56 protein-coding genes and 9 pseudogenes (1 of these 65 only partly in view) are annotated in these 57,671 nt (G+C 32.2%); 34 read left to right on the top strand and 31 right to left on the bottom strand.

The annotated features are described in order from the left end of the window. From QUF93_RS01915 to QUF93_RS01930, 4 genes are all read left to right on the top strand, one after another. Positions 1–501, top strand: partial view of an N-acetylmuramoyl-L-alanine amidase family protein gene (locus QUF93_RS01915; RefSeq protein ID WP_289361275.1) — the 3' portion only. 1,713 nt of this gene lie to the left of the window's left edge; the window shows 501 of its 2,214 coding nt (coding positions 1,714–2,214); its start codon lies beyond the left edge, outside the window; its stop codon occupies positions 499–501. A gap of 213 nt (positions 502–714) precedes the next feature. Then, a complete protein-coding gene (locus QUF93_RS01920) occupies positions 715–1,026 on the top strand; it encodes a heavy metal-binding domain-containing protein (RefSeq protein ID WP_289361276.1) in 312 nt (103 codons plus the stop codon). Positions 1,027–1,499: 473 nt separating this feature from the next. Next, positions 1,500–3,038, top strand: coding sequence for a thiol-activated cytolysin family protein (locus tag QUF93_RS01925; RefSeq protein WP_071744323.1), 1,539 nt, complete (start codon positions 1,500–1,502; stop codon positions 3,036–3,038). A gap of 226 nt (positions 3,039–3,264) precedes the next feature. Beyond that, on the top strand, positions 3,265–3,432 hold the full coding sequence (locus QUF93_RS01930; RefSeq protein ID WP_000625960.1) for a hypothetical protein: 168 nt from the start codon (positions 3,265–3,267) through the stop codon (positions 3,430–3,432). Positions 3,433–3,517: 85 nt separating this feature from the next. Here the strand turns inward: QUF93_RS01930 and QUF93_RS01935 are convergent, their stop codons facing one another. Continuing rightward, the gene (locus QUF93_RS01935; protein ID WP_289361277.1) at positions 3,518–4,678 is read right to left on the bottom strand and encodes a tyrosine-type recombinase/integrase; all 1,161 of its coding nucleotides are present in this window, start codon (positions 4,676–4,678) and stop codon (positions 3,518–3,520) included. Between the two features lie 360 nt (positions 4,679–5,038). On the opposite strand from QUF93_RS01935, the gene QUF93_RS01940 reads away from it, so the two are divergent. From QUF93_RS01940 to QUF93_RS28975, 3 genes and pseudogenes are all read left to right on the top strand, one after another. Next, complete coding sequence (locus tag QUF93_RS01940; RefSeq protein ID WP_289361278.1) at positions 5,039–6,022, top strand: DNA-binding protein; 984 nt, start codon at positions 5,039–5,041, stop codon at positions 6,020–6,022. Positions 6,023–6,113: 91 nt separating this feature from the next. Further along, positions 6,114–6,239 (top strand): annotated as a pseudogene (locus QUF93_RS01945) (recombinase family protein); the annotation flags it as partial. Between the two features lie 586 nt (positions 6,240–6,825). Then, positions 6,826–6,939: pseudogene (locus QUF93_RS28975) on the top strand (cysteine peptidase family C39 domain-containing protein); the annotation flags it as partial. Here the strand turns inward: QUF93_RS28975 and QUF93_RS01950 are convergent. Further along, a pseudogene (locus tag QUF93_RS01950) lies at positions 6,939–7,184 on the bottom strand (transposase); the annotation flags it as partial. The pseudogenes QUF93_RS28975 and QUF93_RS01950 sit on opposite strands and share 1 nt — an antisense overlap. Positions 7,185–7,342: 158 nt before the next feature. Between QUF93_RS01950 and QUF93_RS01955 the strand changes: the two are divergent. The 3 genes from QUF93_RS01955 (at position 7,343) to QUF93_RS01965 (ending at position 11,030) form a co-directional block, all read left to right on the top strand. Then, the gene (locus tag QUF93_RS01955) at positions 7,343–7,858 is read left to right on the top strand and encodes a hypothetical protein (protein WP_289361279.1); all 516 of its coding nucleotides are present in this window, start codon (positions 7,343–7,345) and stop codon (positions 7,856–7,858) included. Between the two features lie 617 nt (positions 7,859–8,475). Next, on the top strand, positions 8,476–10,149 hold the full coding sequence (locus QUF93_RS01960; RefSeq protein ID WP_289361280.1) for a M4 family metallopeptidase: 1,674 nt from the start codon (positions 8,476–8,478) through the stop codon (positions 10,147–10,149). 173 nt (positions 10,150–10,322) lie between these two features. After that, entirely contained in the window at positions 10,323–11,030 is a 708-nt protein-coding gene (locus QUF93_RS01965) for an IS6 family transposase (protein WP_241139207.1), read from the top strand. 247 nt (positions 11,031–11,277) lie between these two features. Here QUF93_RS01965 and bcaP read toward each other — a convergent pair whose 3' ends face one another. Then, a complete protein-coding gene (gene bcaP, locus QUF93_RS01970; protein WP_070140212.1) occupies positions 11,278–12,687 on the bottom strand; it encodes a branched-chain amino acid transporter BcaP in 1,410 nt (469 codons plus the stop codon). A gap of 305 nt (positions 12,688–12,992) precedes the next feature. Between bcaP and QUF93_RS01975 the strand changes: the two genes are divergently transcribed. The 3 genes from QUF93_RS01975 (at position 12,993) to QUF93_RS01985 (ending at position 17,635) form a co-directional block, all read left to right on the top strand. Next, the gene (locus QUF93_RS01975) at positions 12,993–13,889 is read left to right on the top strand and encodes an Rpn family recombination-promoting nuclease/putative transposase (protein ID WP_289361281.1); all 897 of its coding nucleotides are present in this window, start codon (positions 12,993–12,995) and stop codon (positions 13,887–13,889) included. Positions 13,890–14,541: 652 nt separating this feature from the next. Further along, on the top strand, positions 14,542–15,972 hold the full coding sequence (locus QUF93_RS01980; protein ID WP_289375169.1) for an IS4 family transposase: 1,431 nt from the start codon (positions 14,542–14,544) through the stop codon (positions 15,970–15,972). A gap of 232 nt (positions 15,973–16,204) precedes the next feature. After that, complete coding sequence (locus QUF93_RS01985; protein WP_080019313.1) at positions 16,205–17,635, top strand: IS4-like element ISBce2 family transposase; 1,431 nt, start codon at positions 16,205–16,207, stop codon at positions 17,633–17,635. Between the two features lie 262 nt (positions 17,636–17,897). Here the strand turns inward: QUF93_RS01985 and QUF93_RS01990 are convergent. Next, positions 17,898–19,337: pseudogene (locus tag QUF93_RS01990) on the bottom strand (IS4 family transposase). A gap of 215 nt (positions 19,338–19,552) precedes the next feature. Here QUF93_RS01990 and QUF93_RS01995 point away from each other — a divergent pair. Then, positions 19,553–20,020, top strand: a complete 468-nt coding sequence (locus QUF93_RS01995; RefSeq protein WP_289361283.1) for a VOC family protein — start codon at positions 19,553–19,555, stop codon at positions 20,018–20,020. A 365-nt stretch (positions 20,021–20,385) separates the two neighbouring features. Continuing rightward, complete coding sequence (locus tag QUF93_RS02000) at positions 20,386–20,661, top strand: hypothetical protein (protein ID WP_098310525.1); 276 nt, start codon at positions 20,386–20,388, stop codon at positions 20,659–20,661. A gap of 67 nt (positions 20,662–20,728) precedes the next feature. Here QUF93_RS02000 and QUF93_RS02005 read toward each other — a convergent pair whose 3' ends face one another. From QUF93_RS02005 to QUF93_RS02025, 5 genes are all read right to left on the bottom strand, one after another. After that, positions 20,729–20,962, bottom strand: a complete 234-nt coding sequence (locus tag QUF93_RS02005; RefSeq protein ID WP_289361284.1) for a YuzF family protein — start codon at positions 20,960–20,962, stop codon at positions 20,729–20,731. A gap of 238 nt (positions 20,963–21,200) precedes the next feature. Next, positions 21,201–21,434 (bottom strand): hypothetical protein, encoded by a 234-nt coding sequence (locus QUF93_RS02010; RefSeq protein WP_289361285.1) that lies wholly within the window; start codon positions 21,432–21,434, stop codon positions 21,201–21,203. Positions 21,435–21,731: 297 nt separating this feature from the next. Next, positions 21,732–21,878: a BC1881 family protein gene (locus tag QUF93_RS02015; RefSeq protein WP_000738547.1), complete on the bottom strand. Its 147-nt coding sequence runs from the start codon at positions 21,876–21,878 to the stop codon at positions 21,732–21,734. A 546-nt stretch (positions 21,879–22,424) separates the two neighbouring features. Beyond that, complete coding sequence (locus tag QUF93_RS02020) at positions 22,425–22,886, bottom strand: CarD family transcriptional regulator (RefSeq protein ID WP_193666173.1); 462 nt, start codon at positions 22,884–22,886, stop codon at positions 22,425–22,427. Positions 22,887–23,098: 212 nt separating this feature from the next. After that, positions 23,099–24,007, bottom strand: coding sequence for an acyl-ACP desaturase (locus QUF93_RS02025; protein ID WP_289361286.1), 909 nt, complete (start codon positions 24,005–24,007; stop codon positions 23,099–23,101). A 653-nt stretch (positions 24,008–24,660) separates the two neighbouring features. Here QUF93_RS02025 and QUF93_RS02030 point away from each other — a divergent pair. After that, on the top strand, positions 24,661–24,939 hold the full coding sequence (locus QUF93_RS02030) for a hypothetical protein (RefSeq protein ID WP_289361287.1): 279 nt from the start codon (positions 24,661–24,663) through the stop codon (positions 24,937–24,939). Positions 24,940–25,487: 548 nt separating this feature from the next. Next, positions 25,488–26,253 (top strand): annotated as a pseudogene (locus QUF93_RS02035) (polysaccharide deacetylase family protein). Positions 26,254–26,497: 244 nt separating this feature from the next. On the opposite strand, the pseudogene QUF93_RS02040 reads toward QUF93_RS02035, so the two are convergent. Further along, positions 26,498–26,710: pseudogene (locus QUF93_RS02040) on the bottom strand (alpha/beta-type small acid-soluble spore protein). 283 nt (positions 26,711–26,993) lie between these two features. Here QUF93_RS02040 and QUF93_RS02045 point away from each other — a divergent pair. Beyond that, a complete protein-coding gene (locus QUF93_RS02045) occupies positions 26,994–27,488 on the top strand; it encodes a YndM family protein (protein WP_289361288.1) in 495 nt (164 codons plus the stop codon). 36 nt (positions 27,489–27,524) lie between these two features. Here QUF93_RS02045 and QUF93_RS02050 read toward each other — a convergent pair whose 3' ends face one another. From QUF93_RS02050 to QUF93_RS02060, 3 genes are all read right to left on the bottom strand, one after another. Next, a complete protein-coding gene (locus QUF93_RS02050; protein ID WP_215596745.1) occupies positions 27,525–28,040 on the bottom strand; it encodes a DUF3231 family protein in 516 nt (171 codons plus the stop codon). Positions 28,041–28,355: 315 nt separating this feature from the next. After that, positions 28,356–28,568: an alpha/beta-type small acid-soluble spore protein gene (locus tag QUF93_RS02055; protein WP_283751124.1), complete on the bottom strand. Its 213-nt coding sequence runs from the start codon at positions 28,566–28,568 to the stop codon at positions 28,356–28,358. A 318-nt stretch (positions 28,569–28,886) separates the two neighbouring features. After that, on the bottom strand, positions 28,887–29,243 hold the full coding sequence (locus tag QUF93_RS02060; protein ID WP_289361289.1) for a carboxymuconolactone decarboxylase family protein: 357 nt from the start codon (positions 29,241–29,243) through the stop codon (positions 28,887–28,889). Between the two features lie 218 nt (positions 29,244–29,461). Here QUF93_RS02060 and QUF93_RS02065 point away from each other — a divergent pair, with 218 nt between their 5' ends. From QUF93_RS02065 to QUF93_RS02080, 4 genes are all read left to right on the top strand, one after another. Next, on the top strand, positions 29,462–29,890 hold the full coding sequence (locus QUF93_RS02065; RefSeq protein WP_078177129.1) for a ferritin-like domain-containing protein: 429 nt from the start codon (positions 29,462–29,464) through the stop codon (positions 29,888–29,890). A gap of 154 nt (positions 29,891–30,044) precedes the next feature. Then, positions 30,045–30,218: a hypothetical protein gene (locus QUF93_RS02070; RefSeq protein ID WP_001025956.1), complete on the top strand. Its 174-nt coding sequence runs from the start codon at positions 30,045–30,047 to the stop codon at positions 30,216–30,218. 243 nt (positions 30,219–30,461) lie between these two features. Continuing rightward, complete coding sequence (locus QUF93_RS02075; RefSeq protein WP_289361290.1) at positions 30,462–30,653, top strand: hypothetical protein; 192 nt, start codon at positions 30,462–30,464, stop codon at positions 30,651–30,653. Positions 30,654–31,101: 448 nt separating this feature from the next. Next, positions 31,102–31,440, top strand: a complete 339-nt coding sequence (locus QUF93_RS02080; RefSeq protein ID WP_289361291.1) for a DUF378 domain-containing protein — start codon at positions 31,102–31,104, stop codon at positions 31,438–31,440. Positions 31,441–31,532: 92 nt separating this feature from the next. On the opposite strand, the gene QUF93_RS02085 is transcribed toward QUF93_RS02080, so the two are convergent. Then, positions 31,533–31,697, bottom strand: coding sequence for a DUF4021 family protein (locus tag QUF93_RS02085; protein ID WP_001010590.1), 165 nt, complete (start codon positions 31,695–31,697; stop codon positions 31,533–31,535). 271 nt (positions 31,698–31,968) lie between these two features. Between QUF93_RS02085 and QUF93_RS02090 the strand changes: the two genes are divergently transcribed. Then, positions 31,969–32,232, top strand: a complete 264-nt coding sequence (locus QUF93_RS02090) for a transcriptional regulator SplA domain-containing protein (RefSeq protein ID WP_289361292.1) — start codon at positions 31,969–31,971, stop codon at positions 32,230–32,232. Continuing rightward, positions 32,229–33,257, top strand: coding sequence for a spore photoproduct lyase (gene splB / locus QUF93_RS02095; RefSeq protein WP_289361293.1), 1,029 nt, complete (start codon positions 32,229–32,231; stop codon positions 33,255–33,257). Before QUF93_RS02090 ends, splB begins: the two co-directional genes overlap by 4 nt. A 447-nt stretch (positions 33,258–33,704) precedes the next feature. Here splB and QUF93_RS02100 read toward each other — a convergent pair. The 3 genes and pseudogenes from QUF93_RS02100 to QUF93_RS02110 form a co-directional block, all read right to left on the bottom strand. Next, positions 33,705–33,887: pseudogene (locus QUF93_RS02100) on the bottom strand (NAD(P)/FAD-dependent oxidoreductase); the annotation flags it as partial. Between the two features lie 107 nt (positions 33,888–33,994). Continuing rightward, a pseudogene (locus QUF93_RS02105) lies at positions 33,995–34,318 on the bottom strand (IS4 family transposase); the annotation flags it as partial. 3 nt (positions 34,319–34,321) lie between these two features. Continuing rightward, entirely contained in the window at positions 34,322–34,852 is a 531-nt protein-coding gene (locus QUF93_RS02110; protein WP_289361294.1) for a CGNR zinc finger domain-containing protein, read from the bottom strand. Between the two features lie 114 nt (positions 34,853–34,966). Here QUF93_RS02110 and QUF93_RS02115 point away from each other — a divergent pair, with 114 nt between their 5' ends. Both QUF93_RS02115 and QUF93_RS02120 read left to right on the top strand, forming a co-directional pair. After that, complete coding sequence (locus QUF93_RS02115) at positions 34,967–36,163, top strand: MFS transporter (RefSeq protein WP_289361295.1); 1,197 nt, start codon at positions 34,967–34,969, stop codon at positions 36,161–36,163. Positions 36,164–36,259: 96 nt separating this feature from the next. After that, positions 36,260–36,967: an IS6 family transposase gene (locus QUF93_RS02120; protein WP_289361296.1), complete on the top strand. Its 708-nt coding sequence runs from the start codon at positions 36,260–36,262 to the stop codon at positions 36,965–36,967. A 1,354-nt stretch (positions 36,968–38,321) separates the two neighbouring features. Here QUF93_RS02120 and QUF93_RS02125 read toward each other — a convergent pair. From QUF93_RS02125 to QUF93_RS02140, 4 genes are all read right to left on the bottom strand, one after another. Then, positions 38,322–38,930: a GNAT family N-acetyltransferase gene (locus QUF93_RS02125; protein ID WP_289375190.1), complete on the bottom strand. Its 609-nt coding sequence runs from the start codon at positions 38,928–38,930 to the stop codon at positions 38,322–38,324. A 69-nt stretch (positions 38,931–38,999) separates the two neighbouring features. After that, the gene (locus QUF93_RS02130; RefSeq protein ID WP_289361298.1) at positions 39,000–39,176 is read right to left on the bottom strand and encodes a hypothetical protein; all 177 of its coding nucleotides are present in this window, start codon (positions 39,174–39,176) and stop codon (positions 39,000–39,002) included. Between the two features lie 75 nt (positions 39,177–39,251). Beyond that, positions 39,252–40,217, bottom strand: a complete 966-nt coding sequence (locus tag QUF93_RS02135) for a tyrosine-type recombinase/integrase (protein ID WP_289361299.1) — start codon at positions 40,215–40,217, stop codon at positions 39,252–39,254. An 81-nt stretch (positions 40,218–40,298) separates the two neighbouring features. Then, positions 40,299–40,916, bottom strand: a complete 618-nt coding sequence (locus QUF93_RS02140; protein WP_098163471.1) for a recombinase family protein — start codon at positions 40,914–40,916, stop codon at positions 40,299–40,301. Between the two features lie 384 nt (positions 40,917–41,300). On the opposite strand from QUF93_RS02140, the gene QUF93_RS02145 reads away from it, so the two are divergent. The 3 genes from QUF93_RS02145 (at position 41,301) to QUF93_RS02155 (ending at position 44,541) form a co-directional block, all read left to right on the top strand. Further along, on the top strand, positions 41,301–43,649 hold the full coding sequence (locus tag QUF93_RS02145) for a P-loop ATPase, Sll1717 family (protein WP_289361301.1): 2,349 nt from the start codon (positions 41,301–41,303) through the stop codon (positions 43,647–43,649). 460 nt (positions 43,650–44,109) lie between these two features. Further along, positions 44,110–44,313 carry a hypothetical protein gene (locus QUF93_RS02150; RefSeq protein WP_081340367.1) on the top strand — a complete coding sequence of 68 codons (204 nt, stop codon included), beginning with the start codon at positions 44,110–44,112 and terminating at the stop codon, positions 44,311–44,313. A gap of 12 nt (positions 44,314–44,325) precedes the next feature. Then, positions 44,326–44,541 carry a hypothetical protein gene (locus QUF93_RS02155; protein WP_070179069.1) on the top strand — a complete coding sequence of 72 codons (216 nt, stop codon included), beginning with the start codon at positions 44,326–44,328 and terminating at the stop codon, positions 44,539–44,541. A gap of 523 nt (positions 44,542–45,064) precedes the next feature. Here QUF93_RS02155 and QUF93_RS02160 read toward each other — a convergent pair. After that, positions 45,065–46,168 (bottom strand): serine hydrolase, encoded by a 1,104-nt coding sequence (locus tag QUF93_RS02160; protein WP_070189849.1) that lies wholly within the window; start codon positions 46,166–46,168, stop codon positions 45,065–45,067. A gap of 222 nt (positions 46,169–46,390) precedes the next feature. After that, positions 46,391–46,783 carry a thiol-disulfide oxidoreductase DCC family protein gene (locus QUF93_RS02165; RefSeq protein WP_070189850.1) on the bottom strand — a complete coding sequence of 131 codons (393 nt, stop codon included), beginning with the start codon at positions 46,781–46,783 and terminating at the stop codon, positions 46,391–46,393. A 1,534-nt stretch (positions 46,784–48,317) separates the two neighbouring features. Between QUF93_RS02165 and QUF93_RS02170 the strand changes: the two genes are divergently transcribed. From QUF93_RS02170 to QUF93_RS02190, 5 genes are all read left to right on the top strand, one after another. Next, the gene (locus QUF93_RS02170) at positions 48,318–48,623 is read left to right on the top strand and encodes a hypothetical protein (RefSeq protein ID WP_070179072.1); all 306 of its coding nucleotides are present in this window, start codon (positions 48,318–48,320) and stop codon (positions 48,621–48,623) included. A gap of 33 nt (positions 48,624–48,656) precedes the next feature. Next, on the top strand, positions 48,657–48,962 hold the full coding sequence (locus tag QUF93_RS02175; protein ID WP_070179073.1) for a hypothetical protein: 306 nt from the start codon (positions 48,657–48,659) through the stop codon (positions 48,960–48,962). Between the two features lie 182 nt (positions 48,963–49,144). Further along, entirely contained in the window at positions 49,145–49,297 is a 153-nt protein-coding gene (locus QUF93_RS02180) for a hypothetical protein (protein ID WP_157797784.1), read from the top strand. 514 nt (positions 49,298–49,811) lie between these two features. After that, on the top strand, positions 49,812–50,474 hold the full coding sequence (locus QUF93_RS02185) for a DUF5819 family protein (protein WP_070179075.1): 663 nt from the start codon (positions 49,812–49,814) through the stop codon (positions 50,472–50,474). 19 nt (positions 50,475–50,493) lie between these two features. Beyond that, positions 50,494–51,477 carry an HTTM domain-containing protein gene (locus QUF93_RS02190; protein ID WP_081340368.1) on the top strand — a complete coding sequence of 328 codons (984 nt, stop codon included), beginning with the start codon at positions 50,494–50,496 and terminating at the stop codon, positions 51,475–51,477. A 61-nt stretch (positions 51,478–51,538) separates the two neighbouring features. On the opposite strand, the gene QUF93_RS02195 is transcribed toward QUF93_RS02190, so the two are convergent. The 8 genes and pseudogenes from QUF93_RS02195 to QUF93_RS02230 all read right to left on the bottom strand — a co-directional run bounded on the left by QUF93_RS02195 (position 51,539) and on the right by QUF93_RS02230 (position 57,526). After that, positions 51,539–51,838, bottom strand: coding sequence for a hypothetical protein (locus QUF93_RS02195; RefSeq protein ID WP_025689547.1), 300 nt, complete (start codon positions 51,836–51,838; stop codon positions 51,539–51,541). Next, the gene (locus QUF93_RS02200) at positions 51,838–52,041 is read right to left on the bottom strand and encodes a helix-turn-helix transcriptional regulator (RefSeq protein WP_070179076.1); all 204 of its coding nucleotides are present in this window, start codon (positions 52,039–52,041) and stop codon (positions 51,838–51,840) included. The genes QUF93_RS02195 and QUF93_RS02200 overlap by 1 nt, the downstream gene beginning before the upstream one ends. A 217-nt stretch (positions 52,042–52,258) precedes the next feature. After that, on the bottom strand, positions 52,259–52,576 hold the full coding sequence (locus QUF93_RS02205) for a hypothetical protein (RefSeq protein ID WP_070179052.1): 318 nt from the start codon (positions 52,574–52,576) through the stop codon (positions 52,259–52,261). A 158-nt stretch (positions 52,577–52,734) separates the two neighbouring features. Beyond that, positions 52,735–53,247, bottom strand: a pseudogene (locus QUF93_RS02210) (DUF3967 domain-containing protein); the annotation flags it as partial. A gap of 679 nt (positions 53,248–53,926) precedes the next feature. Next, positions 53,927–54,091 carry a hypothetical protein gene (locus tag QUF93_RS02215; protein ID WP_289361305.1) on the bottom strand — a complete coding sequence of 55 codons (165 nt, stop codon included), beginning with the start codon at positions 54,089–54,091 and terminating at the stop codon, positions 53,927–53,929. A gap of 126 nt (positions 54,092–54,217) precedes the next feature. Beyond that, on the bottom strand, positions 54,218–55,648 hold the full coding sequence (locus tag QUF93_RS02220; protein WP_080019313.1) for an IS4-like element ISBce2 family transposase: 1,431 nt from the start codon (positions 55,646–55,648) through the stop codon (positions 54,218–54,220). A 238-nt stretch (positions 55,649–55,886) separates the two neighbouring features. Beyond that, the gene (locus tag QUF93_RS02225) at positions 55,887–56,432 is read right to left on the bottom strand and encodes a DUF7018 domain-containing (lipo)protein (protein ID WP_033732631.1); all 546 of its coding nucleotides are present in this window, start codon (positions 56,430–56,432) and stop codon (positions 55,887–55,889) included. Positions 56,433–56,605: 173 nt separating this feature from the next. Next, the gene (locus QUF93_RS02230) at positions 56,606–57,526 is read right to left on the bottom strand and encodes a DUF7018 domain-containing (lipo)protein (protein ID WP_002205046.1); all 921 of its coding nucleotides are present in this window, start codon (positions 57,524–57,526) and stop codon (positions 56,606–56,608) included. Positions 57,527–57,671 lie beyond the last annotated feature (145 nt).

The raw sequence follows: 57,671 nt of genomic DNA on the forward strand, positions 1-57,671 counted from the left end.
TTATCATTTAAGCATGACGGTTCGCTTTATAAAACAGGGCTCAACAAAAGTGAGAACCTACTAGAATATTATAGTTTAGAAGATGGAGTTTTCTATACCGGTTGGAAAATGATAGACGGTAAAAGATATTATTTCACAAATGGTCGCAATTATACTTTCAATGCTTATGAAAACATTGACGGAAAAAAATATTATTTTCATGAAGACGGATCAGTTAACCGAGCAGGATTTGAAAAAATTGACGGTAAGCTATACCATTTTGACAATAACGGCGTAGCACAAACGGGCTGGCAAACTATCGATAATAAATATTATTACTTCGATGAGAATGGAGCAGCTAAAACAGGATGGTTCCAAGTTGGTGGTGGATATAGACCTTGGCCTCTTGCATACGGATACCTTTGGTATTGTGCTAGAGAAGATGGTTCACTTTATTCAGACGGTTGGTTTAAAATCGATGGTAAAGATTATCACTTTGACCAGTGGGGACATAAAATGTAAAGTAATAACATAAAAATAACAAGGGAATGCTTGTATGCTGATATGTACTGCATTCCCTTGTTGTATGTATGCTATATTTAGCTCGAAACGACAAAAAAACATTGTACGTTAAGGGAAAATTTCACATACAAAAAAGACGATTCAAGTATAAATGAATAATAAGATTATAAAAAACGAAAATAAATTTTTAGAGATTATAGGAGTGTGTCAGCAATGATCGTAACAACAACTAATACTATTCAGGGTAAAGAAATTATTGAGTATGTGGACATCGTAAACGGTGAAGCAATTATGGGTGCAAATATCTTACGCGACATCTTCGCTTCTGTTCGTGACGTTGTAGGTGGCCGTTCTGGTGCTTATGAAAGTAAATTAAAAGAAGCTCGTGACATTGCGATGGAAGAAATGAAACAACTTGCAACGCAAAAAGGAGCAAATGCAATTGTTGGTATCGATGTAGACTACGAAGTGGTTCGTGACGGAATGTTAATGGTTGCGGTAAGCGGTACAGCAGTACGTGTGTAAATAGATAGAATGTGGATTTTTCTATAGCTTTTATGTATTTTCTATAAATATAGATGCATTATGTTTATGAACACATCACAAAACATAAAAAAGGAAGAGAATTTTTATAATTCTCTTCCTTTTTTATTTACGAGAAATTTCATGTTCATTAGCTGTTTAGTTCATCGAAAAATGCTGTAGAATGTACCTATTCTATTATAACAGTATAAAACATGGTTTTAAGATGTAATATTGCATATCAGAATGTGTTGATATATATATAAGTACTTACTATAATGAGAGCATAAAGATAAATCACATCTTAGCAACAACAAAAGAGGAGGAAATAATATGACAATCGCAATGACAATTTTAAAATTTGTAGGTGGAGTACTCCCATTAGTTCAAGAACTTTTAAAAGCATTTATGTAAGGTCACTATTTAGCAATCATTTATAAAGCATTATCATACCTTAATACGAAAAAAGGAAGGGGTTGAATTTTTTGAAAATTATAAAAAGTGTTAAAGGAATCAAATTATTAGCATGTTTATCAATTGGCTTATGCACTATTAATTATTCTTCTATTTCCTTCGCTGAAATAAAAACAAGTAATTCAGCTGATGCAACAAAAAAAGCTATTAACATTGATACTGGCATAGGAAATCTTAAGTATAATAATCAAGAGGTTTTAGCAGTAAATGGTGATAAAGTAGAGAGTTTTGTTCCGAAAGAAAGTACAAATTCAAATGGTAAATTTGTAGTAGTGGAACGCGAGAAAAAATCACTTACAACTTCACCGGTGGATATTTCAATTATTGATTCTGTGGCTAATCGTACTTATCCAGGAGCAGTACAACTTGCAAATAAAGCTTTTGCAGATAATCAACCTAGTTTGTTAGTAGCTAAGAGAAAACCTTTGAATATTAGTATAGACTTACCTGGCATGAGAAAAGACAATACAATTACTGTTCAAAATCCTACATATGGTAATGTGTCTGGAGCAGTAGATGAATTAGTATCTACTTGGAATGAAAAATATTCAAAAACACATACGTTACCTGCAAGAATGCAATATACAGAATCTATGGTGTATAGTAAATCTCAAATAGCAAGTGCTCTTAATGTTAACGCTAAATATCTTGACAATTCACTGAACATTGATTTTAAAGCGATTGCAGATGGAGAGAAAAAAGTGATGGTTGCGGCATATAAGCAAATCTTTTATACCGTAAGTGCAGAACTACCTAACAATCCATCAGATCTTTTTGATAATAGCGTTACTTTTGATGAGCTAACTCGTAAAGGGGTAAGTAATGCGGCTCCGCCTGTTATGGTGTCAAATGTAGCTTATGGTAGAACAGTTTATGTGAAATTAGAAACATCATCTAAGAGCAAAGATGTACAAGCTGCCTTTAAAGCCTTAATTAAGGGGCAAGGCGTTGAAGCGAGTGGACAGTACAAAGATATTTTTGAAGACAGTACCTTTACCGCTGTAGTATTAGGCGGAGATGCAAAAGAGCATAACAAGGTTGTTTCAAAAGATTTTAATGAAATCCGAAATGTCATTAAAGATAATGCAGAATTAAGTTCTAAAAATCCAGCATACCCAATTTCATATACAAGCACTTTCTTAAAAGATAACGCAACTGCTGCTGTTCATAACAATACAGATTATATTGAGACTACAACTACAGAATATTCAAGTGCGAAAATGACCCTTGATCATTACGGTGCATATGTTGCTCAATTTGATGTCTCTTGGGATGAATTCTCATATGATCAAAATGGGAAAGAAGTATTAACACATAAAACTTGGGAAGGAAACAACCAAGATAAAACGGCTCATTACTCTACAGTAATACCACTTCCACCGAATTCAAAAAATGTAAAAGTCGTAGCGAGAGAATGTACAGGTCTTGCATGGGAATGGTGGAGAACAATTATTAATGAACAAAATGTTCCATTAACAAATGAAATAAAAGTTTCAATTGGAGGAACGACATTATACCCAAGTGCTAATATTAGTCATTAGGTAGAAGTGAAGCACCCTGTAAACAGGGTGCTTTTTTACTTGGTCACAAGTTATCGGGATCTTTTTCAAATATAGCATACTCATCAGATGGCGATGGAGTGTAACCACATTTAGAAAACTTTGCAACAGAACATCCACTTGCTTACTTATTTTACATCTTTTGAGAATATATCCACACCTATCGGCATATATCTTAAACACAATAGATATGTGAAAGGGTGAGAGTATGATTTCATCATATTCAGTAAGATACATTTTAATAACAGGTAATACTTTTATAAAAAAAGTAATCACTGTATATGCATCTTCTGCATTCTTTGCCATTGAAAAAATCAAAAAAGAATTAGAACGCCGTTTTTCTAATCCTACAAAAATTGAAGTCTATGCAGTATAAATATTTAAAACCATTTAAACACAAGGTGAAACCAATATCGGTTTCACCTTGTCCTATTTTAAATTTATTGTATATTAATTACACATTAAAATTCATCATCACCAATTAAATTTCCTGCATCATTATCTTTAGTAAGTCTTTGCTTTAAGTAATTTTCTTTTGTAGTTCTATCATTTTTATGACCTACTGCAGCCGCTATTACATGAGGTGCTAGTCCTTTGTAGTCGTATAAGTACTGCACATAAAAATGTCTAAAAAAGTGGGGAGTGATTCGTATATTCTCCGTAAAGGGTAACTTTGTATCCTTAATGATTTTAGAAATATATTGTGATAAATAATTTTCTTTATACGCAGTATGATTCTTTGTTTGAAATATAGTCTCACCATTTTTATTTCCAATGTCCACAGGTAATCGTCTCCGGATTCGAAACGCAACAATACGATTAAAAATCTCCTTATTAATAGAAACAATCCGTTCATTATCTCCCTTTGTATCAACTATTAAATAGTAACGTCCACGTATAGCGTCATATTCAAGGTCTTTCCACATTGCGTGCGCTACTTCTGCAACACGTAATCCTGTAGTAGCCAGAACCGATAGTAAAGCATAATTGATTTCATTATCCTTATAGTAATGAAGCAATTGCTTCACTTCATCATATGATAACTCGCGTTTTGGTTTATGTTGTTTATTAACGGTAGTACTTAGAATTTCCACATGAAGAGGTTCCTGGATATATTGAATTTCATATAGCCATTTCAAATACGAACGGACCACACCAAGTTTCCGACTAATCGTAGATGCTTTGTATTTTTCTTTTGATTGATAGGAGATTGCCTCCTGGGATAGCCATTTTTGATAGTTACGTATATGTCGCTTTCTTAAGTTCCTCCAAACTTGGCCGACTACATAATCTTTAACATCTTGCTGCAGAAACTCTGTGCTTTGCTTAATAAAAAAATAAAATTGACTTAGATCACGAGCATATAGAGTCCTGGATGCATCCTTTATACGTTTTTCTTGGTCAAAATGTGTTTGCCGATTTAAATAGTAATACAATATTTCTTCATCTGAAAATCCCTCATATGTATATGAATCTTCTCTTTCGTTATTTTCCTTTTTAAATTCAGCTTCATTTATATAATCTTGATTCCATATCGCAATTATGTTTGAGAAATTTTGTTTTTGTTTCTCTATATTTTCTAAATAAGTTTCACTATGAATTGTATTTAATTTAAATTCCATTGTTACCCAACTCCATATTAATTTCTTTTATATCTAATATTATAACTGAATTACATTCAAAGTTATTTACATAGTAAAATTAAATTTAATAAAAATGAAAGTAATGGATAAGTATAGAAAATGTTCTATTTTCTATGGTTATTATCAAATTCTTTTTATAAATTATCTTTTATATAATTTATAATTATACAAAAGATAATTTAATTAGAAAGTGAATTTTAATTTCATATAAGTTTAAAAATAAATTAAGTTATGATTGTGTTATAATTAAATTTACATTATATATTTTTATCAATTTAACTTTACATAATAAAATTATTGATTTCACATAACAGAAGTTTACACATAGGAGGAAAAGGTATGTTTGAAAGACAGGAAATAAATATGAATACGAATGAAGTAAAAGCTTATTTAGGAATTAGTAGCTTCATTTTTAATACTTTTATGAAACAAGGACAATTAAATCCAATTAATCGAGAGACCTGGCGCTTAGATGGTAGCTTTTTATTTAAGCGAGAAGACATAGAAAAACTCAAAAAAGATCGTGAAACAGAAGGAATTACCTTATATCAGGCAGCAAAAGATTATAATGTGAGCATGTATCAACTTGAAAAGTGGATAGAAGAAGGAGTATTGACTTGTACTATACAGAAACATCGTAATCGTGAGACTAAATTTGTAAATGAGGAAGAAATAAACGGATTGGTACAGCAATTGGATCAGGCCAATACGCTGTATACATTCTCACAAAAATATAATGTAGTATTGTTCCAAAAATTTATGGAAGGTAATAAATTAGCACGCATTATATCCATTCCGAAGCGCGGGGATATTGTGCTTATTGATGAGTTTGGAAACAATATGACACTAGAAGATTCAATTAAAATGGGGTATAAGCCTGCATATATTTTATCTGATAAACCAAGAAGTCATCACCAAAAGTTTGTAAAGTTTCGTTTTCCTAAATCAAATCAATTGCGAAGTAACATTTTTCACATAATTGACTTAGTACTACAGTATGTATCACCAAGAAATATTAAGATTTCTGAGGAAGATGGTTTTTGGTATTTTGATGTTCGTCAATCCATTATTCAATTACCAATGCAAATGCAGGTAGAATGGATTGATTGTTTAACCCCATATATAATAGAAGGAAAATTAACAAGACGTGTTAATAATAGCGTGTATTTAGACAGCAGTAGTGTTACTAAGGCAGTAACGATAACAAGCAGTGAATACCATGCAATCACAAACATTGTAAAAGAAACGAACAGTTCTATTGAAGAATTTATTGCATCCGCTATTCGTGAAAAGATTTATGATTATCAAGCGTCAGACAACTAAATTATAAAAATAAAGAAAAGACGCTTTAAAGCGTCTTTTCTTTAGGTAGATTTAATCTGAGTTAATAAAAAATTCTTATGCAATAATATAAATAGAAGAAACTTTTCCAAAGTAGAAAAATAGAGACATAACTGGATTTCAATTTATGAAACTATTAGAACTGAAGAAAAATACTTTTTATAAAATAGTGAAAGAATATAAAGAAAACACATTATAACCTAAATACAGCAAAAGAGCCAAATATTCCTTAAAGTAGGAAATCTAGCTCTTTTTATGTCGAATTTTAATTCAGCTATATTTTCACTAATGTGTAAACGATACCTCTAATTCAATCACTTTTTGTGTTTATCATACTTGTCTATTAAATTTGATATTGTATCAACAATAAAGATTATAACAAAGCTTATTAATGATAGTACAAGTAAATTTTTTAAAGCAGTGATTAAATCTCTATCCTCAAAGAATTTAAATAAAACTGTTGGGAAGATAAATATAAAGAGGAACAGGAATTTTTTTCTTAATGGTGATTTACTATTAATGATAAATATCCCTCCTTTTTCAATCATATAGCTAGATAAACAGATTAGTCATTTAATTCATTATTCATTTTTAAGATTTATTAGCATTTGTCTTATTTAATAATTTTAGATCCCTTTATATGATTTAATCACTTTATATGATATCTTAAATATAATGATTGTTATATCTAAGATATCATAAGTTTCCCCAAAAAAGGATTTAATATGTAAAATTGCATATTACACCCTTTCTTTCATGCATTTATATATAGTCAAATTATATATATAAATGTAAAGAAAAAAGGCACTTGTATTAAACAAAAGGACTAAAAAGATTGTGGGCCAGCATGTCTTGCAATGATTTCTCGTTATTATGGTTTTACTATGTCTATATCAAAAACATCGATTTGTATGTATTCTGATTGTTTCTTAATTGCACCATTTTTAAAGTATTCTGGGTCTGGATTTTTCACATATACATTCGTATTTAATTTTAAACGAGAAATATAGTATGTACCTCGTTGTTCCATTCGATCTAAGTCTTCCAATGAAAAATAACCCAAATCACGAATACATAAATCTCCTGGTCGTAAGGTATCTAAGCACTCCGTACCAAATGTTTTGTCATTATTTTTTCCTGGCCCTGTTAAGAGATAATAAATTTGTTTAATTTACAATAAAGTCCTTTGAAAAATAATAAAGTTGTTTAATTCTTCTTGAACTAACGGTGCAGGATAGTTGAAGAAGGATGATGATATAATTAAGGGGAATTTACTTTATTTTATAATTTATGAGGTGGAAAATGGACTCTTTAGAATTAAACAAATCTAAATATATTGTCTCTAATATCAAAAACATTTTGCATAAAAAGCTTATACTTGATAAACCGTTAACTAAAGATGAGGTGAAAAAATTAAACCTAGTTAATCCCACTGTATACGAAAATGAGAAGTATCTCATTCAAGAACGGTGGTTTTATAGTATTAATATTGGAGAATGGGAAGATGTGGAGATTTTTATTCAAGGGAATAATGAAAATCCCAATGTGGAGATTATCGAAATGGCAGAAAAAATATTCGATGAACTCCATCTACATATAAGCAGTGCATTAAAATATTTACAGAAATTCTTCCCTAATCAAGAAATGAAGAACTACTATCTATCCACAATATATTTTGGAAAGATGGTTAATTTTGACGATTATATATTTTCAGGGTTTAGTTTAGCTTTTATTTTTGATGGTCACTTTGAGTTTCAGTATAAAGTAAAGTTTAAAGAGGATGGATGGCCTATTGGTTTTGAAGGTGGGCCACTTTAATAATCATAGATAATTTTTTCTTATTGAACTAACGGGTGCTTTAGTTGAACAAGATTTAAACAACTTTATTATTGATTTTTGCCTACAAACACATTTAAATGATTAGAAATTAAACAACTTTAAAGAGCCTTACTACAATATGATTTGTAGCGAGGCTCTTATATTTTTAGATCAGAATTAAATAACTTTATTATCACTTTACAGGTCCAACTTGAAAGTTAAGAAATTCTCCTTTTCCATACTGATCACACACCTTTTATAGAGTAGTACTATCAGTATTTCCAAGTTTGATAGACCATTTTCATATACTTCAAAGTTTTGGCACCAGAACTATAAATACAGTCTTTGCACCAAAACCTTATATAGCATGTTGCTCTCTTTTTTTATTGTATGAGAATATAAGTACTCAAGTCATGCCACCTTTCCCCCTAAATTCCTCTATCCATAAATCATTATAAAAAAGGATGTTTCTATAATAAGAAATAGAAAGAAAATTAAAAGTATCAGAATTTTTAAAAATGCAATTTTGCATTAATAATAACAAGATAACGTTTTTTTGTATAATTCTTTAATAAGATGCATCTTTATTATACATAGTATTGAGAGGAGAAATAAAAATGAAGAAATCCGTCGTTACATTACTAGCAACCGGAATGGTTTTAGGGGCTCCATTTTCAAATGCCTTTGCAGAAGAACAAGTATCGCAGCAAGAAGCTTTGGACAAAATGGAAGTCGTTCAAAAAAAGTGGAATGATGAACAAGGAAATCCATCTTTCCTTTCAGGGAAATTATCCGATAAAAAAGTAGATTCAGAAAAAGAGGTAAAATCGTTCCTTGAAGAAAATAAGGAATTATTTAAAATCAACCCACAAACTGACTTAACACTGAAAGAAGTAAAGTCAGATGATTTAGGAATGAAACATTATGTGTACATTCAATCTATTAATAAAGTTCCAGTTGATGGTGCACGTTTCATTGTTCATACAAATCGTGAGGGCAAAGTAACAACGGTAAACGGAGACGTACATCCCGCTGCCGCTGACCGTTTGAAAGGAAATACAAAGGCAAAGATTTCAAATGAAACTGCCCTTTTAAATGCATGGAAACATATTAATCTAGCAAAAAAAGATACATTTGTAGAAACAAGTGGCACTCCGTTAGAACAAATGAAAGAAACCGCAAAATCTACAAATGAAAAAGCTGATTTAGTTGTTTATGAAAAAGACGGAAATTATTACTTGGCTTATAAAGTACAATTACAATTCATTAAACCTTATGGAGCAAACTGGAAAATCTATGTAAACGCAGAAGATGGAACAATTGTAAATTCATATAATGCAGTTACAGATGCAGATACTCCGCAAAAAGGCTACGGCAACGGCGTATTGGGGGAGCGAAAAAGCCTGAATACAACTTATAGCAGTCAATCTGGAAAATACTATTTAAAAGACACAACAAAACCGATGAATGGTGGCGTTATTGAGACAACTACAACTAATCATGGCACTGATTGGCAAAATCCAAGTAATTACTATCTATTCGATACAGATAATGCTTGGATAGATAAGAGCCAAGCTCCTGCAGTTGATGCTCATTTTAATGCAGGAAAAGTATATGATTATTATAAAAATGTTCATAACCGTAACAGTTTTGATGGAAAAGGTGCAACGATTCGTTCTGGAATTAATTTCGGGACCAACTACAATAATGCATTCTGGAATGGACAACAAATGGTATATGGTGATGGCGATGGTTTTCAATTCGCACCGCTGTCAGGTTCTCTTGATGTTGTTGCACACGAACTAACACATGCGGTAACTGACAAGTCAGCTGAGCTTGAATACCTAAATCAATCCGGGGCACTAAATGAATCTTTTTCTGATGTATTTGGATATTTCGTTGATCCAGCCAACTGGGATTTAGGAGAAGCTGTAACTACGCCAAAAGTTGCAGGAGATGCACTTCGCAGCTTATCAAATCCTGAAAAGTATGGCCAACCTGCTCATATGAATGACTATCAATATTTACCACCAACAGAAGAAGGAGACAATGGCGGCGTACATATCAATAGCGGTATTCCAAATAAAGCTGCTTATTTAACAATCAATGCTATTGGTAAGGAAAAAGCAGAAAAAATCTACTACCGTGCTTTAACAACGTACCTTACACCAACTAGTGATTTCAGCAAGGTACGTGCTGCATTATTACAATCTGTTGCTGATTACGATGGCGTTAATAGCGCGACATATCAAGCTGTGCAAAAAGCTTGGAATGACGTAGGAGTAAAATAATAGTTTCATTGATAGAAAAGTGTAAAAGGACACGCTTGATAGGACTATCTGACGAGAGTGTCCTTTTTTCACTGTATTTTTGGTTCTGGTGCGAAAACTTCAAGATAATTGCAGGTAATCTCTAAATCTTGGACATACTGATACTATTACTCTAAAAAAGGTGCGTGATCAGTATGGAAAAGCGAAATTTATTCAAGTGGAAACATTATCATCATGATATTATTTTGCAAACAGTAAGATGGTACCTACGGTACAACCTGAGCTTTCGTGATTTGGTGGAAATGATGGAGGAACGGGGCTTATCCGTTGCTCATACAACGATTATGCGTTGGGTTCATCAGTATGGTCCTGAATTAGACAAAAGAATCCGTCGTCATCTCAAGCAAACCAATGACTCTTGGAGAGTCGATGAAACATATATCAAAGTAAAAAGTCAATGGATGTACCTGTATCGTGCTGTCGATTCGAAAGGAAATACCATCGATTTTTACCTAAGCAAAGCAAGAAACCACAAGGCTGCAAAGCGATTCTTCAAGAAAGCTTTGCAGTCTTTTCATATTTCTGAGCCTCGTGTCGTGACAGTCGATAAGAATCCAGCTTATCCTATAGCAGTTGAAGAATTGAGAAAAGAAAAAAAGATGCCATTAGGCATCCAACTAAGGCAAGTGAAATATCTCAATAACATAGTGGAACAAGATCATCGGTTTATTAAAAAGCGGGTTCGTTCGATGTTAGGATTGAAATCCTTTCGCACAGCTACATCCATTCTTTCTGGAATAGAAGCTATGCATATGGTGAAAAAAGGGCAACTTGTTTTATTGGACAAGTCTGTCCAAAATCAAGTGAAGTTCATCCATCAACTATTTGGAATTGCTGCTTAAGACTAGATTTCACTAGGAAACTTTTCGCATCTTTATATCTTTCCTAAGTATTTGCACCAGAACCGGGAAAAGTCTGTCCAAAATCAAAAAGAATTTATTCATAAATTGTTTGGACTAGCTTCATAAGCTAGCAATTTAAAGGAAATTGACACTCTATGTTTCTATCGAGTATTTTTTGCACCAGAACCTTATTTTTTGTACCAGAACGGAAAAAAGCTGCTGTCCTAATGGGACAACAGCTTTTTCATTATGCTACGTCTTCTTTTTGTTCCTTTTGTAGTGTACTATTTTTATAACCGTAACTGAAGTAGACAACAAGTCCAATTACAAGCCATATTGCAAAGCCAATCCATGTTGTTGCTGGGAGTTGTAATGCTAAGTATCCACAGAATAGAACAGCTAAAGCAGGAATCCATGGTACCAAAGGTACTTTAAAAGCACGCGGTAATTCTGGTTGTTTTTTGCGTAAAATAATTACTCCAATTGATACAACGATGAATGCGAATAATGTACCGATATTTGTTAATTCTGCTAGTTTACTTAAAGGAACAAAACCAGCAAAGAAAGCAACCATAGTGGCAGTAATCCAACTATTGATAACAGGTGTTTTTGTTTTTTTATTTACGCGAGAAAGTGCTTTTGGTAGTAAGCCATCGCGGCTAATTGCGTAAAATAATCTTGTTTGTCCATATAACATAACAAGTAATACAGTTGTAATTCCAGTAATCGCTCCTAAAGAAATGAAACCAGCAACCCAATCTTGTTGAATGTATTGTAGTGCAAATGCAACAGGGTTTTTCACACCTAACTGATCATAAGGTACAATCCCAGTTAAAACTAATGAAACAACGATATATAGAATCGTACAAATTGTTAAAGAAGCAATAATGCCGATTGGCATGTTACGCTGTGGATTTTTGACTTCTTCAGCAGCTGTTGATACAGCATCAAATCCGATGTAAGCAAAGAATACAGTTGCAGCCCCAGTTGTTACGCCAGAGAAGCCGAACGGCATAAAGGGTGTCCAGTTTTCAGGCTTTACATAGAAAGCACCAACGCCGATAAATAGTAAGACAACAAAAAGTTTGATAGCTACCATGATAGCGTTAAAACGCGCTGATTTTTTTGCTCCTCTTGTTAATAACAACGTCATTAGAAAAATGATACAGATTGCTGGTAAGTCTACATATGTTCCCGCTTCAGGATTATATGCGCTTGTTAAAGCCGTAGGTAATGTAATCCCAAATCCACTTAATAGACCTTGTAAATACCCTGACCAACCAGATGCAACAGCTGAGGAAGCTAATCCATATTCTAAAATTAAATCCCAACCTAAAATCCAAGCGATTAATTCTCCAAATGTTGCATAGCTATAAGTGTACGCACTACCGGATACCGGTACAGTTGATGCAAATTCAGAATAACATAAGGCTGCAAATACACAGGCTAAACCGGATAAAATAAACGACAAAACAAGTGCGGGTCCTGCGTGTTCTGCTGCGGCAACACCGGTAAGAACGAAAATCCCAGTTCCGATGATAGCGCCGACCCCGAGCATAGTAAGATCAAATGCACCGAGTTCTTTTTTTAAAGATGCTCCTTTTTGTTCTGACTGTGCTAATAATGCTGAAATAGATTTTTTTCGAAATAGATTCATATAGATACCTCACTTCTAGTTGTTTTAATATTCTGAAAAATAATATCATTTTGTCGTATAATGTCGAATCTTTGTAATTCGTATTTTAATTCAAATAAATATTTTTGTAAATATTTATTTTCGGAAAATTAAATATTTTAAGTGTACCTTTATTTCTTTTCACTTAATCTCTCTGTTCCAAATGTATTCCTTTAAGAGAAAGACCTATATCTCTATATAAATCATAGGGGGATTGTTTGCATATTGACTTTAGTTTTATGTACAATAAAGGTAAAGATATAGTCTGAAACAGGAAGAGGAAAACCATGTCCAATTCATTAGTAAATTTACGTATCGATTTTGCATTTAAGCAGTTATTTGGCACAAATGGGAATGAAGATATTTTAGTTGCCTTTTTAAATGCCATATTAAAAGATTCTTTAGAATCACCTATTGTTGCCCTACAATTAGAAGATCCACATTTGCATCGAGAATATGAAGAAGATAAATTATCAATTTTAGATATTTCGGCTACATTAAATACAGGAACAAAGGTAAATGTAGAAATACAATTGAACAACAATCACGATATGATCAAACGAAGCTTGTATTATTGGGGAAGGTTATACACCTCTCAATTGCAAAAAGGAATGCCTTATAGCTCACTTCATAAAACAATTACCATAAACTTGTTAAACTTCGTGATGTTTCCAGAATATGAAGTGTTTCATACAACAGGAATCCTTTGGAATCAGCAACAACAAAAGTTATTAAGTGACGATATCGAAGTTCATATTGTAGAGATTCCAAAGTTACTACAGCAATGGCGCGAAGAGAAAGTTAATCCGTGGGAAGATTCGTTTGTTCGTTGGTTATTATTATTACCAGCGAATGAAGATGAGTATCTCACACAAACATTGGAGGACATTGCCATGAACCAAGATCCGATTTTACAAAAAGCAATGAATAAGTGGGAACGTATGAGTCAAGATTCTTCTTTCCGTCAAGCATATGAAGCAAGAGAAAAGGCCTTAATGGATGAGGCTGCAAAGTTTGCTCATGCTCGTAATGAGGGGAAAAAAGAAGGCATTCAAGAAGGGGTTCAGCAAGGAAAAATACAGATGATTAAAGGTATGCATGAACTTGGTGTACCACTTGAAACGATTGCTAAAGCCAGTAAATTAGGCATAAATGAGGTTAAACGTATTTTAGAACAAGAATAATCAGCTCAAAAAAAGAACCAATTAATTTGGTTCTTTTTTGAGCAATTTGTCAACTAGGGGTAACACCACATCGCTATCAAGCTAAGCTTATGAAGTCCCCCCTAAACAAAATTTTTTATCTCTCTACAATTATTTATGACCATTCAGCTCATTTTTTCGTTTTGGGGAACAATCAATTTTTTAATTTGATAGCGATGTGATGATACCCCTAATAACCAACATGTTTATAATTCTTTTTTGTTTTTCTTATCTGAATTTTTCTTTATAAAATTCATTATTACAACAAATATCAGAAATAGGGCTATGCAAGAGAGTATTACAGTGTATTTAGTTGAAAGGTAATCAGTTATCATTTTTAATCTCCTATTCTACATGAAAAATTAGTATTAAAAGTATTATTTTACTAAATTATAATATTATTTTTGAAATTTATATATATCAAGACATACGATTTAAAGCAATTTTAATAAAAACTTTATTTGAAAGGAAAATGGTTAGGATGTGAGTTCAATATGATTCGAAGGGGGAGAATGAAGTACCATCACGACTTTCACCGAAATCACAAGAAGTCATACAAGGAATAGCACTACCCATAAAGTAAAAAAGACGTTATCCTTTCTGTAGAATCATAGGAAAGGATGGCGTTTTTTGTATGTCTATTTCTATATCTGATGAACTACAACTATTTGCTCAAGAGATTCAAAGCTTTTTATCTCCAAATATCTTACGCGATCTTGCTAGAGATGTTGGTTTCGTACAACGAACCAGTAAATACCAAGCAAAAGATTTAGTCGCTTTATGTGTATGGATGAGCCAAAATGTCGCTACAACTTCTTTAACTCAATTATCTAGCTGTTTGGAAGCATCAACAGAAGTACTCATCAGTCCTGAGGGACTGAATCAACGGTTTAATAAGACGGCCGTCCTACTTTTACAACAGCTACTAGCCGAACTATTAAGCAAAAAAATGGCCGCATCTATGCCGATTTCTTCTCCATACACTTCTGTTTTCAAGCGTATTCGTATTTTAGATTCAACTGCATTTCAACTCCCGGATGTATTTTCATCGGTTTATCCAGGTGCAGGAGGATGCAGCCATACAGCTGGGATAAAAATTCAACTTGAGTATGATTTGTTAAGTGGACAGTTCCTACATATTCATACAGGTCCAGGTAAACAACATGATCGCACTTACGGCTCGCTGTGTGCTCCAACTGTAACAGCGAATGATTTATGTATCCGAGATTTAGGTTATTTTCATTTAAAAGACCTTCAATATATACAAGATAAAGAGGCCTACTATATCTCTCGTATCAAGTCGAATACACGTATGTATCAAAAAAATCCTAACCCTGATTATTTTCAAGATGGAAGAATTAAGAAAGGTACAGAGTATATACAGATAGATATGGAAACGTTAATGAACTCTCTTCAACCAGGACAAACATGTGAAATAGCTGATGCTTATGTAGGAATGATTGATAAAGTGCCAGCTCGTGTAATTGTTCATCGATTAACAAAACAACAGCAACAAAAACGATTACAAGATCAAGCTGTAAGAGAAAAAAAGAAAGGAATGAAGTATTCTCCTCGTAGTAAACGACTCAGTGGTATCAACGTATATATGACAAACACCCCTACAGATATTGTCCCGATGGGACAGGTACATGACTGGTATTCTTTGCGTTGGCAAATCGAAATTTTATTTAAAACGTGGAAGTCATTCTTTCAAATTCATCATTGTAAAAAGATAAAACCAGAACGATTGGAGTGCCATCTATATGGTCAGTTGATTGCCATTCTACTCTGTTCTTCTATCATGTTTCAGATGCGCCAATTGCTCCTCATGAAGAAAAAACGAGAGCTTAGTGAGTATAAAGCCATATATATGATTAAAGACTATTTTCTTCTTCTATTCCAAACTATACAAAAAAACATCCAAGAGTTATCAAAGGTGTTACTTCGCCTGTTCAATCTCCTACAGCAAAACGGGCGGAAATCTCATCGATATGAGAAAAAAACGGTCTTTGATATATTAGGTGTCGTTTACAATTGTACCCTGTCTTATAATCAAGCCGCTTAATTCAAAAAAATGAAACCCGCTAGGGTTTATTTCGTATGCAAATCTTTCAATCAACTACACTTGCCCTTTAGAAAAAAGAAACAATCTCGTCTAAAATTGACTTTGCATAAGCTTAGCTTGATAGCGATGGGGTAACACCACACATCCATCAACTTAAGGATTTAGACTATTCTTAAACTTAAAAGCACGTTACTATTCTCTTATGTTAATGAGAAAGGGTGACGTGCTTTTTATGAATATGCATCAAAAACAAGAGCTGTCTTTATTTGCCGAAGAGTTATATCGATATATGTCTCCCGCTACACTTAATCAATTAGCTATAGAAGCAGGTGGAATGAAACGAAAACGTAAGTGCCATGGGCACCATTTTTTATCTTTGTGTGTATGGTTAAATCAACAAATCGCTACAACCTCTCTTACTCAACTTTGTAGTCAATTAGAAACTTCAACAGGAATTTTATTAAGTCCTGAGGGACTGAATCGACGATTTAACTCGGCTTCTGTAGCCTTCTTTCGAAATGTATTTACTACACTTCTACAAGCTAAAATTGGAGGATCATCTACAATTTCTCATTCTCTTTCTGCTTACTTTGAGCGGATTCGCATCCTTGATTCTACAACCTTTCAAGTTCCAGATCGATTCGCAGCTACTTATCCTGGTGCCGGAGGCTGTAGTCATACAGCTGGTGTGAAAATTCAATTAGAGTATGACTTGTTGAGTGGAGAGTTTTCTGATGTGAAAATTGAACCAGGAAAACGAAGTGATCAGGCATATGGGGCGACTCGAATGGACATGACACAAAAGAATGAACTATATATTCGTGACTTAGGGTATTTTCGTTTACAAGACTTTAAATCGATCCAAGATAAGGAAGGGTATTATTTATCGCGTCTTAAATTACCAACTAAAATATATAGAAAAGAATTCGAAACAGTGGTATTTAAAACAAAACCTGCTCAATTGAGACCGGTATATATACAAATTCATTTGGAAGACATCATGAACCAATTACAACCTGGCCAAGTGTATGAATTACATGATGTATATGTAGGGAGCAAAGACAAACTACCCACTCGCATTGTGGTTTATAGATGTACAGAGGAGCAAAAACAGAAACGTCTACATGATCGAGCTATTCGCGAAAAGAAAAAAGGGATTACATATACAGAGCGTACGAAACTTTTACAAGGAATTACGGTATATATGACAAACATTCCTACGGAATGGGTACCGAAAGAGAAAATCTATGATTTATATTCACTGCGTTGGCAAATTGAGCTGTTATTTAAAATATGGAAATCTTGGTTTCGAATTCATCGTTGTAAATCTATTAAACAAGAGCGATTAGAATGCCACCTTTATGGACAACTCATTAGTATCCTATTATGTTCTTCTACTATGTTTAAAATGAGAGAACTCCTGTTACGTAAGAAACAGAAAGAACTAAGTGAATATAAAGCGATGTACATAATTAAAGATTATTTCTTACTTTTTCATCAAGCACTACATAAAAACACCCAAGAATTATCAAAGATTCTCCTTCGTCTGTTTAACCTCCTACAGCGAAACGGACGAAAATCTCACAGATATGAGAAAAAAACAGTCTTTGATATTTTAGGTGTTGTGTATGAGTATACCACTTCTGCCCATCAGGTAGCATAGCGAAAAATTTGAAACCCGTCAGGGTTTATTTGATGTGCCTACTTTTATAACATCTATAAAAGATAATAAAAAACTACGTGGAAAGACCGCATTTTGTATAAAAATATACGTTAAGTTGATGGATGTGGGGTAACACCACATGCCCATCAACTTAAGGATAGAAACTCCACGGTTTTCCATTAATTGAAATGAACAAACTTTTAAACAGTATTATACTCCTAAAAATGAGCATACGAAATAAACCCTAACGGGTTTCATTTTTTTACTTATGCAACTTTTTTTGTTTTCTATATCCACTATACTCATAGATAACACCCATAATATCAAAGATAGTTTTCTTCTCATATCGATGAGATTTCCGGCCATTTTTCTTTAGTAGGGTAAACAGGCAGATTAAAACCTTTATTATTATATGGGAGTTTCTCTGTATCGCTTGATATAACAGGGATAGATGATCTTGAATCATCCCAATTGCTTTATATTCACTTAGTTCTCTTTTGTGCTTTCGCAACAGAAGTTGGCGCATCTTAAACATCGTGGAAGAACAGATAAAAATGGCAATGAGTTTTCCATACACATGGCATTCTAATCGCTCTTGTTTGATAGTTTGCCAGTGATGAATTTGAAATAGAGATTTCCACGTTTTAAATATGATTTCGATCTGCCAGCGGAGGGAGTAAAAATCATGGATTTGTTCCATCGGAACCATCTCCCAAGGCGTATTCGTAACATATATGTTGATACCCGTTAATCGTTTACTCTTTTCTGAAAATGTAATCCCCTTTTTACTTTCGGTATAGCTTTGTTTTTTTCTACGTTCCAGTATTTGTTCCTCTGTTAATCAGTAGATAATTACTCTTGTAAATAATCTTTGGTTCTTGCCAATATACGCCTCTTTTATTTCATACGTTTGTCCTGGTTTTAACGTGTGCATAATGTTCTCTAAATCAACTTGGATATACTGTGACTGTTTTTTGATTGTCCCATTTCGAAAGTATTCCGGAAACGGATTTTTCGTATAGACAGTATGGTTTAATTTAAGTCTTGATATATAGCACACGCCACTTTGGTCCATTTGATCTAAGTCTTCCAATGAAAAATAACCCAAATCTCGAATACATAAATCTCCTGGGCGTAAGGTATCTAAACAATCTGTTCCAAATGTTTTATCATTATTTTTTCCAGGCCCTACCTGGAAGTTTAAAAACTGTCCGCTGTGTAAGTCATATTCTAATTGAATCTTGATACCTGCTGTTTGTGCACAACCACCTGATCCAGGATATACATGAGCTAAATGTTTCGGTACTTGGAAAATCGTCGCATCTAAAATACGAATTCGTTGAAAATACGTGAGTGCTGCACTTGAAATGGCTGATGTTTTACAAAGTTTACTTTTCCATAATGCAGAAAAAATATATTTCAAAAATTCAACCGCTTTTTTATTAAAGCGTTTATTGAGTCCTTCTGGACTCATAAGAGTGCCTGTGGCTGCGTGTAATTGACTGCATAGTCGAACGAGAGAATCACTCGCTGTACGTTGACTTACCCAGATACATATGGTAGCTAATTCATTTCCTGAAAACTTTCGTTTTCTTTTTACAAAACCTAATTCTTTTGCGAGTTCTTCCAAAAGAGAAGGGGTTAAATGACGATACAGCTCTTCAGAAAATAGTTGTAATTCATCTTGAATCGAAAAATTCATAAAAAGTGTCACCCTTTCTGCCTAGCTTTTTAGAAAGAATAACGCTTTTTTATACTTGGGTGTAGTGAATATTTTTGAGCTGATAAGCATGTATGGTGCCCCCTATTACATTACCTCTAAAGATGTATAGAATTTTAATACTATTAGTGGATTTAATATTGTTTTTACATTGATATATTTAATATTCAAGAACAGAAAATAAGGGGGAAAACCATATGATTAAAGGGTTGTATGAAGCACACTTACCAGTTAGTAATTTAAAAAATTCAATTGAATTTTATCGAAAATTAGGATTGAAACTTGCTTGGCGTGATGAAGACACTGCTTTCTTTTGGATTGAAAAAGGTAAGAGTTGGTTGGGATTATGGGAAGGAAATGAGTATGAAACTCGATACCACCCTTCTTTACGACATATTGGTTTTCGAGTTTCATACGAAGATTTAAAAGAATCTTTAAAGTGGCTAGATTTTATTCAAGTTGAAGCTGTCCAATTTGGTAATAGAGAATCTATTGAGCCATTTATCCGCCCACACCAAGGTAATGCTTCAGTATACTTCAAAGACCCAGATGGTAACAGTTTAGAATTAATATGTCATATTGAAGTTCCTAATGAGTTAAAACATATTACAGATAAGTTGTCCTTTGTAGATTGGAAGAAACTAGTTAATAATACATTTAAATGAGAGATGCGAGATAAGCTTATTTTACTAAATGGGATCACCACACATCACTATCAAGCAAATATTTTAGAGTATCCCCAAAACGAAAATTGTATCTCTTCATAGTTGTTCATGAAAATTCAGTTCATTTTTTTCATTTAGGGGAACAATTAATCTCTTAAGTTGATGGGCATGGGGTCACCATATCAAAAAAAGAAAATTGTACGTTTAGACACAATTTGGACATATTTTAGCCAGTTCCCTGTACGTTAAGGAATTAGTTTGTATATTTGAGGAGATGTACGAGACAGGTGTAAATGTAGGGGAATCCAATATTTTCTATTCAAATATGATAGAATGGAAATATATCCAAAACGGAGGGAAAACAAATGAACTCAAACACAAAACAGTTTATTTATGATATCCAGCAAAGAAAAAACAATTATATGGAAAATGTATTAAAGGCAATACAACACCCTAAAAAAGAGCAATCTGAACAGGTCATTCAAAATATAGTAGAGAAGATGGATATGATGATTAGTCTAGTTACTACGTACATGAGGATTGAAACCGGATCTACGGAAGAATTAAAAGAACTTCAGAAAGAAATTATTCATGCTCAAGCATATATCCAAAAACGAAAATTTGAAGAAACACAGAGATAAAACCCTGTGTTTTTATTTGGTCGTCTATGAAACCAATCTATTATAAATCAAATTAGATGTAATTTGATCATTGTTTTGGCATAATCCATACAATTTGTTGAATGCGTACAATATACGGTACCGTATCTTCAATGAGCAAATGATCTGGTTTCACATCCTTTAACTTTCCTCTTACATTACCTCTTACAGTTTCAATAACCACATGTTTACCAATTGCTGATTGTAATGTCTGATATACGTAGGGATTAGGTATACTTACCATATTTTGTTCACTAAAGTCATTCCCCTCCAAATAACTCATTCTATAAGACTCCTTTCTAACTTACATTCTTTCTCTTAATATATGATGTAAATCTTATAAATATGCTAGAAGGATAATTCATTATATGAAAGAAAATAACATTTTGATAAGGTACGTTTTCTATTCCTAAATTGCTAAAAAATTATTTATATAAGGTTACTTTTACTAGTTAATAGGTGATGATATAGGGATACTTTGAATGTACATCCACGTTGTTCCTTTCAAGATATGTATCATTTTATATACGTCCTTTATTAGAATACTGCTCATACTTTTTTTGAGATTCTTTAGTAATACGTGCGTTAAGTAAAATTGCTAACAACAAAAACACTCCATATTTCCCCCCTGTAGCTCCTATGATAATCACACTACTACAAACAAGTATAATTAATAGGAGAAACGAAACTAAATAAATACGGTCATAGTTCTTTGACATCTTCTCGTATTTTATGCGTTCTTTCCTTGCATCCATCTAAATTCCTCCTTTAAATTATCCATTTCACTATCAAATAAATCTCGCCCTTAAAAAGGAACCAATATATCGTTTTAAATAATTAGTTTGTTTTTTTATCAACTAATTTATATAACGTAAAAAGAAATCCTACCAATATTAAGCTTTCCACCATGATAATCCCGACCCTCTCCTTCCTTTTAACCCCAACACATCAGATAAACGTTATGTATATCCCATATTAGCTGCAGCAAACAAAAAGGATCTTCCCTTCTCGTAAAGGCTGATCCTTTTCTTCGTTCATTCAACTATTTTTAGCTATTCTTGATTAATTAGAATAACAGCTGGTCCATCTACACGAATTCCACCAACTTCGATTTTTTCATAAGGCTCAACCGTAATAGAAATGATCCCTTCCCGCTTCTTTAATTCATTACTTAATTCTTTTGTTAACATTTTTTTCATGTGTGCACTCCTTCTTACTGCTTCATTTACTATTGTTATGTAAATGGAATTTAAAATGGTTTCCTGGTCTGGAAACCATTTTTTGTAGTTGACCATATGGTGTTACCAGTTCGTTTATCAATTTTACGTAAAGAAGATAAACAATTACTATTCACTGTCTCAGTAGATGTAAGAAACTCTTAAAGATAGCGGTGAGATTGATTGTTTTTTCTTCTAGAAATAATGACTTAGATAGTATATTACCTAAAACAATGAAAGTCCTACCTCTCTTTCATCCTTACGGATCCTTGTCCGTGCCAGTGTGAATCAGGATTGCAAAAATCAAGTGACTATTTAATCGAGTTATTTGATGAAACTTCGAACGTTCGTAAAAGAAATTTAAAAATAAAAATGGATTAGATTGAAGTAATAACAAATGAGGTTCCTACTCTAAAAGTGAGTTGAAGAAGTTGAATGTCTTTGAAATGATTTACTTTTAATAATAATCATATTCCCGAAAAATTCAGGATATTTTCGGGGGATGTAATACATTATCTATAATGAACCTTAACAGAAACTTTTTATTTGATTTTCAGTGATTCCTTTAATTAATCCTAGTTCACTAATCAAAAATTCATGTGCGTTATCCAACATTTTTTTTTCGCTTGTATTAAGTGCCTTTTCTTTCTTCATACGCATTAAATCACGTACAACTTCAGCACCTTCTTGTATTTCACCCGTTTTTATTTTGTCCGTGTTCACTTTATACCTTTGTTTCCACGGCAGTAATTTATCTGATTCTCCATGCTGAAAAATGTGTATAATGCGTTTTAATGCAAGTATATCAGTAACTGGGCGTATACTCGAACTTAATATTTTACCCATAGGAATCATGACTTGCATATTACTGATTGACATTTTTATAACAAAATACTGTTGTTTTTTCCCTGAGAATTCTTTTTCTTCTATGGCTTCAATTATACCTGCTCCGTGCATTGGATAAACAATGTTATCGCCAATTTGAAACATATAATCCACCTCCATATATGGTAACCTTCTTAACCTTAACATATATGAGATTTTTTATCAAACTTTTTATAATATCATAAAATCATTTTTATCGTCAATCACTTTTTTGATAAAAATTAAGTAAAAAACACCCCCAAAACAATAGGGAGTGTGTCAGATTTCCCATAAAGGGCAGGGGGATTTCCCCGCTTATATTCTGAAATCTCTACTCATTAACGTAGATCAGCTTTCCCTTGAAAACGACCAAATCGATCCCGTATTTTTTTCAATCTTGTGTGGTATTCCAAAATCTCAATTCTTGCTTTTTCAGCTAAAGGTGCAATTGGTCGTAAGTCTTTTAACCCCCAATAATCAACCACTACATCAAGTACTTGATCAAAATATTGTAGTGGTCCATAATTCGCTTCTTTTGCAATCACAGCCATTCTATTTTCAAAATCAGGCATGACGGCACCTGGCATTTTAAAATTCTTAATCACATTGGCAATATGATAGCAATAATTAGGTTCCAATTCCAAATGTGTTCGAATGACATCTCGATAAAACGCATAATGAAGAGTCTCATCTTTTGCAAGACGGCGTAATAATGTAGCAAGATCTGGATCATGCTTACTTGCAACCTTAGCAACATTATTGTAAAACACCATCGTTGCAAGTTCTTGTAGCGTCGTATACGTCATGGCTTCGATTGGTGTATGAAAATCAGGCTCAAATCCACCCTCAACGACTGACTTTCTTAATTCATGTATTCGTTTAGGATTCACACTTCGAGTGAGTAGTAAATATGTCTCCAATAAATTCGAATGTTGATCCTCTTCTGAGGTCCAGATATGAATAAAGTCTGTAATAACAGAAAGGGACCCTTTAAAAGTTGCAGATAAATACGTTGTAAACCATGGTAAATTCACTTCTGTTAATAAAGCTGTTTCAATGGCCGTAATTACACCAGAAGGAAGAGTAACTTGACTTTCATCCCAAGGAACTCTTTTAAAGTCCATTCCCTTATCCCATGGTAAAAACTCATGATAACCCCAGTCTATCTTCTGCGCTCTTATTTTATGTTGTTCATACAGTTCTTTTAAACGTGGTTCTAATCGGAAATCTAAATCATTTGTTAGCATATATAAGTGCCCCCTTTTCTTATCATAGATAGTCATTCTATTTTTACATTGATTTTTATCCTTAAAAATTTTCTACAAATAAATATTACTTTCCTTTTTTTAAGTCAAACATAACAAATTTGTAACAAAACTCTTTAAGAGCACTATATTTTTATATGATTTTTTTCAAATCAAAAGGGGAACCGTTACCTATATTGTCCTTTTTTATAAAAGGGGTTCTGAGGCATACGGTATGTTGCTTAGCCTAGATAAAAAAACGATCATCAGTAAATAGAGAATAACATTCATGGATGAAGATACTCGTCATGATGTAAATCTTGGTGATTGTAAAAAGGTGCATGCCCATAAAGAATCGTTTTATAATAAAGATTGATAAACAATTAATCTTTCCTGCGTTTTCACTACTTTTTAATTTTGTTATTGGTAGCAAAAACTGAAAAGAGTAATGGTATGTTATACAGACTAACAACTTATTTAGATGTAAGATCCAAGATGCTAGATTAAGCGCTTGAAAAATATATACAGTTGATGAGATAGCCTTAAACGACAATTCCCAACAAGATCACTGTACATTGGCTATAATGGGGTTATTTACACGGTTAGACCGTGCACAAAGGGAAGAGGCGATAAACATGTAGTCAACGGAAGCGCATATGAAGGAAAAGCAACGTAGAGAAAAAATAGAAATAATATTTAGTCACAGGGTAAAAGGAGAAAGTTATTTTCACGGCTCCTCCTATCAATGGAAAAATATTGTATACCAAAATTATAATAGGATACAACAAAAAGAGTTGAAAATTGAACAACTCATTTCCAAAATGGAAAAAGAAGGGATTTGTTTTACGCAGCACCGTTCACTCATACACTATCCCGTCATTGATTTTGTAAAATATATAGCTAAGGTTTATAAGGAAACCCTCGAAATACAATAATCATATTCAAAGGAAACCTTTATAAAAAGTTTATTTTCGAAACTTTGTTAACAAAAAGCTCAAAGCTCATTATAACATTCTTTTTATTCTCAATACTCTTCATCTTTGTTATAATAATAACCATAACGTATTCTAGTCGTTTGTATATCTTCAGATTTTGTAAATTTTACTACACAAAAAGACAACTCTTAATTAGAGTTGTCTTTTATTTTTTCTCGATATACATAATACTGTTCTGGTGCAAAAACTCCAAGATTCCTACAACCGGGGGCAAAGTAGCATTTCTCCATTCTTCCATTTTGAGTGAGTTTCTTCTATTAGGAGTCACCATATCAAAAAAGTAAAGGATTACAATATGGGAAGTGTGCCATTAAAGGAAAGTGTATACAATGAATAGCGTCAATGTAAAATTGAATCCTTAACTGATGAGAAAATGATAGTTTTGAGCTTCAGTTCTTGCCTCTTTCCACTTTTTAATTTCGTATTAAATAATTTGATAATAACTCCATAAACTAAACTTACTTGTATCTCATAGGAGTGTATTATTCGTGAAAAATAATTGGATGGTCCTCATTCTTTTAATCATTTCTTTTTTTTCCACACAAATACCCATATATGCTTTTACAGATAGTCTTAAGGCGTATGAAAAAACAGGGAAGGTAATTTGGGAAGTAAATACAAAGGAAAAAATAGTTGCAATAACATTTGATGATGGGCCTCATCCTATTTTCACCCTCAAATACTTGATATTTTAGCTAAATACAATGCGAAAGCAACCTTTTTCGTAGCAGGTAATAAAGTTAAAAGATTTCCTGCGATTTTAAAAAGGCAAGTAAAAGAAGGACACGAAATTGCTAATCATACTTATAATCATATTTATGATAAAAATATTACCGCCGCTAAATCAACTGCAGAATTAGATCAAACGGATGAAATTATCAAGCAAATTACTGGCTATAAACCAACTCTCTATCGTCCAGTCGGAGGCCTTTACAATGATTTAATTATTAATACAGCTATAAAAAATGGGAAGCTTATTATTCTATGGTCATGGCATCAGGATCCTCAAGATTATAGAAATCCAGCAGCCAGCAAAATTTCTAGATATATAACAAAAGGTGTTAAACCTGGCAATATCATTCTACTCCATGATTGGAATGGTAGCGAATTTTCTCAGACATCTCAGACAGTTAAAGCATTAGAAAGTATTATGAGATATTTATACAGAAACGATTACGAATGTGTAACAGTATCTGAAATGCTCTATCGTTCCAAAAAATAATCCCCTCTCCTTTTGATCCTTTTTATCAGTGAATCTAGGCTTATTTACTATCTGTTTTTTAAAGTCTATCTTACTTACGGAAATTTATGAGAATTATTTAGAGGATAATATTTTTTAGTAACTCTATATACTAAAGATCATAATGTAAAAAGGAGCTTGCTCTTATAAACAAAAACTGAATGAAGAATTGAAAAGTAATTTATTCCTTAATAAATTACAATTTTAAAAAAGGAGAGACGATGTGTCTCTCCTTTTTTATTCATGTGTTATCTAAGGTTAACGATTAACTCCACCGCCAAGTTGTTGTTCAGCCATTGCTACTAGACGTTTTGTCATTTCTCCACCAACAGATCCGTTTGCATGAGCTGTTGCGTCTGCACCAAGTTGCACACCAAATTCTTGAGCGATTTCATATTTCATTTAATCAAGAGCTTGTTCAGCACCATGTACTAATAATTGCTTTCTGCTTCCACTGTTATTGTTGGACATGTTATGTCACCTCCTTCACTCTTTAATATGTTAAAAAGCAATGCAAAATAAATAACCCTTTTTTGGGTATCCATTTTTTAACTTTTCATAGTATAAATCATACTTATATTTCACAAAATAGTATTGTGTAGGAGAATGAAATAAAAAGTGTTTGCCATATGAGTATCATGTAATAAACAGACCTCCAGAACATAATGAAACAGGCTGTGCTTTATTAAGGCACAGCCTGTTTTTATTAAGGCGTTTTCTCTTACATACCGATTAAAGAATTAGAGGAATACAGATGAAACATATTGTTGCCTTATTAATTAAATATACCGGTAGTAGTGCTGTATTATTGATGATACTAGGCATTTTTCAGGGTATTTCGATTCCAAGAATATTGTTTATTTCATTAATAATTACTGGAGCGGCCTATTTAATAGGAGATTTATTTATTTTACCTAAGTATGGAAACATGGTGGCTACCATTGCTGATTTGGGCTTGAGCTTTGTAGGAATTTGGGCATTAACGTATCTTTTAGCAGATATAGACTTGACTCGTAATATTGGAGCATCTGCTTTTTTTGCAGCTTTGCTTATTGGTGTGGCAGAAATATTTTTTCATATCTATATGAAGAAAGTTGTTTTACATGGGGATGAGGATTCACGAGAATCCACTACTATTGGTCATGATAAATATGCTATGGAGATTTCTGATGAGTATGTAGATTATTCTAGAATAAAAAGGGGAAATCCATCTAGAAAAGTAGAAGATAAAACTGATAAATTGAAATAAAAAAGTGGCCGAGAGCCACTTTTTTTATTATTCCCGTTAAGCTTGTTCAGAATTTCGAACATGTAATGGCGGAGGAACTACCCAACCCTTCTTCTTACTTAAACGTAGTAAAGTTACTCCAGCTTGTGCTTTTTTCATGTGAAATTGTCCAAAGAGCATGCCTACATCCTCTCGAAGACATTTCCCCATCACTTGACTACAAGTTACTAATCCTGCTGCAAGGCTTACTCCAACAGCTGCTGCAATTTCAGCATCATTGATGCGTGCGCCAGGAGGAATATCTTCAATAGAAGCAACCGGTCTTTCTGGAGGTGCTGGTGGTAAAGCCACTCCATTCACCTTTAAAAGAGCTTTTAACTCTTCTATTTCAGAAGTCATATCATTTTCAATTAAGTTTTGTAAGAACTTCTTTAAATCTTCATCACCTGTGTGATTCATAAATACTTGATGTCCAGCAACAGATCCTTGTGCCGCAAGAAGATAACTCCAAATATCAAATACTTCTCCGTAATGTAAAGGCTCATTTTGAGGATTTCCACTTAATACACCCATTTTAAAATGCCTCCCTTTCGAAAATATCATAATAAGTATAGTTTTCAATATTGAAAAGATATTTTTAAGTATGTTTTTTCCTACAAAAGACTTTCTATCATACATGGGAAACACCTTCCCAACACTGTGTGTGTTTGTAGTTTAGGAAAGAAATTTGCAAACAAAATACTCAAAGATTATTATCGAAGATTATCAATAATCTTTGAGTGAAAAATCGTTTGCTATAAGGGTTTATTTTAAAATTAATTAAACGACAGAAATTGGTTTGAATATCTGCTACAACTTATATCAATTACCTATTATTTATAATTAAAATTAGCGGGTAATTCCACCGCCAAGTTGTTGTTCAGCCATTGCAACTAAACGTTTTGTGATTTCGCCACCAACAGAACCGTTTGCACGAGCTGTTGTGTCTGCACCAAGTTGTACACCAAACTCTTGTGCGATCTCATACTTCATTTGATCAATTGCATTCTCAGCGCCTCGAACCAATAATTCATTACGACTTCCGCTATTAGTGTTTGCCATAGTGTATCACCTCCTATAATTTTAATATGCTACGAATCATGGAAAAATAGTTATTCCTTTTTATGGAAACATAAACCCACTTTAAATTATATATAAATGTTGAATCTCTTCTTAAAAGACGATTAAAAAATAGAGCTGAACAGAGTAAGAATAATTAATCTGTTCAGCTCTATCTAGTACAATCTAATTAATATATATTTTTTTAATGTGCAACTTACTATTTCCTATATTATTGTAAAGGCTGATTAACAGGCTGATAAATGCTTGCTATAGCTTGCATTTCAGAATCATATTCCTCAACCCATGATGACATTCCTATTACTGCTTTAACTCTTGCATACACTCTTGTACAAGAGTTACTGCCTGACTTATAGTACCACCACCACCAAATGCAGCTGTCACTCCCACCGCCTCAAAGATCTCGTGTTCTGAAGCTCCTTGATCTAGACATCCTTTAATGTGATAAATGATACAATATTCATCCTGAGAATAAAGGCTAATACCTAAAGCAATTAACTGTTTTTGCTTTTTTGATAAGGTGCCTTCTTTAAAGCATTCCTCTGTAAAGGAATTAAATTGTTCGGCTAGTTTAGGCATCTTCTCAGTAAATAAACCCAAACCATACTTATAATGAAGAAGTGCAGATTCTGTAGAATTTCTACCTTCAAATTCCATATTTAATTCAACTCCATTTCGCATATTTTTTAAACAAAATTTAGTATGAACCTAATAGGAATTGATTAAACAAAAATGATATTTATATCAAGGTAATTGAAAGAGGAGAGAGGATTTAGAGGTACGGTATAACAATTAATTAACGAATAGTATTGCACACACAATATGGATAATCCATCGACTTCTGTAAAAGAATAACGTAAAAAGGAAATGATGATATGGAAAAACAGAGTGTAGTCAACACATTAAATGCCTTTCTAAAAGGGCAGTACATGGGTATTCATGCCTATGAGCATTATATAGAGAAGTTAAAAGATCCAGAAATAAAAAAGGAATTTCAAAGAATACAACAAGATCACAAACAACATGCCTTAAAAGTAGCAGAAAGAATACAAAATCTTGGAGGAGTACCAGTTGATAATGAAGGAATCGTTGGCTCTGTTCAAGGTTTAATAAGTCAATTTACAGTACCAGATACAACAGAAGGAATTGTAAGTAGCGCGTTAAAAGGCGAAGGTTATTATGGTGTTCAAATATCAGAAGAAATTGTACAAGGTGATTTAGATCCAGCAAGTCATATGTTAATACATGATATTTTAGATAAAGATAGGGAACATGTAAATGTATTAAAACAACTTACGCATTAACATTTTTAGTTACGCTGTATCATAATTAAAAGAAGATATTTAAAATAACTCCACATATTTTCACAAGACAGGAAAATACTAATACTTGTTTTAGTACTTTAATTCCAAAGTATTAAAGCAGGATTACTAACTGCGATACTAGGAGGACGTTACTATGAATATTCGTGAAGGATTAATTCCGACTACATTAGGTACAGCAGTTACAGCTGCGGGTTATGCCTTGAAGCAAACTCGTGGATCTAATAAGATGATTGCAAATACAGTATTTGGATTTGGTTTAGCTCACGTTGTTTTAGGTGTAATTGATCTTGTGGAACATCGTCGTTAGAAGAAAAGGCAAGCACATTTTGATGCTTGCCTTTTTAATATCGTCAGTATTTATTATATTTGTTTATTTTTTTGAAAGTAATCCATAAATTAAGAACGAATTAAATGATTAAATGTATTATGTCGATAAGGTGGTTACAAGGTAAATATGTATACAAGAAGGATTTTGCTATCTAGGTTAAAAGAATGGGCTCATTCCTATTAAAAGTTACCAACTGCCAAAGAAATATTAAAAGATCCCAATATGCCTGCTTTATCTACTTATGTAAGACATTTTGAAAATTGGAATGAGTCTTTAAGACAAGCAGGATTTCAACCTAGAAAAAAGTTAAGTAAAGAAATAAAACAAAGCAGGTGGTTCAATAAACCGCCTGCTTTGCCCACTTGTTATGAAACGTTAGCCATTTATATGAGCTTTTTAAAGGCTCAGGTGTAGTATGAACATACTGTTGTATATTATGCGAAATAAAAGAAGCAAGTTGTTTGAGAAAAGGTTAGTTTATGTAACATCAAAAAGCCTTTGTAGAAACAAAATAATAAATTGAGTATGTATTAGATATTTTGTGTATGAAACCATTGTTAATTTCTAATAATAAGATTGAATCCTAGCAACTAACAGGATAGCTAATATGATGCAGAAAGTACAAATAGGGTTAATTATTGCAGTACCGATAACCGCAATACCATGCAGTCTTATCGCAGTATTAAATAATAAAAACAGTAAAATGTTAGTCAAAGTTTATATTATGGTACTGGAATGTATTTATGTTGAATTATGAGCTATCACTTTGATTGAAAATCAAAGCTAACGATTCAAGCAGGAAGAATACAGAGTATTCCTGTACATAGTTTTAAAAGTTGAGACTGAAGGAGGTGTTATATGAATGAGAACTATACAGCGAATTGCCTTAGCTTTAGTTATTATTGGTGCTATTAATTGGGGGCTAATTGGTTTCTTTAAGTTTGATTTAGTAGGAACAATATTTGGTGGACAAAAAGCCTTTTTAGCAAGAGTAATCTTTGCTCTTGTTGGACTAAGTGGGTTAATGTGCTTAACACAGTTGTTTCAACCAATGAAGGATGCGAATCAAGAGATGAATCGTAAAGAATATGGAAAACCTAATTATAGTACTGAATTTGGTAAGGAAACAGATATAGTAGATTTAACAGAGAATTCGAGGGGTGCGTATAAGCACCAACAAAATACAGGGGATAAAGAGTAATAAAAAACAAGGGAACTTTGATTTCCCTTGTTTTTTATTACAATTGAAATATGTATGGAAAATAAAAGTAATATTGAAATACTAAGTATTTTTCAAATTTCCTTTTTTTGATGTTCTTTGTCTTCAATATCAGTTTCTGGCATTCCATACAATCCATTCATGGCTTGTTCTACTGGTTGAAGTCCAATTTGTGTAGTATTTGATTTTAAGTTTTTAGAATTACTACTCTCTTCTTTTTTCGAATGTGGAAAATTCATTTTTATAACCTCCAAACATTAAAGTTTTAAAAAATTAAAAGCATATGAAAAGAGTATGGCAGATAAAGATATGTATTATCTGCCAATTGAATGAACAATTAATTTAGCTATATAAGTAATAGCTAATAGATAGTATGTCATCTTTTCTATAAAATATGTAAGATGGGTGTTTTTTCCATAATAAAGAAGACATAATTATACGTATTAAAGGCAAAATTTTAGTAATGAATAACATTGCTCAGTGGATTCTATAAAAAGAAAAGGTGATGGAATGAAATTGTCTAACGAAAGTAAAACTTATTATGCTGGAGATATTGTCTATGTTTTTTACCGAAACCCCCACACACAAGATGTAGCCAATATACAAGCAGCAGCAGTTGTAAATAACCCTGAGAGACAAAATGAATTAGCATTATTTCTTTACGAAACTTATTATCCACTAACAAATGAGATGGCTGTTTATTCTACTGAAGAAGAGGCAAACCAAGCCTATACTTACTATTACGGGGATATTTCAGAGGGGATGTTAGAATGAATAAACCATTCATGCCTAAACTTGTATATTTTGAACCTAAAGCATTAGATTATCCATTAGGGAGAGAGCTTTTCGAGAAATTTTCAAAGATGGATGTTGAAATTCGGCATACTACTTCCCATAATCAAGTGAGAGATTTGCCAGGTGATAACGATTTCCAGAAGTATCGAGTAGCAAAATCTACTCTTGTCGTTGGGATTAGAAAAACACTGAAATTTGATACTTCAAAGCCTTCAGCAGAGTATGCTATTCCTTTTGCAACAGGCTGTATGGACCATTGTCATTATTGCTATTTACAAACAACCATGGGAAGTAAGCCATATATCCGTACCTATGTAAATGTCGATGAAATTCTAGAAGCTGCAGACAAATATATGGAGGGTCGTGAGCCTGAATTAACAAGATTTGAAGCTTCCTGTACATCAGATATTGTAGGAATTGATCATTTAACTCATACTCTTAAGCGAGCGATTGAACATTTTGGAACCTCGGAATATGGGAAATTACGATTCATGACGAAATTTCACCATGTGGATCACTTGCTTGATGCAAAACATAATGGAAAAACAAGATTTCGGTTTAGTGTAAACGCCGATTATGTTATTAAAAACTTTGAGCCTGGGACCTCTCCGTTGTCTAAACGAATTGAAGCAGCAGGAAAAATAGCTAGAGCAGGATATCCGCTAGGGTTCATCGTAGCTCCTATTTATCTACATGAAGGTTGGCAGGACGGGTACTATCATATGTTTGAACGCCTTGATGCTGAATTACCCCTCGATGTAAGGGATGATATTACATTTGAATTTATTCAACATCGTTTTACAAAGCCTGCTAAGAGGGTAATTGAAAAAAACTACCCTATGACCAAATTAGAATTAGATGAAGAGAGAAGAAGATATAAATGGGGGAAATATGGAATTGGAAAATATATTTATCAAAAAGAAGAAGAGGAGGATATAAAAAATCATCTTTATTCTTATATGAAAAAGTTTTTTCCAAATGCAAAATTGGAATATTTCACATAATAGGCCTCACCATACATGCCCGTCAACTTAAGAAAAATAAATGCCCCCAAAACGAAAAAATGAGCTGACTTCTCAGAGGAACTATCTGTAGAGAAAGAAAATTTTCGTTTAGGGGGTATATGAAAACCTTAGCTTGATGGCTCATAAAATCTTCTACTTATGTAGCGTATAACTAACTACGGTTTCAAAAAGACTCAACCATCGAGCTCCATTTGAATATCAAATTCCGATGGCTGCATAGTCTTTTTTACAGTTGTCTACTTGACGGGGGTAAGACCATAGGTCTGTCCGAAATATTTAAATTCTAAATTCTTAATTTTAAATTCAGTATTTGCAAATGTTGTTTCTCCTTGTTCATTACAATACCTATAACTATAAATATGTAGTTTCTATATCATTAAGTACATTAATTCCTAAATCTCTAATTTTTTTATTTACGTATACAGTCTATTTATTTAAATTAGGTCTGGACTGCAAGTATAAATTTAAATTAGGACTAGAACCTTTTATAATTACATCTCGGATAATTTTAGAAAGTACCATACTATACACTAATCCATTATCTCCATACGCATAGATAAAATAACAATTAGGAAAATCTTCATACATTCCGATTATAGGTAAGCCATCAAGCTAACAACGTAAATTACTAGATACGAAATGATTCTTGTTTCAAAACTAGTGAGTGATGGAAGAATAGGCATGCCAAAGAAGCCTACTAAAACGCAATTTTTTCACTAGGCAGCTTGTCTATGCTTCATCGTTGTTTCATACACAACCCCTAGAATATCAAAGACGGTCATCTTCTTATACCGATGACATTTACGACCGTTCTTTTTGAGCAGCTGATAAAGGCGATGCAGAATTTTCAAAAGTTCTTCTGCGCCAACAGCTATCGCTTGAAACAGTAACGGAAAGTAATCTTTAATCATATAAATCGCTTTGTATTCACTCAGCTCCTGCTTTTTCTTTTCAAGCAGAAGCTGTCGCATTTGAAACATCGTAGAAGAACAGAGGAGAATGCCGATGAGTTGTCCATATAAATGACACTCTAGGCGTTCATCTTATTTATTTTTTCCCCGGTATCTTTTCACCTTAGCAATCGTCCCACAGGCCCTACCTTTTGGCCCACCCGCATACATGCTACACCAACGTTTACTTCCGTTCTTTGAATAATCATAAAAAACCCATTGACAATCAGGACAAGTTTTAAGACGTTGCCACTGATTTAATGCAATGCTTTCTACAATAATTGTTAGCATTTCATAAAGGAAGTCGTGTTTTTTCATTGGAGAGTATTGAATTGTATTTTGATCTATAAGGGCAACCTGAATAGGATTTCTAAGTAACCATTCGCTTAAATAACTTATATCATGATTTTCAACTGATTTTCGAATGTCATAACGAAATTGATATAGGTTATCTAAGTTCTCACTAACATCAACATTAGAAAAATTTTTCTTAATAAATGCTTCTAAGTTTTTTTCGTTTTTTAAATGATCTGTCGGTTGTCTTGTATCATTAGATATTTCCCAAGTATTTAAAAAGGTACGTATAATCTCCAACCTTCCTGGCGCTAATTGATTATGTTCCATGTTAACCACCTAACTATTTTAATGATTGACGTTTTTTCTTCGTACTGATACGATTATAACACAACGTGTAACCACTTAAAAGTTTTAACGGTTAACGAAAGGAGGATTCTTACCATGACTACGCTCAAAATTCCTGTCTCCATCAGGATATTGCTTGCAGCTGTTCTATTCATGAATACGGGAAGTTTCATGATAATGCCCTTTTTCACTATTTATTTAACAGATAATCTACATTTTTCTCCTTTAGAATTAGGAACAGTATTGACTACAATTTTAATTTCACAACGTGGGTTATCAGTCATTACAGGATTTATCGGTGATCGAGGAAGTCATACCATACATGTATTGTTAGGTGTTATCGTAAGGGGATTAGGTTTTTGGTTATTTGTCTATGCGGAGAATTTTTGGTTTATAGTATTATCTTCTTTTAGTATTGGTCTTGGAGGAGCACTATTTGATCCCTCAGTAACAGCCTTTTTTGCTTCCCAAAAGGAAGAATTGAGAAAAAAAACGTTTACTTATTTTAATCAAATGCTGAATGCAGGAGTTATTATAGGACCAGCAATTGGAGCATTACTAGTCAAGATGAATCCCATATACCCCTTTGCCATAGCTGGTATTTCTATGATGATATTAGCATTTGCTATTTTTGTATATCGTAAACAATACCCAGAAACTATTAAGGACAATAAAAATATATTGGAAAGTGTAAAGTATGCATTTTCTAACACACTATTCTTAACTTTCATAGGTGTTATGATTCTGTTTTGGATTATGTTCGCTCAATTAAATATTTCATTTCCGATTAAAGCCTATGCTTTATCTGGAAATAAAGAATTAGTAAGTTCTATTTTTATCATAAATGGAATCTCGGGGCTAATATTCATGTTTTTCTTACGAAAATTATTTATCAAGTTGAATCCCATAATAATGGTTAAAGTAGGGGTTTTAATTATGGGAACATCTATAGCTATGATCCCTTTTATTCCGTCTATATATTGGATGCTATGTTGCATCTTCCTTTATACATTGGGGGAAACACTGACTTTACCAGGTGGAGAAATGGCGGTAGCTCAATTTAGTACCAATAGACCTGCTGGATTATTTTTTGGAATGTTTCAAACCTCCTGGGCATTGGGAGGATCTATAGGGAATTATTTTGGTGCATGGTTAAATAAATTTAATCATACATATTGGGCGTGGTTTATTTATTTTTTAATAGGAATTCTTGCCTTCATATTATTCCACCTTATTCATAGAAAGATGGAAACTAAAAAAGAATCATTTCAACTACATGCTCATCAACAATAACTACGGTTCTGGTGCGAAAACTTCAAGATAATTGCAAGTAATCTCTAAATCTTGGACATACTGATACTATTACTCTAAAAAAGGTGCGTGATCAGTATGGAAAAGCGAAATTTATTCAAGTGGAAGCATTATCATCATGATATTATTTTGCAAACAGTAAGATGGTACCTACGGTACAACCTGAGCTTTCGTGATTTGGTGGAAATGATGGAGGAACGGGGCTTATCCGTTGCTCATACAACGATTATGCGTTGGGTTCATCAGTATGGTCCTGAATTAGACAAAAGAATCCGTCGTCATCTCAAGCAAACCAATGACTCTTGGAGAGTCGATGAAACATATATCAAAGTAAAAAGTCAATGGATGTACCTGTATCGTGCTGTCGATTCGAAAGGAAATACCATCGATTTTTACCTAAGCAAAGCAAGAAACCACAAGGCTGCAAAGCGATTCTTCAAGAAAGCTTTGCAGTCTTTTCATATTTCTGAGCCTCGTGTCGTGACAGTCGATAAGAATCCAGCTTATCCTATAGCAGTTGAAGAATTGAGAAAAGAAAAAAAGATGCCATTAGGCATCCAACTAAGGCAAGTGAAATATCTCAATAACATAGTGGAACAAGATCATCGATTTATTAAAAAGCGAGTTCGTTCGATGTTAGGAATGAAATCCTTTCGCACAGCTACATCCATTATTTCTGGAATAGAAGCTATGCATATGGTAAAAAAAGGGCAACTTATTTTACTGGACAAGTCTGTCCAAAATCAAGTGAAGTTCATCCATCAACTATTTGGAATTGTTGCTTAAGACTAGATTCCACTAGGAAACTTTTCGCCTCTTTATATCTTTCCTAAGTATTTGCACCAGAACCAAAATAAATTAAGACATGATTTGATGATAACTACTATAAAATCCATAAAAAGATGTGCGAGGTAACAAATGATTATCTTTTCATACGTTAAAAACAATAATGTTCGTATTGCAAAACCTATCCCTAATTTTAACCTCGTCTTAAATTTAGAACGGAGTTATGTTTGTTTTTAGTGTTAAAATATAATAGCTTTATTGTCTTTTTACATATATATAGAATAAAACGTCGGAAAAACTAGTTAGAGAATTAAACAAAATCCTTATTTAAATAAAAGAACCCCCGATTGTCTGCGGGGATTCTAAGGGTAATCGTCAAGTAATGACGTACTCGACTAATTAACCATATCATGAATTTTTTGGTAAAAATACTGGTAAATGTGTCCAAATGAATAGGCATCATTTTGAACAAAAGCGTTAATTTAATAAAAAAGCAGTTAGCTTTCGCCAGGCTGCTTTGCTCCCTAATGGAGTTCTCGTTGTGTGATTTAGATGAAGATACTACCTACTAAGAAAAAAGCTCCTAGCAAAATTAGAGAATCAACTAAAATCAAGAACTGGTTTTTCTGTGGTTTTTTCAATTCCTTTATTAAGCTAAAAACTGCACTCAATCCGAAACAAATGTATAACAAAATCATTATTGTTCCTGACATAATTAACACTCCTTATATATTGATAACTTAATTATATAATGAAAAACATATACATGTAGGTTTTTAATAAAATCCTTATTTAAATAAAAATGACTGGAATGTTGAGTCAATATACTTAACATTTCAGCCGGTACTATAAGATTTTTTAAGATTAACAGCAAGATTAATAGGGTATTCCCCCTTATAAGAGAATAAGGGGGAATCAGAATTGAAACATACAATTAGTATTAGAGATCTCCCATCAAACGGAGCTCAATGCAAACTTAACATGTATTAAAGAGAAAGTAGATGTATTGTAACTGAATTGTTATCTCTCTATCCTTCCAAAAATAATAAGCATAGCGCTATAGCATTGATTTAGCGATGTAGAGATTAAGGGAAACTAAACAAAATCTTCATTTGAATAAAGTAAGCCCCCTTATAGCCAGATAAGGGAGCTTACATAGGAAAATAAGACGTAAGATTTAGAATCTCCACACCGGAGAAAATCCTAATTTAGTTTAACATGTATGAAAGAGAAGGTGGATGTCTTGTAACGGAATTGTTACCTCTATGTCCTTCCTTAAAATAATAAGCATGTAGCCAAAAAAACCATGACCTGCTGGGCATGAGGCGGAACCTTTATTGGTTAAGCAGAATCATTAACGTTGAAAATAGCGTTGTTTAATAAATGAAACTAATGACATTGTTTTATATTGTGTTTGTATATCTAACAAGGAAGATTGGAATTTATTTTGGAAGTCATCAAGTGCATTATTATGGTGATTTTTTTGCTTAGTCATGAAAGCGAAATACATGTTAGATATTCTACTTTCAGTATCTGTACAGAAAATATGAAAATCATTTCTTTGCACTATTAGATTAAAGTACCCATTTTTTACAGTGAATCCAACTTTTGTATAAAAACCTATTAAATATTTTTCATCAAAGAATGTATTCATCTTACCTCTGAATTGGAGTTCATAACCAGGATAACTAAAGTAGGCCCATCTGAATATGGAGTATGTCATAGCTGTTCCAACCCCCTTTCCGATAGGATCAGCATCTAAACTTTTAATAGAAATTCGAATTATTTTTTTTGAATGATCTTCTTCAATACTACATGAAGCAGTTCCAGCCTTGGAATTATTCAGGCAGTCACGAAATTCTAAGTCGAAAGAGATGTAGTCTAACCGTTCTTTAATACTAGTAAATGAACTTTTTAACATTTGACCATTTTTGGTCATAATTATTGGGATTATAGTTATCATAGTTTAAATTAAGTCCTTTCTACATTAAAGTATCCTAATTTGACTAACCAATATGTTTATAGCGCTATGCTACTTTTTCCCTGGGCTTATTTCTATCATTTGAATTTGAAATATATCTCTGTCCCCTATTCCCAAGACACGCATTTCTTCTTTAAATGAACGCCAGGGTTCAATCTTAATAGATTTAGTAGTTTTATCTACTAGCGTATACTCATGTACGGAATATGATTTTTCATTTTTGCTCATTTTAATTTCTCCAAACCTCCTTAAAATAATTGAAAAACTTTAGGTGTATAAAAATTACATATTAAGTACTGGTTTTCAATTAGTATTTGCATGACATTGCTTATAGTAATTGTAATATCTTTTTAAGGATAAGTGAGACTTAAAGCCGATTTGCTGTATAATGTGTTCAGGGTTATTTTTCTGTTTAATTTTACTTAAAATAAAGGTGTTTCGAAAATGTTGTGCAGAAATTCCCTTTCGAAGATTGGCACGTTTCACTTCTAAACGAATCATTTTTTGAACAGAGATTTCAGTCAAAAATTTTGGTGCATCATCATCATAGCTCCAATGATATGTTCCACGAGTGTAGTCAAAAGCAACAAATAGTGGATCATTGCTGTGATATTTAGGGCGGACAGGTTCAGGGATGGTTTTATAGTAATAGTATAAATGTAATTTATCTTCTTCTTTTAAATCGATTGTACGGTTTATTTTTGAGCTTTCCGGAATAGATATCGTGTTATTCTCGAAATGAATATGTTTCATTTGCAAAGAAACAAGCTCCTGTAAAGATAATCCATAATCTAAGAGTAATATAATAATAGAAAGATTGCGTTCCAATAACATTGGGCGTGTAGCTTCCTGTTTGTCAGTTAGATTCGCTAAGGAAGAAACGACTTCTTTTAAACGTTTTTCTTCTTTAGAAGATATAAAATCTTTGTCTCTTAATGAACGATCTGGCTGATCTATTTGTATTACACTTTCTATCGGGCTTGGTAGATCTAGTGATTCATAAAGTCGATTCAGGGCAATATAAATACGGTGTATAGTCTTATCTGAATAGTGACGTTCTTCTTTTAGGTAATGAAAAAATTCTTTGAAGTCTTTTTTGTTTAGGGATTCCCATATCTCTTCATCAATGACACGATCGGTAGTTTCTAACCATGTTAAAAAGTGTTCCACATCATACATATATCTTTTAATTGTTGAAGGTTTTCTTCCTTTGTGTAATAAGTAATCAGTAAAAATTTGTGTTGTTTTTTCTAGATTTGTAGTAGACATATTTTTAACCACCTCATTCCGTGAATTTTGAATGGCTTTAATTTTCGTCTTTTTCATTTCTTCTATTAATATTGGTTTGAATTACTTTCTATTTTCGTATCTTTTAACTACTCTGTAGAATGTAGAGCTACTAGGAATATTGGATTTCTTCATAGCAGCTGTAGCTGTAATTTTACCTTCTTTCCATTCATTATAGGAATTGATAAAGTCCTGTGTAATTTCAGTTTGAGGTCTTCCTAAGTGCTTTCCTTGTGCTTGAGCTAAAGCGATCCCTTCAGCTTGACGTTGTTTAATGTCTTGGCGTTCTTTTTCAGCAAATGCTGATAGGATAGTTGCAGTTGCTTTTTGGATAGCGCTTTGAATGACATCATTTGTTGCATTACCATTATAGGTTACATTTATAAATGGCTCTTTTAAAAACTCTAAATTTATTTTTTGATCTTCGTAATACTTAAATTCTTCTAAAATGTCATTCATGGTTCTCCCTAACCTTGTTAATGAATCAAAAACGATTGTATCACCTGTACGGGCATATCTTTTCATTGCCTGATAGTTTTCCCTATCCATATTACTTCCAGTTTTTTTATCGATAAATATATCTCGTTCTTCAATTCCATTATTTCTCATATTTACAATTTGTCGTTCTTCATTTTGGTCTTTGCTGGAAACACGAACGTATCCGAATTTTTTTGTATTCAAAAAATAACAACCTCTTTCAAAGTAAGAATCTTAACATTATTCAATCTAGTTCTCTAAAATTATACTAAAAATGTACCAAAAGGTACATGGTGTTTTTGAAGTGTATCAAAAATGTGTTTTTAACCTTTTGAAGTATGCGTTTTAATAGGTTTTATGCATTCCCAAAAGGTGTACCTTTTGATAGTGTATGAATGTTAGGTGAAATTTGATTAAAAGATTAATAGAAGACATGAAAATGTTATTTAAAAAGAATATATGGATTAATTTATAATTTATATTGGGAATATGTTACTCTAGATATAAGATCTGTAATGATTTAATTTTTAAAATTTTTTAAAGATAGGTGTTTCTATACATAATAATGCTAAAGGGGATTGGATTATTGTGAAAAGTAAAAAAGCGTTTTATGCATATTCTTCCAACAGTGATGATTTACTTGAGGATATCAGGGAAGCGGTTAAATTAATTAATGATTCTCAAGATATTGAAATTACAACATGGGAGAAGTTATCAATTGGTGGTAAATACATTATTGATGGAATCCTAAGTGCTATTGAAAGATGCGACTTATTTATTTGTGATTTAACTTATTTGAATTTTAATGTGTTGTATGAACTAGGATATGCTATATCAAAGAAGAAAAAAATATGGATTACTCTTAACACATCTCATGATAATGCGGTTGCAAATTATAAAAGCCTTAGTGTAATGAGCACTATTGGCTATTCTGGGTATGAAAATTCTCAGCAGCTTGCGGAGAAATTTTTTTCAGATGTGCCCCATGAATATTCAAAAACAATAGATATTAAACCAAATAAAATTGACATTTCAAAAAATATTCTTCACTTAAAATGTGAAGCTAATACGAATTCTTCTAATATTGTAAATTCAATATTGAATAAGGCGAAGTTACCTAGAAAAGTTGACGACCCTTATGAAGGAGTTCAGCCACTAAATTGGTATTTAAACCTCTTACCCAATTCACTAGGGGTTATAGTCCACTTCCATAAAATGAACACTCAAAAAGAAAGCCAAATAATAACAGCAAGAAAAGCACTAGTAGCTGGTCTATCTATTGGATTAGGAATAAAAACATTATTATTAGCACACGCCCCCTATAATCCACCTTTGGATTATCAGGATATTTTAAAAGTACATTCTAACAGTACTCAATGTGAAGAATATCTTAAAGAATTTCTCCAACCTATTTTAGAAGAGCATAGGGATTCTGAGGAGGAACATAGGGAATACCGAGCAGAGCTAAAAGCATTGGGTAAACTATCGAATTTAATTATGGGGGATTATGTAGCTGAAAATGAAAATCAAGATTTGATGGAATATTTCCTTCAAACAGCTGAGTATAAAGAAGCCTTAACTGCACAACAAGTTTTATTTGTAGGTAGGAAAGGTACTGGTAAAACTGCTAACTTAATAAAATTAAAGAATGATTTATCAGTAGATAAAAGAAACTTTATAATTACAATACAGCCCCAAGGACATGAATTTGAAGGGGTTTTAGGCATACTTAAAACCTTACAGAATAGTTCTGAACAAGGACATTTAATTGAGAGCATATGGAAGTATCTTATTTACACTGAAATGGCAAAACAATATTTTGATTATTTAGAGGATCAACCATTACATCGCCAAAGAACAGAAGAAGAGGTTCATTTTATTGATTTTGTAAAACAGAATGAACGTTTTATAAATGCAGATTTCACGTTAAGGTTAGAGAATATCGTTTCTAATCTAAATTCATTAGACCAAGTAGATTCAATGGAGCAGCAACGTTTAAAGGTTAGCGAATTTTTACATGATACAATGATTAGGCATTTAAGAGATCATTTAGGAATTTTATTGAATAAAAAAGAAAAAGTTAGTATTCTAATAGACAATTTAGATAAATCATGGAATGATAATGCGGATTTAGAGCATTTGAGTAACCTATTATTTGGACTATTAAATGTTATTCATAAAATTACAGCGGAATTTCATAGGTCCACTTATAAGCATGTGAGTGTGAATCTGTCTTTAATAGTATTTTTAAGAAGTGATATTTTTTCAAGGATTATGAGCTATGCACCTGAAAGAGATAAAATTCCGATAAAACATTTAACTTGGTCTGAACCACGTTTACTATTCCGAATAATTGAAAATAGGATTGATTATAGTAGTAATAGTGTATCGAGCCCAGAAGAATTGTGGTGGAAATATTTCTGTGAAAAAGTAGATGGTCTCCCATTAAAGGACTACATTGAAAAATTAATTATCCCTCGACCACGTGATATAATATTCTTGTTTAAATCAGCACTTCAAGAAGCGGTCAATCGAGGACATACATTGGTGGAAGATGAAGACTTTAAATCGGCTGAACGTTCTTATTCTGAGTACGCTTTGCAATCGTTGTTCCCTGAAAATGGTAATAGGGTTGAGGATTTAGAATCAATATTATATGAATTTGCAGGTGAAAATTCAATTATTAATCAGGAAGAATTAGAAGAATGTTTACAGAGAAATAGTGTGCAAAATATCCCTGAAATAATAGGCATTCTTTGTGACATGACTTTTCTTGGACAAGAAGTTCAGGAGGGGAAATTTGAGTATTATAATGAAAAAAGACCAAAGCAAATTACAGATAAGCTAGCCCAGCGGTTATCTGTAAAGAAAGCGCGATCTAAGAGATATACAATACATCCTGCATTTCATGAATATCTTTCAATTGAAAAAGTTTAAAAGTAATTGTTAGGAAAACATATAATCTCATTTGTATAATAACTAAAAATGACGTTTTTCAATGGGATTTAAATGAGTGTAAATAAATAATTCTATTGTATAGGGCATGCTTACCTATTCTGAATGGGATTTAAATAATATTTTAAAAGTTTTTCAATTTAGAGGAAGACACTCGTGAGGGTGTCTTTTTAGTCTTAGCTTATGGTTCATATCATACGTATCGGCAAGCTTATGGGTTAAAAACTAACTCACGGCAAAGTTATGCTTCCATTTTCTTTGGACAATTAGATAAATATCTTCTAAAATAAGCGATTTCCGGCAATTTTATGATTCCAACTGCGGTAAAATTATGAGTAAAGTGACATCTAACTCCTCTTTATGGTAATTCATTTTGTAAATCCTTGTATTTAAATGTATAATTATATAAAAAGTTCTAAAAATTTGAATCGAGGTGAAAATCATGAGAAGTTTTAGTTCATTATTGATCTCTACTATCTGTTCAACAATCCTTTTAGTTTGGAATTCGCTTTCTTTCTATACTGGATTCACAAAAGGACATACATACTACTGGGTTAACGGTATCATAGCCTTGGTTTTCCTTCTATTCTTTGTCTTAAATATGCGAGATATCATCAAGAAAAACTACAGAACATCAGGACAATAGGAGTTGATACATATGTGGGAAAGATTTAAAAACTATAAGTATTCCTCAAAGGAATTAAAGTTCATGCTTTGGTTATTTGGTATTACTTGTTTTGTACACTCGGTCGCTTTCTTTGGTGGACTATTTTCTTCTGAGTTCCTTTGGTTTAAAGGTCTTTGCGCTATTGCAGCATTACTAGCTTTTATGGATGTTAAGCGGAAAATCAGTAAACATAAGATAGCATTGTGAAAAGGAGCCATTACAGGTTCCTTTTTTCTATGCAAAATAAAAAAAGCAGCGGATTCGCTACCTCTCCATGTTCATCCACCCCACGGTAATTTTTAATTTAAGTATTGGAATTCTCTAAATCTCGATGTATTATATTTTCGGGTCTTACTTATATAAATCATTATCAGGAGAATCTGCAGGTTTGCTGTTGATTTGAAATAAAGTTTAATCAAAAAAGCTCCACAAACACATATTATATGGTAAATAAGAAGACTCCATTTTGAAAAAAGATTAATCAAAATGGAGTCTTTTGTTAGAAATCTGCATTTAGTTTTTATAAAAAAGATTGATCAAAACTCATGAACATATTATCTATTATAATCGTTTACATATAGCATATAGTCCATTCTCTTCTTTAAACACTATAGAAACTTTATTGTCATTTTAAAATATGGGTTCATTATTTTTAAATTCTTGGACAAGAGAATTCAGGTGCTTTCTATTCTATACGGCTATAGCACATAGAATGCAATTTTCTCTTTTATCATGCCAATTCCATCTTTATCTTTCCCCTAAATTCTTCATTTTTTAATGTTTTTAAATTAAATTCATTTAGACTCTTACGTAACTTGAAAGCATCAATTCTATTTAACTCGTTTGCCATAAATACAATTTCAAATGAATCGCCTTTTTTATTTGTTGCATATAAGCCATTAGTTAAAACAAATGCAGTAGAACCACCCTTTTGTCCTGCATGTAAAAACAATTTTTTATTATGTTCATTTTCTATTACAGTCTCTAGAATTTTGTCCAATTTTTGATGCACTAATTCATCATAATAATTTTTGGAATTAATTTTTTCTAGCAAAGAGATATAATCAGAAGCTGCTGCTGATGTCAAACGATTTGACCAATTCTTTTGCAAGTCTAGTGAAAACATATTCAAATTCGGCAGCTGATGTTCATTTTTCATTAATTCATTTATTTTAAACGCATACTTCTTATATTCTTCTTGAGAGAGATTATTTAGATGTTTTACTAATTCCTTCTTACTTAAATTAAATTTCTCCTGCAAGAATCCTGGAATATATAAAGCTGACACAAATGGATATACTTCTTCATGATGTTTAAGACCTAATTCCTTTATATTTTGATTAATATTTTCAATCCCAAGTATATTTATTAAATATTCTGTATTTGCATTCGAACTATATTGTAACATTCCCCTTGCTATATTCTGTAAAGTTACACAATCATTTTTAATCTGATTATTTTGTATCATATCCTGTTCCCATTTTGGATGTGCGCCACCATCTGTGTTTTTGATATAATATTTCTTTAATTCGCTTAAAGAAATATATTCGTTTTCATTAATGATCCCGTTAGCACTTTGTTTAGCAAATTCAATAGCAATTATTAATTTAACCATACTTGCTAACGGTAACCTCTTATCTTCATTAATAGAACATAGAATTTCATCATTTTTTTTTATAATTAATGCACATGTATTCTTCTGTGCGTTTTCTTTAATATACGACAAAATATATTGTGGATCCGTTTTATTCATATCCTTCCTCGCTTGCATAAACACAATAACCAAAACCACTATACAAATAACTACAATCCCTAACAAAACATTAATAAACATTATAAATTTCTCCTTATTTAATTTTGACTTATATTTTTTGAATTGATATAAATACCAGATTTAATCGATTACTAGGAGGAATCTATCCAATTAAATAAATACCTACTTCAAAAAAAAGAAATAAAAACCACCATTCCTTTCTTTAATTCGCAAGAAAGAATAGCGTATTTATTTCAATATAATCCATAACAATACAGTGTTAATCTGAAGACAATCCTGAAATTAATCCAGGAATCTTTTTCTTATTTCTGGTGATGGTAACATACAATGTTCTTGCTTACCAAACCACCTGTATCTATTTTTTGCGAATTTTTCGTAACAAAGGTTCCGAATCGGCTTTGGAATTAATAGAAAGATAATAAGAAATTTCCATATACCTTTTAAATTTTTACAAATGTTTAGTATAGCATCTGATTTAATATAACTATTATTTTTGTCTATTAATACTATGCTATCTATTGTTTCATCTATTTCATACTTTTTTAACAATTTTTTACCCAATTCACTTTGAAGCGATGCGAATTGAAAATATCCTTTAGGATCTCTGTTAATAATAAATTGAACACTCTGATTACAGAAATTGCAATCACCATCAAATAGTATAATACTTTGCATAATTTTCTCCTTTCGGTAATTAATAGTATCTTATATGATTATTACCAATATGTATTATCTTAATTTAAATATTAAGAATAAAAAAACTGGCAGACTTAAAAAAATATATTTTAATACTAAGAGATACTCTATAAAAGTTTTAAATATCGACTCACATATATGTACACCAATATAGTTGTAACATATATTGTGGAAAAGCCCATTATACTCCTAGTACAATGGGCTGAGCCTTGAAAGTTAAATTATCCAAGACATTTGTGATGGTAATAACAATTTAACATAAATATACAAAAAAGTGAAATTACTCATGATGAAAAAATTTTAGAACATGTGGATAAAGTTTATGGACTTACTAAAAGGTATTTAGAACAAAGAGAGAAAAATTCAAAATATAAACATGCTATGACCGAATCATATATTTAGCAAAAAACACAACTTTTTTATTTTTTTACATTAATTACAAAATATGTTATTTATATCAATTTCAATATGGTACAATATTTTTATACAAATGAGGGATATTATGCCATACCGATCAGTAATTAAGGCGGCTTGGAAATACATATTTAATAGATAGTATGATATAATATTTGATTTTCAAATAGCCTGAAAAAAGGTCTATTTTTAGTTTGTTTTTTAACAAGCCTATCTCTATATAATTTAATGAATGTTCTTTTCTGCTCAAATGATCTGTAATTAAAATATGGAAGTGATTAATATGGGGCTTGTTGTTTTGTATAATAAAATTCCTAGCCATTATATATTTCGAATTACTCTTAATGTGGTACGTGAAATTATATGAATGGACTAATTATATTTCCTTTTCAAATCACTAAAAAACTATGTATGGATTTCTTTCATCGAACACATAGTCAAGAAACTACTAAAATCTCGCCGGGAAATTTAATATTCAGCCCATAATATTAATAACGTGGTAAGATAATATAGAAAGCGATTTCATTTTTTTATAATTATTAATCAATTAATTTCACATAAATAATAGGGATAACACCTAATCTTTATATTTATCATTTAGCTATTAATATATCGAAATAATCAGAAAAATAACAAAGAAAAAAAGTTGTTTCCTACTTTCCCCAGTACAGAACAACTCGCAATTACTAAAAAAGATGCTTATAAAGCATGTTTTATTGCTTTATTAAATATAGTGTACATTTTTTAAAGCGATTTTTCAATAGGCTTGATTTCCTATAACTAAAAAAAGAAACCGGCCTTTTTCTTTTTGTCTCTAAAAGGAACAATAATATCGTGAGTAATATAATTAAAAGACGTCATACAAATCAAGTATGTTTTTACATTTAAAAATTAATATATCGTTATATCTTTATATAATTATGATATTTATTTATATAATTATACTGAATTGTTACATTTTTTTTAAAAATATGACAATTTTTTGTCTTTTTTTACAAAATTCAAAAATTTCGAATTTTATGTGTACTTATTCTCCTTAAAATGTAATAATCTGGATGTATCATATTTTTTACAAGAAAATATTAGGAGGTTTTTCAAAATGAAGAACAAATTAATTGGATCAGGATTGGCATTATCTTTACTATTAGGTGGAGCAGCTTTTAACTCTACTGCAGCTAAAGCTGCACCAATCGATGAAGCAAAAAATATTACTGTAGAATCAAAGCAAAACATTGAACCACCAAAAGAATTCGCGGCAATGTTAGGACGAGCTGCAGCAAAAGGAGCTGCTTGGGGAGTTGGATGGGTTGCAGGTGAAAAAGCTGCAAATGCTGTATTTGGAAGTAGTTCATCAGATGCTCCTAGCTATGAATACGAAGATGTAAAATCATCTTTCGATCAATAAATCCTATAAAAGTAAATCTAAAGGAGTATTAAAATGAAAAATAAATTAATTGGATCAGGGTTAGCACTTTCTTTACTATTAGGTGGAGCAGCTTTTAACTCTACTGCAGCTAAAGCTGCACCAATCGATGAAGCAAAAAATATTACTGTAGAATCAAAGCAAAACATTGAACCACCAAAAGAATTCGCGGCAATGTTAGGACGAGCTGCAGCAAAAGGAGCTGCTTGGGTAGGGGGATATTTAGCAGGTGACAGAGCTGCACGAGCAGTAATCGGAAGTAGTTCATCAGATGCTCCTAGTTATGAATACGAAGATGTAAAATCATCTTTTGATTTGTAGATTTATTCTTTAGGGGGTCGAAGACAATAATAAAAAAAATAATTGGATCGGGATTAGCACTTTCTTTACTATTAGGTGGAGCAGTTTTTAACTCTACTGCAGCCAAAGCAGCTCCAATCGATGAAGCAAAAAATATTACTGTAGAATCTGCAAACCAAAACATTGAACCACCAAAAGAACTCTTGGCTGTTGCACATCGCCTTGCAGCAAAAGGAGCTGCTTGGGTAGGGGGATATTTCGCACATCAAAAAGCTGCACGAGAAATAACTGGAAGTAGTTCATCAGATGCTCCTAGTTATGAATACGAAGATGTAAAATCATCTTTTGATCTGTAGATTTATTCTTTAGGGGGTCGAAGACAATAATAAAAAAAATAATTGGATCGGGATTAGCACTTTCTTTACTATTAGGTGGAGCAGCTTTTAACTCTACTACAGCCAAAGCAGCTCCAATTAATGAGGAAACTATTGCCGTAGAATCCTCAAATGAAAATATTCAGCCACCACAAGAATTTTTCGCCGCAGCAGGACGAGCTGTAGCTGCAGCAGGTGCCTTTAGTGTTGGAAAAGCAGTTGGTAAAGCAGTTGCTAATGCTGCCTTTGGAAACAATAGCACTAATAGTCTTGATTATGAAGACATAAATATAACTTTTGACTATTAATTGTTTGTTTACTATGCAAAACATAATTACGAGCCTTTCTTACTACAAAGTAAGAATTGGCTCGTTTAACTATGTAACTATAAAATTCATTACATATATATAATTAATATTTTATACCTTAAATAAAAAAACATAAACTTTTATCTTGAAATCAATAAAAGCTTAAAAAAATTAGTGAGGTGATAATAATGTGGAAAAAATTAATAGCTGGATTATTATGTACAGCTTTCATATTTCATTTTGCCATAACCCTTATTTATAATACTCCATCTAATCCTATAAAAGCTAAATACAATAAACAATTATCAGCCTATATGGATCCTATTTTCACTCAAAACTGGAGACTATTTGCTCCTGCACCAGTAACAACAAATAGTAAATTTTTTGTAAAAGCCAAAATCAAATCAGATAATGATACTACGACTACTGGTTGGATCGATATTGTTGACTACATGATTAAGGAAAATCAAGAAAATAGATTTACACCATATAATCGTTTATTACGAATTCCTAGAGGTGCATTTGCTTTAAGACAAGAAAGCGATGATACAATGCAAGAGGTTATCAAAAAAATAAACAACGGGAAATTAGATAAAGAAGAATATAAACATTTAGTTGAAAATGAAAGAAGTAAAAATGCTGAAAAAATATCAAATAATTTATTAAACAGATACGCTGAAGCACATCTTAAAAGCGCCTATCCTAATAAAGATATTATAGAATTTAAAGTTCTTCTTGTAGAATCTAACCCAATACCTTTCTCAAAAAAAGAAGAAAAAAATCCTAATAATGAAAAACGTTATATTGAACTTGATTGGGCAAAACCACAAAATGTTATATCTATGTTCTAGTACAAAGGAGTGAAAAACAATGATTAATAAGTTGATTTTATTAAATCAAAAAAAACATATGCTTATAGGAGCTAGTCTAATCCGAATTGCATTTGGATTTATCATTCTTTATAACTATACAATTCATTACTCACAACGTTACTTTTTATGGGGATCTAATGGCTTAATGAGTATGGGAAACCTAAGTCCAGAAGAACGTTTTTTTAACAATTTTTCTCTATATAGTCTCAGTACATCTAACTTATATTTCAATATTATCTATCATTTAGGGATTTTAATAGCAATACTTTTTTTATTTGGTTATAAAGGAAAAATAATATCATTCCTAAATTTCATTTTCATCTGGTCTTTAATGACTCAAAATAATATTATATTAGATGGTGGAGATAATATTTCTCGTATATTACTATTCTATTTATTATTCGCTAATACTACTCAATACTTTTCATTAGACTCTTATTTAAAAAATAAAAAAAATATAAATCCATCTACAACTACTAATACTGAAAATATTTCTTTAAGAAATTTATTACATAACTTATCCATACTCGCATGTCTTGTTCAAGTAAGTATACTATATCTTACTTCAGGTCTTCATAAAGCAATGGGTGAATTATGGCAAAATGGTACGGCTTTATATTACGTTTTACAAGTTGATGAATTCTCTCATCCTTTCTTCAAGAACTTAATACATTCATCTGATCTAATGTTAGTTACAGGATCTTATATAACAGTAATTGTACAATTAGCTTTTCCATTTTTATTATTTAATAAAAAAACAAAATATATTGGTATGATGGGCATAATTGGTATGCATCTAGGTATCGCTATAGTAATGGGACTCTTTAGCTTTTCATTTATTATGATATCTAATCAACTTCTATTTTTAACAGATAAAGAATATAAATCCATATTTACTTATTTAAAACAAAAATATAACAAAGCTTTAACGATTATACAAAAAAGAAAAAAATCACCAGCCGAAATTCACCAACAACTATAAAACCAAAAAAAAAATAACACTTTACATAATTCCTATTTCAAATATAAAGTGTTATTTTTTTTTATGCTTTTCGAACAACTGCTAAATAAACAGACGAAGCTATACTTTGAATAAAAAATACAAGCATTACGTAATAAATAAAATATTCCTTATCCATTAACTTAAATATTGCTACAACTACTACTCCAATTAAAATACCAAAAGATAAAATCTTATAAGATAAAGACTTCACCTTAAAAATAAGTATTTGACCTCTCTCATCTTTCGACTCCATCTGCCTTTCAAAAGATCCTTTATAAAACTCTGCTATAAAAACTAATGCAACTAAAACCAAAACTAAAGTTACAGCAATATTACCCATTATTTATCCTCCTCATAACGAAATACATCATTTATATCTTTTTCCAACGAATTAGCAATTTTAAAAGCCAATACTAAAGAAGGGTTATATTTATTTTTTTCTAAAGCTACTATAGTTTGTCGACTAACATTTACTTCATCTGCTAATTGCTGTTGTGTCCACTTTTTTTCAGCTCTTCCTACCGCTATATTATTCTCAAGCATGTCTTCCCTCTCTTCTATCGTATAATTTCCACTAATTGGATTGTAATATATTTCATACAAAAAGTAAATAATTTTTTACAATTAAACTGAAAAATAAAACAACTAAAACCCTAATCAAAAATTTATAAATAAAAAACCAATTCCTATAAATCAAAAGAATTGGTTTTTTATTAAAAAATAATAAAGAATATATAATTTCTTACTAAGTATATATTCTTTACTTATATTTATTTAAAACACCTTCATAATAAGATACAACAGAATGCTTTGAATATTCTTTGTGAGTCAAATATAAAATCCCTTTATAAATACCATCATCATATAAAAAATCATTTGGTATTTTTAATGATGAACCAAGAGGAGAAACAGGAAATACTTTAAAACAACTTTTTACATATTTATTTTCTTCTACATTTTTTTCGATGTCTTTGCATATCCCGTTATTAACATAATAAGATTCATCTGCACGTATAGAATTTCCTCCTATAACAAAAGAAACTAATACTAACAAACTTAAAACACTTTTTTTAAACATATGAATCCCCCTTTATAATATTTGTGTCTATCAAAAATAACTTATTTAAAAAGTTACATAACAAATACAAATATTTACCTAATTCCCCAAAAAACCACAAAAACCTTTTTAAAATTTATAAAATAAGAAAAATATAATCAACAAATTTTAAAAAAATACTATTTCCAAAACTCATACCATCTCTTATCTTTACTTGCTGAGATCATCCTCTTAACTTCTTGAACTTCTCTAATTGTTTTTAAAAGTATTTCATCACGACTTTGATTCTTCACTATCTCTTCGCTAGAGTTCATTGCTATAAAATTCTGAGAATCCTGTATCGATTGTATAGCGTTCAATAATTCCAATTCTCTTTGTATAAATCTTTCATCTTGCTCCATTAATCGTTTAGTTAATTCCTGAAGTAAATCATTTTGCTTTTCAATGATCTCTTTTTGCTCTTGGATCATCGTCTGTAGCGGTGTAGCGTTGAAATTAGGTTCTTCATAGCGCTCAACGTCATGTCGTTCTAATGGCAATACTTCAACACCTTGATGCCATGATACTATTTGCTTTGTAGCATTTTCTAATGTCATGTCTGTATCGTTCTTTAGATTTATAACCTTACGAAACACCATTACATCACTTTCTCTATACTTCCTATGCCCACGTTCATTCTTAATAAAAGTATAACTTCGCTATAGCAATGATATACCCTTTTTCCTAATAATTCACGTACCACTTGTTTCAAACTCTTAATTTCCATAACCTTTACATAATAGATTTATATAATTCCTATTACAAACTCAATTTTAAAATTAAATACTCATAACAACCAAATCTTTTTTATTTATACAAAATTTCATGCAAAAAAAAGAAGAATCCTTGTTTATACAAGAATTCTATGAAAAAACTTACTACCGATAATAAGACGTTATATTAACTAACCATAAATAAGTATTCATCACAAAAAATCCAGATCTTTGCTTATCATTTTACATAATCCCACTTTGGTTTTTGCCCTTTTCTGGGGGTCCCGTCCTACACTTTTTATTCCACGGTTCACTTGACCATGAGCCTCTACACCCTCAAACTCCCAAAGATAACCCCAGCGGGCAAAAACCGCCCTTCTGGGGCCACCTCTGGTGAGTTTGCATGAGGGTGCCCCTCATGGTCAAGTGACTTTCGCGGCATAAACGTTACAGACTCAGTGATCGACCCTTCTCTAGTTGTTCCCCCATGTATTCCTATTACAAAACCTCTCATATCTAAATTAATATATTGTATAATGTACTTGATTCTATGTGATATCACATAGAATCAAGTACATATTCTCCCCTACGGGGAGCCCGGTTTATCGCCTTAACGGCTTTAAACCGGGAAGATCAAGAGCATTCCACGAATCGTTTTACCGTCCTTCTTCCTGTAAAACTCAAGCAGGCGGATTTTGCCCTGCGGGATTTCGCATTCCTGGAAGCTCTGCATCAGGAATGCCTCTTTTTCTAATTCAGCTTTCGCTTCTTGGGGTACCGCCACACATCCATCAACTTAACGTATATTTTTATACAAAATGCGGTCTTTCCACGTAGTTTTTTATTATCTTTTATAGATGTTATAAAAGTAGGCACATCAAATAAACCCTGACGGGTTTCAAATTTTTCGCTATGCTACCTGATGGGCAGAAGTGGTATACTCATACACAACACCTAAAATATCAAAGACTGTTTTTTTCTCATATCTGTGAGATTTTCGTCCGTTTCGCTGTAGGAGGTTAAACAGACGAAGGAGAATCTTTGATAATTCTTGGGTGTTTTTATGTAGTGCTTGATGAAAAAGTAAGAAATAATCTTTAATTATGTACATCGCTTTATATTCACTTAGTTCTTTCTGTTTCTTACGTAACAGGAGTTCTCTCATTTTAAACATAGTAGAAGAACATAATAGGATACTAATGAGTTGTCCATAAAGGTGGCATTCTAATCGCTCTTGTTTAATAGATTTACAACGATGAATTCGAAACCAAGATTTCCATATTTTAAATAACAGCTCAATTTGCCAACGCAGTGAATATAAATCATAGATTTTCTCTTTCGGTACCCATTCCGTAGGAATGTTTGTCATATATACCGTAATTCCTTGTAAAAGTTTCGTACGCTCTGTATATGTAATCCCTTTTTTCTTTTCGCGAATAGCTCGATCATGTAGACGTTTCTGTTTTTGCTCCTCTGTACATCTATAAACCACAATGCGAGTGGGTAGTTTGTCTTTGCTCCCTACATATACATCATGTAATTCATACACTTGGCCAGGTTGTAATTGGTTCATGATGTCTTCCAAATGAATTTGTATATATACCGGTCTCAATTGAGCAGGTTTTGTTTTAAATACCACTGTTTCGAATTCTTTTCTATATATTTTAGTTGGTAATTTAAGACGCGATAAATAATACCCTTCCTTATCTTGGATCGATTTAAAGTCTTGTAAACGAAAATACCCTAAGTCACGAATATATAGTTCATTCTTTTGTGTCATGTCCATTCGAGTCGCCCCATATGCCTGATCACTTCGTTTTCCTGGTTCAATTTTCACATCAGAAAACTCTCCACTCAACAAGTCATACTCTAATTGAATTTTCACACCAGCTGTATGACTACAGCCTCCGGCACCAGGATAAGTAGCTGCGAATCGATCTGGAACTTGAAAGGTTGTAGAATCAAGGATGCGAATCCGCTCAAAGTAAGCAGAAAGAGAATGAGAAATTGTAGATGATCCTCCAATTTTAGCTTGTAGAAGTGTAGTAAATACATTTCGAAAGAAGGCTACAGAAGCCGAGTTAAATCGTCGATTCAGTCCCTCAGGACTTAATAAAATTCCTGTTGAAGTTTCTAATTGACTACAAAGTTGAGTAAGAGAGGTTGTAGCGATTTGTTGATTTAACCATACACACAAAGATAAAAAATGGTGCCCATGGCACTTACGTTTTCGTTTCATTCCACCTGCTTCTATAGCTAATTGATTAAGTGTAGCGGGAGACATATATCGATATAACTCTTCGGCAAATAAAGACAGCTCTTGTTTTTGATGCATATTCATAAAAAGCACGTCACCCTTTCTCATTAACATAAGAGAATAGTAACGTGCTTTTAAGTTTAAGAATAGTCTAAATCCTTAAGTTGATGGATGTGGGGTATCGCCACATTTCCATTAACTTAAGAAAACAAGTTATCCCCAAAAAGAGAAAAATAAACCTCGATGCTATAAAAACACAAAATTTCCATTTAGGGGGTACTTTAAAATCTTAGCTTGATGGGTATGTGTTATACCCCCTCTTTTATTTTAGCGCTTTCAACTTTTTATCTACTTCAAGTAGTAATTTAGAAACTTTCTCCATTTTTTCTGAACCTTTCTGAACTAAATCCTCGGCTTTCAAGTTTAATCCTTGCGCTATTAAAAGCGTACCAGCCTTTGCTTCATACATAGCGTCTTTTACAGTGTTTTGTACGTCTGCATACTTCTCGCCAGGGTCTAATTCGATTAACTTATCTGCTGTCTTTTTCAGATGTTCAGACTTCTCTATGTATTCAGGTGCTTTATCATGTACTGTCTTGTCGTTATTTAAGACATCACTTAATTCTAATGCTTGTTTCGTTAGGTCTTCTAGTAAAGCGTTTAATTTACCCTTGTACTCTTTCTCTGCTTTAGTTTCTGACACTTTTTGATTGTCTGATTTTTCTTTTCCTTTTGATACTTCTTGACTATCCGCTTCCGCTACTTGCAGACTATCAGTCTTCTTATCTTCTGCAACGTCTTTATTTGAACATCCTACCCCTGCTACTAACATAATTGGTAACGCTACTGCTAATAGTTTCCGTTTCATTGTTATATACCCCTTTGTTTGTGATCCTTGTTTCTTTGCTTTCATTTTGAATACCCTTTAATATATTGTTTCTTGTATGTAAACAGGCTACCTTTTGGCCAGTAACCTGTTACAACCTATTGTTTACATTACTTCGTTCTGTTCCAAGTACCTTTATAATGGCTTGTACTATATTATTTACGTTTTTGTACATCTATTCTGTTACCTTTTCCGTCTACCATGTTTAAGTAACCCTCAAAGAAGATTTCTAACGTATAGTCTACTGACCCGTTTAATTGACTTGTATCCATCTTTTGACCGTCTTTTACATACTCACCAATAGTCATTGTGAATTGTTTCGAGTCTGGTTTGTAAGACCATCTACCTGTCATATGATTGTCTTCGAATGATGTTTTACCTTTATCATCGAAAATCGTATATGTACCATCTTCTTTAAAGTCTAATGCCTTAACAAATTCAGAACCTTCGATGTGACCCCATTCACCTACAAACTCTTTACTGTCTTTCGGGAACTCTGAAGGTTTCTCATTCTTTTGCTGTTCCTCTAATTTCTTCGCTGATGCTTTTGTTAATGCATCAGATAGTGTGTCGCCATACCCCTCATTTATATAATCATTACCTTTTAGTACTAAGTCTTTTGACTTCTGTGTCTTTTCTTTCGTTATAGAATTACTTTTTGCTGACTTAACTATGAGTGTAAAGGATTCACTATAACAGTCTACTCCTTTTAAGATTGTCTCATGTTCTTTCTCAAACTCTTTTGGTGGTTCAATCTTATGGAATTTAGATATGATACCTTGTATTTCAGTTTCTTTTTCATACAGTTCTTTGTTTAATTTATGAATGTCATTGCTCTTATCTTTCGTTTGAGCCGCTAATTGCATAAAGTTATTCAGTTCGTACTCTAAATCACTTTTTAACTTATACATGTGGTCAGGGTAGTCTTCTTTCGACATCTTTTCCTTTACTACCTTTTCCTTCGTCTCTGACTTAGCTTCTACTTTATCTTTTGCTTTCGTCTCTGTTTTATCTGTAGCACAACCTCCCATCAACATAATTGGAAGTGCTAACGTTATAAGTTTCTTTGCTTTCATTATGTATACTCCTTCTTAACAGTATTGTAATTGACTAACATATGGAACTGTAACATAAAATAAATAAACAAATATAAGCTCATTTTTTGTCCTTAAAGGAAATCCCTCTTTTTTTTTCGTATTTTCATTTAATGAAAAGTAATTC

It is taken from the genome of Bacillus hominis (assembly GCF_030348325.1).
In the GTDB taxonomy this organism is placed as follows: domain Bacteria; phylum Bacillota; class Bacilli; order Bacillales; family Bacillaceae_G; genus Bacillus_A; species Bacillus_A hominis.

What these genes read in the sequence shown, in the direction of transcription:
- QUF93_RS01960 (WP_289361280.1), top strand. Translation starts at nt 8,476, where the DNA reads ATGAAGAAATCCGTCGTTACATTACTAGCAACCGGAATGGTTTTAGGG.
- QUF93_RS02115 (WP_289361295.1), top strand. Translation starts at nt 34,967, where the DNA reads ATGACTACGCTCAAAATTCCTGTCTCCATCAGGATATTGCTTGCAGCT.
- QUF93_RS02135 (WP_289361299.1), bottom strand. Translation starts at nt 40,217, where the DNA reads ATGTCTACTACAAATCTAGAAAAAACAACACAAATTTTTACTGATTAC.
- QUF93_RS02220 (WP_080019313.1), bottom strand. Translation starts at nt 55,648, where the DNA reads ATGAATATGCATCAAAAACAAGAGCTGTCTTTATTTGCCGAAGAGTTA.
- QUF93_RS01975 (WP_289361281.1), top strand. Translation starts at nt 12,993, where the DNA reads ATGTCCAATTCATTAGTAAATTTACGTATCGATTTTGCATTTAAGCAG.
- QUF93_RS01930 (WP_000625960.1), top strand. Translation starts at nt 3,265, where the DNA reads ATGATTTCATCATATTCAGTAAGATACATTTTAATAACAGGTAATACT.
- QUF93_RS02090 (WP_289361292.1), top strand. Translation starts at nt 31,969, where the DNA reads ATGAAATTGTCTAACGAAAGTAAAACTTATTATGCTGGAGATATTGTC.
- QUF93_RS02190 (WP_081340368.1), top strand. Translation starts at nt 50,494, where the DNA reads ATGATTAATAAGTTGATTTTATTAAATCAAAAAAAACATATGCTTATA.
- QUF93_RS02130 (WP_289361298.1), bottom strand. Translation starts at nt 39,176, where the DNA reads ATGAGCAAAAATGAAAAATCATATTCCGTACATGAGTATACGCTAGTA.
- QUF93_RS02120 (WP_289361296.1), top strand. Translation starts at nt 36,260, where the DNA reads ATGGAAAAGCGAAATTTATTCAAGTGGAAGCATTATCATCATGATATT.
- QUF93_RS02010 (WP_289361285.1), bottom strand. Translation starts at nt 21,434, where the DNA reads ATGGATGCAAGGAAAGAACGCATAAAATACGAGAAGATGTCAAAGAAC.
- QUF93_RS02195 (WP_025689547.1), bottom strand. Translation starts at nt 51,838, where the DNA reads ATGGGTAATATTGCTGTAACTTTAGTTTTGGTTTTAGTTGCATTAGTT.
- QUF93_RS01935 (WP_289361277.1), bottom strand. Translation starts at nt 4,678, where the DNA reads ATGGAATTTAAATTAAATACAATTCATAGTGAAACTTATTTAGAAAAT.
- QUF93_RS02065 (WP_078177129.1), top strand. Translation starts at nt 29,462, where the DNA reads ATGGAAAAACAGAGTGTAGTCAACACATTAAATGCCTTTCTAAAAGGG.
- QUF93_RS02200 (WP_070179076.1), bottom strand. Translation starts at nt 52,041, where the DNA reads ATGCTTGAGAATAATATAGCGGTAGGAAGAGCTGAAAAAAAGTGGACA.
- QUF93_RS01985 (WP_080019313.1), top strand. Translation starts at nt 16,205, where the DNA reads ATGAATATGCATCAAAAACAAGAGCTGTCTTTATTTGCCGAAGAGTTA.
- QUF93_RS02170 (WP_070179072.1), top strand. Translation starts at nt 48,318, where the DNA reads ATGAAGAACAAATTAATTGGATCAGGATTGGCATTATCTTTACTATTA.
- QUF93_RS02080 (WP_289361291.1), top strand. Translation starts at nt 31,102, where the DNA reads ATGAGAACTATACAGCGAATTGCCTTAGCTTTAGTTATTATTGGTGCT.
- QUF93_RS02070 (WP_001025956.1), top strand. Translation starts at nt 30,045, where the DNA reads ATGAATATTCGTGAAGGATTAATTCCGACTACATTAGGTACAGCAGTT.
- QUF93_RS02060 (WP_289361289.1), bottom strand. Translation starts at nt 29,243, where the DNA reads ATGGAATTTGAAGGTAGAAATTCTACAGAATCTGCACTTCTTCATTAT.
- QUF93_RS02185 (WP_070179075.1), top strand. Translation starts at nt 49,812, where the DNA reads ATGTGGAAAAAATTAATAGCTGGATTATTATGTACAGCTTTCATATTT.
- QUF93_RS02110 (WP_289361294.1), bottom strand. Translation starts at nt 34,852, where the DNA reads ATGGAACATAATCAATTAGCGCCAGGAAGGTTGGAGATTATACGTACC.
- QUF93_RS02000 (WP_098310525.1), top strand. Translation starts at nt 20,386, where the DNA reads ATGAACTCAAACACAAAACAGTTTATTTATGATATCCAGCAAAGAAAA.
- QUF93_RS02225 (WP_033732631.1), bottom strand. Translation starts at nt 56,432, where the DNA reads ATGAAACGGAAACTATTAGCAGTAGCGTTACCAATTATGTTAGTAGCA.
- QUF93_RS02055 (WP_283751124.1), bottom strand. Translation starts at nt 28,568, where the DNA reads ATGGCAAACACTAATAGCGGAAGTCGTAATGAATTATTGGTTCGAGGC.
- QUF93_RS01955 (WP_289361279.1), top strand. Translation starts at nt 7,343, where the DNA reads ATGGACTCTTTAGAATTAAACAAATCTAAATATATTGTCTCTAATATC.
- QUF93_RS02020 (WP_193666173.1), bottom strand. Translation starts at nt 22,886, where the DNA reads ATGTTTCAAATTGGCGATAACATTGTTTATCCAATGCACGGAGCAGGT.
- QUF93_RS02150 (WP_081340367.1), top strand. Translation starts at nt 44,110, where the DNA reads ATGAGAAGTTTTAGTTCATTATTGATCTCTACTATCTGTTCAACAATC.
- bcaP (WP_070140212.1), bottom strand. Translation starts at nt 12,687, where the DNA reads ATGAATCTATTTCGAAAAAAATCTATTTCAGCATTATTAGCACAGTCA.
- QUF93_RS02025 (WP_289361286.1), bottom strand. Translation starts at nt 24,007, where the DNA reads ATGCTAACAAATGATTTAGATTTCCGATTAGAACCACGTTTAAAAGAA.
- QUF93_RS02075 (WP_289361290.1), top strand. Translation starts at nt 30,462, where the DNA reads ATGCCTGCTTTATCTACTTATGTAAGACATTTTGAAAATTGGAATGAG.
- QUF93_RS02030 (WP_289361287.1), top strand. Translation starts at nt 24,661, where the DNA reads ATGAAGGAAAAGCAACGTAGAGAAAAAATAGAAATAATATTTAGTCAC.
- splB (WP_289361293.1), top strand. Translation starts at nt 32,229, where the DNA reads ATGAATAAACCATTCATGCCTAAACTTGTATATTTTGAACCTAAAGCA.
- QUF93_RS02230 (WP_002205046.1), bottom strand. Translation starts at nt 57,526, where the DNA reads ATGAAAGCAAAGAAACTTATAACGTTAGCACTTCCAATTATGTTGATG.
- QUF93_RS02015 (WP_000738547.1), bottom strand. Translation starts at nt 21,878, where the DNA reads ATGAAAAAAATGTTAACAAAAGAATTAAGTAATGAATTAAAGAAGCGG.
- QUF93_RS02005 (WP_289361284.1), bottom strand. Translation starts at nt 20,962, where the DNA reads ATGAGTTATTTGGAGGGGAATGACTTTAGTGAACAAAATATGGTAAGT.
- QUF93_RS02050 (WP_215596745.1), bottom strand. Translation starts at nt 28,040, where the DNA reads ATGGGTGTATTAAGTGGAAATCCTCAAAATGAGCCTTTACATTACGGA.
- QUF93_RS02125 (WP_289375190.1), bottom strand. Translation starts at nt 38,930, where the DNA reads ATGATAACTATAATCCCAATAATTATGACCAAAAATGGTCAAATGTTA.
- QUF93_RS01965 (WP_241139207.1), top strand. Translation starts at nt 10,323, where the DNA reads ATGGAAAAGCGAAATTTATTCAAGTGGAAACATTATCATCATGATATT.
- QUF93_RS02155 (WP_070179069.1), top strand. Translation starts at nt 44,326, where the DNA reads ATGTGGGAAAGATTTAAAAACTATAAGTATTCCTCAAAGGAATTAAAG.
- QUF93_RS02160 (WP_070189849.1), bottom strand. Translation starts at nt 46,168, where the DNA reads ATGTTTATTAATGTTTTGTTAGGGATTGTAGTTATTTGTATAGTGGTT.
- QUF93_RS02165 (WP_070189850.1), bottom strand. Translation starts at nt 46,783, where the DNA reads ATGCAAAGTATTATACTATTTGATGGTGATTGCAATTTCTGTAATCAG.
- QUF93_RS02045 (WP_289361288.1), top strand. Translation starts at nt 26,994, where the DNA reads ATGAAACATATTGTTGCCTTATTAATTAAATATACCGGTAGTAGTGCT.
- QUF93_RS01995 (WP_289361283.1), top strand. Translation starts at nt 19,553, where the DNA reads ATGATTAAAGGGTTGTATGAAGCACACTTACCAGTTAGTAATTTAAAA.
- QUF93_RS01940 (WP_289361278.1), top strand. Translation starts at nt 5,039, where the DNA reads ATGTTTGAAAGACAGGAAATAAATATGAATACGAATGAAGTAAAAGCT.
- QUF93_RS01980 (WP_289375169.1), top strand. Translation starts at nt 14,542, where the DNA reads ATGTCTATTTCTATATCTGATGAACTACAACTATTTGCTCAAGAGATT.
- QUF93_RS01920 (WP_289361276.1), top strand. Translation starts at nt 715, where the DNA reads ATGATCGTAACAACAACTAATACTATTCAGGGTAAAGAAATTATTGAG.
- QUF93_RS02085 (WP_001010590.1), bottom strand. Translation starts at nt 31,697, where the DNA reads ATGAATTTTCCACATTCGAAAAAAGAAGAGAGTAGTAATTCTAAAAAC.
- QUF93_RS02175 (WP_070179073.1), top strand. Translation starts at nt 48,657, where the DNA reads ATGAAAAATAAATTAATTGGATCAGGGTTAGCACTTTCTTTACTATTA.
- QUF93_RS02205 (WP_070179052.1), bottom strand. Translation starts at nt 52,576, where the DNA reads ATGTTTAAAAAAAGTGTTTTAAGTTTGTTAGTATTAGTTTCTTTTGTT.